The following is a 57,671-nucleotide window of genomic DNA, read 5'->3' on the forward strand; positions in this document are numbered from 1 at the left end:
CGTTTTTATGCCGTGATAGAAGAAATGGAGTTTTTAGGAACAAGCAATACTCTAGTAGCATTTAAAAATGATGTGCCAGCAAATGGAGGAAAGGTGCTGGTGGGTGTAGGGAAACAGGAAGGTGTTAGTCATAGCGATTGCCCGAGATGTGATAAAGACATTACTACGGCAGAACTAAAACAAATATTTAAAGATGCGGATAATACCACGCTTGTAACAGTTGCGAATGCTTATAATAAATACATGGCAGATCTCGGCATGAATACCTGCTGGGTTAAAGCACATTTTTTCGCCCAGATCCGGGTAGAATCCGGAACCAAACTGCATGTAAAAAGTGGAGAAAGCATGAATTACAGTGCAGACACACTGATCAATGGTAACTTGAATAAAAAAACTGGCAAAAGGGATTCACCGCCTTTCTCCTATTTTACCACGAATCATAATGATGCCTATAAATATGGGCGAACAAAAGACCATGCCGCAAACGAGCAGATGATTGCCAACTTAGCTTATGCCGACAAGAATCGTAGCATTAATAATAGAATTGGTAATACACAAGAAGGAGATGGCTGGAATTTTAGGGGAAAAGGACTGATACAGCTTACTGGAAGGGAGAACTATGCCAATGCTAATGTGTACACCTTAAAATACGAGAAAGTAGACATCCTTAAAAACTCTGATATTGTAGCAAAGGACATTAAAATTGCGGTATTAACTTCAATGGCCTATTTTAAATGGAATGGGCTGATAGCGAAGAGTAATGGCAAGTTAAAGAATAAAAATGTTTCTGACGGAGTAGGTAATGAGGTTGGGGACAGTTACATGCAAAAACAAAATGCATTTACTGATTATACCTCAAAGATATTTAGAGTTAATGAATGTGCATGGGAAGAGATTGAGATAAAAATTATTGGTAATAGGGCACCTTGGATGGAAATTGCATTAAATGAGGCCAAAGCAATGAAAGGCTGTGATGAAGGCATTGAACCTATGTATTCAAAAGCAAAAGCCTATTTAATGTTTTGTAATATTAAGGCAAAACCAACAGATGGAATTTACGGACCTTGGTGTGCCGCCTATATGAACTGGTGCATTAGTAAAACAAAAAACTCAAAGACTCAAAGGCCATATAGCTATGTCAATTCAGCTGGATCACTAGCACCAATAGGCAATTCTAAATACAAAAGTATAAAAGAACCGATTTACGGTTGCTTAGTCGTTTATAAGACAACTAATGGTTCAGGAAAGGGACATACTGGATTTTTATATGGCAAGACCAAAGAAGGAAGATTTATTTTACTCGGTGGTAATCAGGGAGACTCAATTCGCTTTAGTGGTTATGGAAAATCTTTCACCTATGATGGCGTGACCAAAACATTAGAAGGTTTTTACATTCCTACAGATTATGAAGTTAAAGATGCCGACAAATTGAAAGAAAGTGACATTTATGAAAGCTCTGCTGGGATAAACAAAAAATATGGTATTAAACCAGTACCAAAAAAAGAAAATAAGTCAAACTAAATCAATAAATATGAAAGGAAAAAATATATTATTTTTTTGCATCATGTTACTAGTACTAAGCAGCTGTAAAAACAAAACGAAACAAAATAGTTCAATACTAAAAGAAGAAACACAAAAGCAAACTATGCCTTTAAAAATACTAGAAGAAATAAAGCAACATTTAGAAGATCAAAAACGAGTGGAAAGTGATGAGCAATCTTTTGAAAACCCATATCATTTAACTGCTAGAGATTTAGAGCTAGCTTCAATAATAATCTTTGAAGGGTTAAAAAGTAATGGGTTTAAGCCTATTAGTGATGAAGCATTTAATCAGAGAATAAAAGACGTATTTGGTATTGAAAGCCTAAAAAATCCATATTATAAAATACATGCACAGGATAATTATTTCACTCTTTTTGGGAGGCAGAATGATAATTATAAGCAATTAATTAAGGATGAATTTGAAAATTACGCATATACCGAAAATTATTATTTATTAAGGAAAGAACATATATTTTTTGAATTTCAACCATTAGATTACTTAATCAAAGTTAATGAGGATAATACTTATAAAATCACTATTGAGCCTTATCTTATCCATAGAAACAAATACTTATTCAACAGCGATAAAGCAAGTTTGGCATGGCTTTTAAATAATGAACAGTTTATTTTAAGCAAGCTACTTACAGATTACGGTTACGATAAAGAACCGAAAATAAATAAAATGGTATTAGATTCCGTTTATAAAGAAAATCCTAAATTTCCAGAATTTATAGCTACTCTATTTTTTGCTAAGAATAAAGATAGCAAATTGCAGATTAGAAAGGGTTTATTGAAATACGTAGAAGAAAACACCAGTGCTACAGACAACCGTTTTATCTATGCTTTGGGAAGTTATATTTTTGACCTGTATTCAGAAGATATTGACAAAGTTTTCGACGAAGACCCCTCAAAAAAGTTTACCCCTGTAGAAAAAGCAGAAATAGTGGCCAACATTGCTAATATTGAAAACCCAGCTAGAGAAAAATATAAATCTCCTGAATCATCAGATGTATGGAACATTCCTGGTTCTCACTTATATAATATTTCGGTTTCGCATCCCGAGGTGATTAAAATAATAGAAGCGCACCATTATTTCGGTTTACCTAAAATGAAGGATATTATTGCCAAACTACAGGAAGAAGCACCACCTATTGGTGCCGATCCAGAATAGGTAAATGTTCACGAGAATAAAAGCACCAGCAGGTTTATAAGCTAAGGAACAAGTCACCAAGACAAGCCATGATTATCCACAGCCAAAATTATACATTTTAAGCGTATTTTGGCTGAAGATAATTATATATTAACAGCCAAAATCGTATATTTGAAATACGTTTTGGCTGCAGATAAATAGAAAACATGGAATTACTCATTGGAAGAATAGCTGAGAAAAGCATACTATCAGAGGCGCTTACCTCAACTTCATCGGAACTATTAGCTGTTTATGGCAGGCGCAGGATTGGAAAAACTTTTCTAATCCGCTCTGTTTTTCATAAGCAACTTATTTTCGAATTATCTGGAGTACACAATGCTAATACTGCCGAGCAATTGCTTAATTTCAGCAAGGCAATGGCAGAGGCATTAGGTTTCCCGTTTGCTCCTGCAGCTCCTAAAAACTGGACGGAAGCCTTCTGGCAACTTAAAGAATTTGCAAGCCCTATACTTAAAAAAAGAAGGGCCGTAATTTTCTTTGACGAATTTCCCTGGTTAAGCTCGCATAAATCAGGCTTTCTTTCTGCCTTTGAATATTTTTGGAACCAATGGGCCTCTCAACAGCCAAACCTGATTGTGGCTATCTGTGGATCTGCTGCCACCTGGATGATTAAAAAAGTTGTCAACAATAAAGGAGGGTTACACAATCGGATAACCCGAAAAATACGTCTTTTACCGTTTACCTTGCACGAAACCGAACAATACTTAAAAAGCAATAACATCTATATTGACCGTTACCAGGTATTGACTATTTTTATGGCAATGGGCGGTGTGCCGCATTATTTAAAAGAACTTAAAAAAGGAGAAAGCGCTACGCAAGCCATTGACAGACTTTGCTTTACTAAGGACGGCCTCCTTTCAACAGAATATGCAAACCTTTACCGGTCTCTGTTTGAAAATGCAGACAGGCATATTTCCGTAGTTAAAGCACTCGCGGACAAACCATCGGGATTGACAAGAAACGAAATCATTGCTGCATGCAATCTACAAAGTGGGGGGACTACCAGTCTCTTACTTGAGGAGCTAGTGGAGTCTGGCTTCATTACCCCTCACCTGCCTTTCCAGAAAAATGCCAATCAGAGCATTTATAAACTCAGCGACGAATACAGCCTTTTCTATCTTAAATTTATCGAGAATTCCCGGGCCACTGGTGCAGGCTCATGGATAAAAAAATCGTCTACATCATCATGGAAAAGCTGGAGCGGCTATGCCTTTGAAGGAATTTGCCTAAAACATACAAACCATATTAAGCAGGCCCTGGGCATTTCTGGTGTATTTACCGAAACTTCTGCCTGGCGACATGCGCCAAAAAGCGGAATGGGTGCGCAGATAGACCTGTTACTTGACAGGCAGGATAATGTTATCAGTATATGTGAAATGAAATTCTCCAATACTGAATTCGTTATAGATAAGACTTATGCTGCCGAATTACAGAACAAACTTGATGTATTCCGACGAGAAGGTAAAACGAAAAAAACATTGTTTCTAGCCATGGTAACAACTTATGGCATTAAAAGTAATGTTCATGCTATCGGTTTGGTACAGCACCAGGTTACCATGGACGATTTGTTCTTAGCTTTAAAATAGCATATTTATATTATTGCAGATGGTTATACAACCAAGGCCCACATCCCATTAACCTATAAACCCGGTAGCAACGGAAATCCTTTTTATTGCTTAAAAAACATATTTCGCCTATCCTTGCTGCCGGTAATATAAAATCTGCAATAAAAAGATTGGAGGGTATAACGGGGCCGCAGTACCTACAGCGCTATGAGCGTTCGTTTCAATCATTTCAAAAACTACACCTACAGGCACAAATAATACGGTTATAATTTCGGACAGGATAAATAAAACCTTATATGACAAGCTCATTGCCAGGTTTACCTTAACATGAAGTGTTAACTTTTCGAAACAATAACAAATCGAATATTAATAAATTGTTAAGTATCATACTTTAATAATACCTTTAAGACCTAACCAAACCTTCAGGATTCCTTCAGAATTGAAAACTACCTTCGTCCATTATTACACAAAGTGTGGTAAGAAAATTTCAAGCTTCGGATTCACCATTTACCATGAGCATTAAAGAAAAAACAAATAAATTACTCCAGCATAGATTTGGACCAGTCTTTTTGGTTGTAGTACTATTGTGTAGCATATCGTTAATTACGAGACTGTCCCTGTTAATTTATAGCGCAGCTAATGTGGATTGGTCAATACTAAACCTCCTTAAAATCCTGGTTATTGGTCTGTTTTACGATCTTGCTGCTGCATCTTTTGCGGTAATTCCGCTTGTAATTTACCTATGGCTGCTCCCTTCTAAATGGTACACCAGCAAATTCAACAAGGTATTGTTGTTCATCTATTTTTTCTTTGTTGTTTTCACGCTAATTTTCAATGCCGTTTCAGAATGGTTCTTCTGGGAAGAATTTTCAGTCCGTTATAACTTTATAGCAGTCGATTATCTGGTATATACCACAGAAGTTATTGGAAATATCCGCCAATCGTACCCGATCAATAGTATTATGGTAGGTCTGGTTATCATCACCATATTAATTCTTTACTTCTTAAGAAAGTTCATCACCGCATCTACTATCAATAAAACCAGCTTTGGCAAGCGCACCAAAATTGCCCTGGTACTTTTGTGCCTGCCTGTGTTGACTTATTTTGGTGTCAGCCATAAATGGAAATACCACAGCAAAAATCAATATGTAAACGAGCTTTCGGGAAATGGCATATACGATTTTGGATTTGCCTTCTGGAACAATCAATTGGATTATCAAACTTTTTACAAAACACTTCCGATCAAAAATGCAGAAACCATTCTGAGTCGTTTACTGCAACAAGATTCTGCTGCAAAGGGGAAATTTAAAAACACCTCCAGAACAATCACTAATCCGGGTACTGAAAATAAGATGAATGTGGTACTGATCAGTGTAGAAAGTTTAAGTGCCGAGTTTTTAGGTACTTTTGGCAATACACAGCACATTACGCCACAGCTCGATTCGCTCGCTAAAGAAGGTTTGTTATTCAGCAATTTATATGCTTCAGGAACGCGTACGGTGCGTGGTTTGGAAGCATTATCGCTCTGCATCCCGCCTACCCCTGGCCAATCGATTGTTAAACGCCCTGATAATCAAAACCTCTTCACCTTAGGCAGCATCTTCCGTTCGAAAGGTTATAACGCCAGATTTATTTATGGTGGTTATGGGTATTTTGATAATATGAACGAGTTCTTTTCGAATAATGGTTATGAGGTTACCGACAGAAGTGCATTACAGGACTCGGAAATCCATTATTCGAATATCTGGGGTGTTGCCGATGAAGATTTATTTATGCTTTCGTTACGCGAACTGGATAAAGATTATAAAAACAAGAAACCCTTCTTTGCACAGATTATGACGGTTTCAAACCACCGTCCCTATACTTATCCTGAAGGGCGGATTGATATTCCATCGCACAGTGGCAGAGAAGGCGCAGTTAAGTACACCGATTACGCCATTGGCAAATTTATACGCGAAGCAAAGCAAAAACCATGGTTTTCGAATACTTTATTTGTAATTGTAGCCGATCATTGTGCATCAAGTGCGGGTAAAGTGGAGTTACCGGTCGATAAATACCATATCCCGATGATTTTTTACAGTCCGGGGCACATTGCACCAGGCAAATTCGACAAGCTAACCGCACAGATTGATATCGGTCCAAGCATTTTGGGTTATTTGAATTTCAGTTACGACAGTAAGTTTTTCGGTCAGGATGTATTTAAGATGAAAGCCGGCGATGAAAGGGCTTTTATAAGCACCTACCAGAGTTTGGGTTACCTCAAAAACAATAAACTGGTTATTCTCAACCCAAATAAAAAAGCAACCACATACAAGCCCGATTTCACTACGGGAGGTGCTGTGGCTATACCTGCAGATCAGAAATTAACTCATGAGGCCATCGCTAATTACCAAATGGCGTCATACCTATACCAAAACGGCTTGTACGGCTTTGAGTCTAAAAATAAACCCTAATTAATTAAGCATGAGCATCAATATGAACTGCAGCCTGTTCATTACAACTGAGCAGGCTGCAGTGATAATCAGGCTTCAATTTTCCATTTTTTTGCCAGCTCGGTATTAAAACCATCATCTTCTTTAGGGTTTGGCTGCCCCTTTCCGGTGGTAATTAGTTTATACAAACTTTCTTTAATATAGTTAGTCCAGGCCTCCCTGCAAATTTCATAACATTCGTATTGAGGTACCAATCCCTCGTGTGTAAAAGTTAAAAGGGTTTGTTCTCCTTTTTTAGTGATATCGAAAACCAGCTTTGTACCAATCCACTCACTTTTATCGGCCGTAAACTTAAAATAGTTATCCAATATCAACCAAACTACTTTTTGATCTGGAACCAGTTCTACCAGCTTCATTTTACAATAGTGAATATCCCTGTAATGATAAACAGATTCGGCGTTAATGATATGGGTATCTCCTTCAATGGCTTCCGACCACCAACCTTTAATATTGGTAATTGCGTTAAAAACTTCATTCGGGCTTTGATCTACCAAAATGGTGGCTGTAAAATCTTGATTTTCCATGGTTCTGCTGTTGTTTAATTTAAGATTGATTAGAATAAAACAAAGTTAGCAGCAATTGGTGTTGCGAGCAGGGTGCAAAATAGACATTGTAGCGGGTTGATTTGGACAACTTTAAATTTTATCTTTACTACAGCAAATTAGCAGAACAATGCTAAACCTAGATCATGTAAAACCATTAAGATGAAACATATTACCATTCTTGTGCCCGACGGACCAAACAACTTAAGCAGTATTGTTGGTTCGTACAAAATACTGAGCAGGGCTAATGCCTATTGGCAGGAAAGCGGCAAAACTCAGTTATTCAAAATTGAGCTGGCAGGTATTTCTAAAGAAGTCGATTTTTATGATGGTTTGTTTTCGGTGAAACCACACAGGCATATTTCATCTATCACCAAAACCGACCTGGTGATTATTCCCTCTTTAAACCACAACTACCAACAGGCAATGGAAGGGAACCAGGAACTGATTGGGTGGATTGCCGCGCAGTATAAAAACGGTGCCGAAATAGCAAGTGTTTGCACTGGCGCCTACTTATTGGCATCAACTGGTTTACTAGATGGCAAAACCTGTTCTACACACTGGATTGTGGCTGATCATTTCAGCAAAATGTTCCCTAAGATAAATTTACAGACCGATAAACTGATTACTGATGAAAATGGCATTTACACCAACGGGGGTGCCTATTCTTTTTTAAATCTAATTCTATACCTGGTAGAAAAATATTTCGACCGGCAAACGGCCATTTTCTGTTCAAAGGTTTTTCAGATTGAAATGGACAGGCAAAGTCAATCTACCTTTATTATTTTTAAGGGACAAAAGCTGCATGGCGATGAAATGGTAAAAGAAGCACAATGTTATATCGAAAACCACCTGCAGCAAAAAATATCTATAGAAGATTTATCGACAAAATTTGCGGTAGGCAGGAGAAATTTTGACAGAAGATTCATCAAAGCAACGGGAAATACGCCTATAGAATATTTACAACGCGCTAAAATAGAATCAGCTAAAAAAGCACTGGAAACCAGCAGAAAAACGGTTAACGAAGTGATGTATGAGGTTGGTTATACAGATGTAAAGGCTTTTAGAGAGGTATTTCGGAAAATTACAGGCATATCTCCGCTGGAATATAGAAACCGGTACAATAAGGAAATGATTACATAAAACCATCAGGCAACACTTTCCTGCTAACTGATGATTTTATTTTATTAAGGTAGAAGGCGCATAACCAAACTCTTTTTTAAAGGCGAAAGAGAAATGCGACAAATCTTCAAAACCCGATTCGAGGTATACTTCTACAGGTTTTTTATGCTTTTCTGCAAGTTGATAATGGGCCAGCTCCAGTCTTTTTTGGGTAAGCCATTTTTGTGGGGCGCGGTTAAATGCTTTTCTAAAATCGCGGTTAAAAGTAGATAAACTGCGGCCCATAAGGTATCCAAATTTCTCAAGCGGCATATTGAACATATAGTTTTTTTTCCATAAAGTCTACCAGATCAATTTTTCCGGGCTCCCGAAAATCAGAAAGCACATTATCGATTTCAGGATCAATAAAACGGAGAATGTTAATGGCCTCATTTATTTTTAATGTAGCGATATGTTCAGGAAATTTTTCCTGAAGATCAAAATAAGGAATTAAGGATGCCATGCAACTTTTTAATAAGGGATGATGGCTAAAACTCAGTATTTGCTGCGACACCTGTACTTTATGCTTCACCTCAATATTTGCGTAAAATTCTCTTAACCGTTTCGCCGATAAATGCATCACCACCGTTTTATGCGGCTGCCCGTCTTTTGGATAATTGATGATGGTAGCCAATTGATTTCTGGGGATCAAAAAAATATCTCCTGCATTAAATACATGTTCCTTATTGGCCTCGATAATTTTAGTTTCTCCAGAGATAAACCAGATCAGCATATGGTTGTCGAAAACCACTTCAGTTTTAAACAACTTGTCTTCATAACAAGAAAGTTTAATCTCTGAAGTGATATATTTTGTTTGAAACTCCATTATGGCTAAAATACAAATAATTGATTTTAATTAATCGGCATGGAATGTTATACCAAGCATTTGCTCACTTAAATCCCATAACCTTTTTGCATTTATTTCATTAACGGCATAAGGCCTTACGCCATGCAAGGTTGATGGTTCAGACATCAGGTGTTCAATATTACCTAAATCCATTTCGGCTACGTCGGCATCTTCGCAATATACACCTCCAATTTCATTAAGTAACGGGCTTGTGGCGCACCAAACCGTTGTGGCCGCACCTTGTGATAGTTGTTTCAGTTTCTTTTCTACCTCCGGAAAAATATTGCCATCAGCATCGTGTGTACCCATTTGTTGGTAAAGTTCCATAGGTGCTTCTCTACCTAAATCGGTATGGTTAACCGAGCCGGGATGTACGGCATAAGCCCTGATGCCCGATTTGGCCCCTCGTGCATCGAGTTCGACTGAAAAAAGATTATTGGCGGTTTTCGATTGCCCATAACCCAGTAAAGTTTCATATGGCCGGTGTTCAAAGTTAGGATCCTCAAAGTCGAAAGGCGCAATCTGGTGACCATATGAAGAAACATTTACCACTCTTGCCCTATCGGCTTTTTTTAATGCCGGCCATAATTTGGCTGTAAGTTGAAAATGCCCCAAATGGTTCGTAGCCAGTTGCGATTCGTAACCTCTTGCATCTCTACGCAGCGGCACCCACATAATACCCGCGTTATTAATCAAAAAATCGAGCGACTGTACGCTCGATAAAAATTTTTCGGCAAAGGCATTAATGGAATGAAAATCCATTAAATCCATGCCCTCTACTTCTACATTCGCTAAACCATTTAGATTCCGCTTCGCTTTTTCAATGTCGCGTGCAGGTACAATTACCTTAGCTCCGGCCTGTACAAATGTTTTTGTCGTTTCTAAACCTATGCCAGCATAACCGCCAGTGATAATGGCTGTTTTCCCTTTAAGGTTAATGCCAGCGATTACATCAGTAGTTGTAGATGTTGCATTAAACCCTGAGCCTATTGGCTGCTGTAATGCCCCGTTGTAATTATAGTTACTTTCCATTTTTTCTATTGTTTTATTTCACAACAAAAATAACGGACAATAACAGGTCTGGCTTTGTTCAAAACGCCAATCTTACTTTGTTTAAAATGTCAGGATTTAAGGTTAAACACCAAACTGCCGTAAATGATGATCGGCATGTTTATAAGAAAAAACACCGATCTGTTCTTTAGTCATTTGACCGAAAAAATCGTGGACAAAATCGGGGTTATCATAATTTTCAAATTCTTTGATACGTTTGATCAGAATTGTTTGCTGCATTTTTAAATTTCCACCCTTTTCTTTAACCGCAAATTTCCCTGCAGGCATATTTTTACCTATCGGCTTATCATCTTTCGTATTGCTTTTAAGTGCCATCCGACCGAATATTTTACCTAAAAAATCGACTTTATAAACCGGTTTATCTTTACCTAAAACCCATTCGAACCAGATGGTACAATGTTTTGCCATTTGACAAACATCCATTTTACCCCAAAGCCGGTTGCTGTTTTCGGTCAGTGAATTAACCCTATCGATTAATTCACTTCTAGCTGATGCCTCAAATACTGTTTTCATTACCAAAATTGTTTAATGGTTGTAATGAAAAATAGTTTCCCGAATCATCTTTAAACAAAGCTTCAGTTCCATAAAACTCTTTGGTTGGTGCTTTTATGAATTCAACTCCTTTGGCTTTTAACTCTTCGTAGGTTGCAAAAATATCGTTGCAGGTAAGCACGCCGCAACCGAAAATTCCTTTTTTGATCAGCCCTATCAGGGTTTCTGCTATATCCTTTGGAAACATTTTACTCACGGTAACAGGAAACAATACCAGCTGCAAATCGGGCTGCTCTGGTGGCGACACCGTTAGCCAGCGGCTTTCGGGCCCCATGGGGATATCATCTACCAGTTTAAAACCCAGTTTGTTTACGTAAAAGTCATAAGCACTATCCTGATTCAGGACGTGAATGTTGGTGATGGTCATTTTGGTAATCATGGTTCTTCGTTTTATGTGATCAATGTTGAACCAAATTTCAATAATGATTTAAACATTCACTTCTCCATAATTGCTATTTTTCCAGCCAGCCATGCTGTAAGGCAAAACAACCTGGCACGAAAGAAACAGGCGATTTTTTGATGGCTAACTTTAATTGCTGCATTTGTAACTGATAACTTGAAGGCGACATGCCTACATTGCGTTTGAAAAGTCCGCTAAAAGAAGTTAAGCTATCAAATCCTACTAAAAAGCAGGTTTCGGAAACACTTTTGTCTTCACGCAATAACAGCTGTGCTTTTTCAATCCTTACCCAGGTCAGGTATTGATGTGGTGTTTTAGCATAAATGGTTTTAAAAAGCCGCGTAAAATGAAATTTAGAAAAACAGGCTTCATCAGAAATGTAACTCAGGTCTATTTTTTCAGCATAATTTTTATCGATGAAAAGTTTTGCCTGAACAATCCGTCGATATAAGTAAACTTTTGGATATTGCTCCATAATCGGTAAGCCTCTAATTTTTCAGTTTTAGAAAGTTACGAATAATTTAAGGCTGGTATGAAATATAATGATGAAAAGAACAGATTTGGCAGGTGTAGCTTTCTGTGATCCCGCTGGGATTAGCTCAGCCCTGCAAATCCAGAACTCGGCCCTGAGCCTTTTACAAATCGAACCCAGGCCGCCGCTTCTGTTCGAATCCCAGCGGGAATAAAACAAAAAAGCCCCACATTTCTGTGAGGCTTTCTGTGATCCCGCTGGGATTGGCTCAGCCCTGCAAATCCCGAACTCGGCCCTGAGCCTTTTATAAATCGAACCCGGGCCGGCGCTTCTGTTCGAATCCCAGCGGGAATAAAACAAAAAAGCCCCACATTTCTGTGAGGCTTTCTGTGATCCCGCTGGGATTCGAACCCAGGACCACTACATTAAAAGTGTAATGCTCTACCAGCTGAGCTACGGAATCATTTTGTCCCTTTCGAGGCTGCGAAGTTAGAAATTAAATTCATTCCTGCAAAGAACAAAATCAATCTATTTAATAAAAACTTAACATTTACTAAACAAATAACAGTTAAATATTTAGGATTCATCAGGTTAAGCATCATAAAAAAAATATCTTTTTTCTTTCCTCTCATCTCCTTTTTCGCGAAAATCAACAAATAAGTTAAGTCCTGTTCTTCATTAGCTTCTAATTTTTATTTCAGACTGCTATAAACGACTACTTGCGGCAAACGTTTGCGCAGCAATTTGAAGTTATAATCTACTAAAAACAATTATTTTTATAGTAGATCCAGCTTAATACATCATCCATGAAAAAATTTGCATTCATCATTACCTTATTAAATTTTAGCCTTTTTACCTTCGCTCAAAAAAAAATGATACCGGCACGTCCAAATATTATTGTTTTTTTGTTGGATGATATGGGGATCATGGATACTTCGTTACCCTTTTGCGACAGTATTATGCCCTTGAACAAACGTTACCATACACCCAATATGGAGCGAATGGCAAAAGAAGGGATGAAATTTGTTAATGCTTATGCCCAACCTGTTTGTACGCCTACCAGGGTAAGCTTAATGACGGGTATGAATGCCGCCCGTACCCATGTTACCAACTGGACTTCGCCTCAAAAAAATACCAACTCTGAAGAAAAAGATGAACAATTCTCACCACTAAATTGGAATATTAATGGTTTTAGTCCGGATTCGGATATAGAAAAATCAGTAAAGGCTACACCTTTTCCAAAATTACTAAGGGATGCTGGTTATTATACCATACATGTGGGGAAAGCACATTGGGGTTCGATGGGAACACCTGGCGCCAATCCTTATAACCTGGGTTTTATGGTTAACATTGCCGGGCATGCGGCAGGCCACCCACAAAGTTATCTTCCAGAGCAACGTTATGGCAACATGCCTGGCAAAGCGCAGGCGCAGGCAGTGCCTGATTTAGAACAGTATTATCATTCTGAAACCTTTTTAACCGAAGCGCTAACACTTGAGGCAAAAAAAGCGCTCGCCATCCCAATCGCCAGAAAAGAACCTTTTTATCTCAATATGGCCCATTATGCCGTTCATACGCCGATTATGGCCGATAAAAGATTTGTGCAAAAATATTACGATGCTGGATTAGATAGTACGGAAGCCAAATATGCCAGTTTGGTAGAAGGAATGGATAAAAGTTTGGGCGATATTATGGATTTCCTGAAGACTAAAGGTGCAGATAAAAATACCATGATTATTTTCATGAGCGATAACGGCGGTTTAGATGCTCATTTAAGAGGAGGCCCTGCAAACACACACAATTATCCGTTTAAATCGGGAAAGGGTTCAGTTTATGAAGGTGGTGTACGCGAGCCGATGATTGTAAAGTGGCCAGGTGTGGTTCCGGCCCACTCCATTAATCGAAGTCCGGTAATTATTGATGATTTTTTTCCAACCATATTAGAAATAGCAGGAATTAAAACCCCAAAAATTATCCAAAAACTGGATGGATTAAGCCTGTTCCCTATACTCAAACATCCGGAAGTAAAACTTCAGGACAGGCCCTTAATTTTTCATTCCCCGAACAAATGGACAACAGTTAAAGATGAAGCGCTGCTTGGAATAAATTATTACAGCGCCATTCGCTATGGCAACTGGAAATTGATTTACCAGATGCGCACACAAAAATTAGAACTCTACGATTTAAGCAAAGATATTGGTGAGCAACATAATCTTTCAGCAAGCCATCCTGCTGAAACGAAAAAACTGGCCATGCTTTTAGGTAAAACCTTAAAAGAACGTGGTGCACAAATGCCTGTAGAAAAAACGACCGGAAAAACAGTACCATTTCCAGATGAGATTTCAGGTAACTAGGTAGATTTATCGTGATCAAGCAAAAGAGATTGTATCATAAAGGTGAATTCACCTCAGATGCTGTCATGTTGAACTTCCCGAAGAATCGGGAAACTCAGGGTGACAAATCTATCTTTATGACACAACTCTTTTCCTTAAATATGATTATAAACCCCATCCATACCGGATACGGGTTAAACCAGATTGATTGGTGGTTGTTAAAGTAATATTTGTTCCGCTTCCACCACGGGTCTGAATACTGTAGCTATCGTTGTCTCTAAGCCCTGGCCAATAGACACTTGCCACTTTACTATTTCTAAATACATTAGTAGAACCAACAATGTAAGCAATCTCATTATCGCTACCAACTGAACCTGTATAATTTTTACCCGTAGTCATCGCAGCACCATATTCGGTCACAACAGTGCGGCTTGCATAATTACCAAAACGGCTTCGCCAATCGGTTTCCCAGCCCGCCTGTGTTCTGGTCGCCCAAAATGCATAATTATGCAGGGATAACAAGCAGCTCGAAAAACGGCTATCGGCTCCGATAGCGGTTACATTTTCAGAATAGCCGGTACCGCCCAAAAGAATCCGCCCTCTACTTACATTTGGGTAACGGGAAAGCCATTCAGCATAAATCGTGGTTAATTGCGCCAGTGTATAACCATGTGGTTCATTCATTGGTTCGAAATATACATTGGCGTTACTTCCATATTTATTAACCACAGTTTGCCACATGGCCCAAAATTGTGTGGTATTATCAATAGTGCCGTTGCGTGAAGATGCACCCTCCCAATAAGCTAAAATTACTTTCATGTTTTTACTTATTGCGCGGTCTATAGCTCCGGTATAAGCGCCCCACCATGCATCTGCCACACTAGAGGGGTTAATTGGTAAACGAACCGTATTCACTCCGGGCATATTGGTTTGGAAAGCCGTCAGTATGGAGTTTGCCTTTGCCGATACGGTGGTATAATTATCACTGGCGGTTAACCCTGATGGGATTACCCAGCCGTCCACAAAATTGTCGCGGCCATCGGCCCAGTTTACACCCGAAATCCCTGCAGCTCCAACAGATTCTACGCTTGCCTGTTGAGCATTTGAGGCTGCTGTTTTTTCAATTTCGGCTTGGGTTTCGGTAATTGATTCTTTTTTTTTACAGCCCATTAAGCATGCGCTTAACATAAAGGCTAACATTACGATTGACTTTTTAGTTTTCATAGGTTTTGTAATTTAATATTTGGTTAGTGAGGCGTTAACCAGAAAATGGTTGAGGTTGTTTCTTTAGTTTTTTAGTTCATTTAAAATAGGTTTAGGTAAACTGATTAATTTATTTTGATTTGCTTTTAGTAATTCGAAAACAACCACTTCGTTTTCTCCCTTCTTCAGCCATTCTGCAGGCAGATAAAGTGTTTGTTGCGGACCAATTGCCCAATATTTACCCAGATTATGTCCATTTACCCAAACCAATCCTTTACCCCATTGGCGCATATCTAAATAGGTATCGGCAACTTTCGTTAAATTAAATGAGGCCGACTTAAGCACAGGTGCCGACGGTCTGGCCACTCCAGCCGGTTTCTTTTGGACATCTACCTGATCAAATGGTAGCCTGTACATTTTCCATGATTTAATCACCTTGTTATTAAAAGTTACATTTTTAGTGATGCCCTTGTTATTTTTCAATAAATAAGGACCAAAATTAACCCTGCCCATATTTTCTACCAGAATATCTAATTGTACCATCCCTGCAGGAAGATCGACCACTACACTATCCTGATTAAGCCTTCTGTCTAAAACACCTACCCTTTTTTTATTGATAAATACCAAACCATAATCGCGCAATTCGTTGATTTTGATTACGCCTTTACGTCCACCCTTTATCGTACTGCTGTACAGCACGAAGCCATATGGCTGGTTCAGGGCTTCGAAGGTTAATGGATTTTCGCTTAGTTGCGGTTTTCCGATCAAACTAAATATATCTACTGTTTTGGTGAGGGTTATTGCAGGTAATGTAATTGCAGGCTTAGGTTTGGGAACATCGGGCAGCGTTTGGTTAGCCGGCAGATTCTTTTTTATGGTTTCGCGAAAAAGCATAAACTTAGGGGTTGCATTCCCCGCTTCATCTAAGGGTGCATCATAATCGTAACTACTAATCTGTGGTTCGTAAGCGGTAGAATCGTTATAGTTTGCCCCATTCATAAAACCGCGGGTGGTACCGCCATGAAACATGTACATATTGATGGAGATGCCTCCTTTAAGTACGGTATCTAATTTATCGGCATAAGTTTTAGGGTCTACCTGATGGTGTTTTGTACCCCACCAATCGAACCAGGCCGGGTACCACTCCGGTACAAAATAGGGCCCAACGCCGTTATTGTATTTCTTGATCAGTGTTCTGATTTGAGCAGGATTATCGATACCATTTACGCCAGGAAGCAATCCGGCCAAATGTCCGCCTTCTAAGGCCGGAACCGGATCGCAAGTAGAAAGCACCCCATCAAAACCTGCTTCTTTAAAAAACCGGGTATTCATCTGCAGGTATTCTTTATCGTTCCCATAAGAACCATATTCATTTTCTACCTGAACCATTAATATATTGCCACCATGGTTTATTTGCAATGGTGCAAGGCGTTTACCTACCTCGGTAAGGTATTCTTTATATTCTTTTAGGTATTGTGCCTCTTTACTCCTAACCTGTAAACCTTTAATATTTTGCAACCAAAACGGATAACCCCCAAATTCCCATTCGGCACATACATACGGACTTGGCCTGAGCACCACCCATAAACCTTCTTCTTTGGCAATACGCACAAATTCTGCGATATCGTTATTTCCTGAAAAATCATATTTATCTTTCTGTGGCTCATGTACATTCCAGAAAACATAGGTACCAATGGTATTTAACCCCATTGCTTTAGCCATTTTCATCCTATCTCTCCAGGCTTCCCTGGGTATCCGGGGATAGTGCATTTCACCGGAAATAATCTGGAAAGGTTTATTATCAAGCAGGAAAACAGAGTCGGCAAGTTTAAACGTATGCTTAGACTGTGCGTGGCTTTTAAGGCCCGCGAAACAAGTAATCAGGATTACTGTAAGCATTAAATTTTTAAGAATAGGTTTCATAGTGTGTTATCGTTAAGGTAAAAATTAAGACAAAGCATGGCCATATCGATCTAAATAGTGCCTTCCGGCCTTAAAATCAAATGGGATTTAAATGAGGATGTTAGAAATTAATCGCTAATTACAGTGGTAATCGATTTAGGCAGAATATTAATTTTTTTGGTGTTTGTATATTGTTTATGGGGAGCCAGACTATATTCAACTGAAGTAACATAAGTTTGAGCAACGCTTTGCACCTGTCCTTTAACCTCCAGATCAAGATCCACATCATTATCAGTAGTATTTACCACCACCGTTACGATCTTTTTATCCTGCCGGTAGGATGACACATAAATTGGGGCAGCTTTTTCGTCCAGCATTTTAACCTGAAGGCGTATACTCCCCTCTTTTATAAAACGGCTATAATTGCCTAAAGCCCATAACATTTTACTATCATACACCTGGCCGTCGGTTTTATTTCGATCGATATAAACCAGGCCATCCTTATAATCGCCTGTTGATACTGCCAGCCACCATTGCCATGATGTAGCATTGGACAGAACCAGATCGTGATGAATTAACCTTGCAATAAACAAAGCCGTTACCATGCCTAAGTCTCGTTTTTCGCCTTTTAGAACATCATCACCTAGCACACAATATTCAGACATCCAATACCTTAAACCTTTTATACTGGCTACTGCATTGCCTGTTTTTTTACGTACATCAATGAATTTTTGTTCCGGGCTGGTTGTAAAATAGCTATGTCCTGAGATGGAATTGTCAATATTGGAAAGATTACCAACATAATTGGGTGATGCAGCATTAAAGAACTGAAAAACCTGATTTCCTTTTGCTTCATTGCCATTGTCATATAAATAATCTAACTGACCAGCCTCACCTATCTGTATTTTTGTTTTGAGCTGGTTTTTCACAAAAGCCGCATTAATGCCTTTAAACAGTTTGGCCAGTTCGGTATTATTGTACGGGCAACCTTCCTGTTTATGCTCATTCCATTTCCATTGTGGTTCATTTGCAGGACTTACATAATCCAATGTTATACCTGTTGTTTTCTTTAATCCTTTTATTGTTGCCACAAGATCGGCCGAAAACTCAGGTAGTTTATTAAAATCGAGGTTACAGTTACCATCAGTTGAGTAGGCTTTTCCGTTTTTGGTAAATAGTACATGCGGACTGTTTACAAAACCAATAAATTGGTTTACGCCACGTTTTTTAGCCGCCTTCAGAAACCAGGTTTGCCCCGGCATGGCATTCCAGTTGTAACTGCCATCCAGCTGAAGAAAAGCGTACTGACGACGCCATTCGTCGCCAATATCGCTTGCCTTACCTTGTGATGCGCTCCCTGCACCAATGCTAAAACGCCACATGTTTAAACCAATACCCAGGGGCTGGCCTGTTTTGGTGACTTGTGTACTAAAAAGCAAATCGACCATTCTATCCCTTTTCTCATCAGGCCATAATCCGGCGAATTGACAAGACCAGGCATCAGATGCCCCGAAACCTTCTATTGTTTGAAACTGAACCGATGGATCAATTTCAACTTTTACAGTTTTTTGTGCCAAAACATTACCATAGCAAAACAAGGAAATACAGGTAAGAAAAGAACTGATTTGTTTATAATACTTTATCATGTGATGTTAATTATCTGATTAATATCCTGGGTTTTGCTGTAATTTACCTCCAGAGGCCAAAATTTCTGCCCTTGGTATTGGCAACCAATAATGTTTGGTTTCAAATTTACGTCCATCCAGGGCAATTTTAGAAGTATAGGTAAATCCTGTACCAACTTTTGTAATAATGATTCCGCCTGCAGGTTTATTTTCGGTTGCATCGGCAATTTTCCATCTCCTTACGTCATAAAAACGATGTTCTTCGAAGGCGAGCTCTACTCTCCGCTCATAACGTACGGCATCACGCATTTGCGATTGTGTAATTCCGACGGCTAATGCCGGCATATTTACACCAGGTCTTGCACGTACCATATTTATGGCTTGCCTGGCCGACATTGTAGCTCCGGCAGGAACAGCCTCTGGTCCGTAAGCTTCGTTTGCCGCTTCTGCATAATTAAGCAATATTTCTGCATATCTAAAATAGATCCATGGCTGAAAACCTGCATTTCCCCAAGGATTTTGTAGAGGATAAGCATTGTTCATGAATTTTTTAAGGTAATAACCTGTTTTAGTTGTATTCCAGTTATCTATTCCATCCTTACTGTCTTTCCCGCCCGGAATAAAAGTTTCTACATTACGTTCGCGGTAAGCTGCTCCGTTGTACAAAATGGTTGCTGCAAACCGTGGATCGCGGCCTTGATATGGATTGTTTACATCGTAACCAGAAGTGGGGTCGGTAATGGGTTTTCCGTTGGCCATCTGGTAATCATCTACCAGGTTCTGCATAGGAAGATTTCCTCCCCAGCCACCATAACCATTTGGCCCGTTTGCAATTTCCAGGTGTGTATGATTGGCATTTTTGGTAAACAATCTGGCGAAGATGATTTCATTATTCTGATCATTCAGGAACAGGTTTTCATAACCTCCGGTATAAATACTGTATTTATTTAAGCCAATAACAGCTTGTGCCGCTGCTGCTGCTGCCTCCCATGTACCTGCATTGTACAAGGGACTGGCGGCATATAAAAGCAAGCGGGATTTAAGCGCTAAAGCAGCACCTTTAGTAGCCCGGCCAGCCATCCAGCTATTGCTGTTATCGAGTGGCAGATCTGCTGCAGCCTGATCCAGTTGCGCCACAGCATAATCAATACTCTGTTTTATTGTTGCACGTTGAAACAAAGCCGGGTCTTGTAAGTTATCAGTCAGGCTGGTTACTTTATCGCCCATTAACACTACGCCACCATAATTTCGGATTAAATCCTGGTAACGGAAAGCCCTTACAAATTTGAGTTCTGCGATCAATTGTTTTTTATGCGATGGGCTCATTGCAATGTTAGCAAGCACACTAAGCGCATAATTACATTCTCTGATACTTTTGTAGCTCCTGCCCCAATATACGCCCGCACTACCTAAATTTTCCGGAGCCAGCTGCCCTCTTTGAATCAACCAGGTAAAATCGTCGTTATTGTAAACAGATTCGTCAGTGTATGAGCTCCACATGCTGTATTCGAAGCCCCTGCCAAAGCCTGGTGCAGAACCATCACCTTCTTTATCCTGCAAGCGGGTAGCAATATAGCGGTTGGTTACATAAGCCTCGAGAACCGACGTATCGCTTTCTATCGTAGCGGTAGAAATCCGATCTGTGGGTTCTACATTTAAAAAATCTTTTTTACAGCCCACCATACTTAAGGAGATGAACGATAGGCCTAATAATATTTTATGTATTGATTTAGTATTCATGATGTTTAGAATTTAATATTAGCGCCCAGATTAATAATACGTTGTTGTGGATAAAACTGGCCACTGCCGCTGTTTCCTTCGGGATCGTAATCTTTAACTTTTGAAAAGGTGAGCAGGTTAAATGCACTGGCATAAAACCTTAAACCTGAAACATTTATTTTCTGTAAAAACGCCGCTTTTAGATTATAGGCAAGTTCTACGTTTTTAAGTCTTAAAAAAGAAGCATCATTTAACCAAAAAGTATTGGTAAACTGACCGCCACTGATGGCATTTGATGCACGATCGGTAACTCTTGGATAAGTGCCGTTCGGGTTTGATGCGCTGAATCGGTTATCGGCCCAGCTACTGTAAAAGTTACCCACACTTCCTGCTTCAGGCAACACATATTGGCTTACCTGCCCCTGACCCGACAATACGAATGATACATCGAAATTCTTGTAGGATGCCCCGAAATTTACACCGTAGGTAATCTGAGGGGTATTGCTATAGTCTGATCTGGTTTGATCATCAGCGGTAATTTTGCCATCGCCGTTATAGTCTAAGTATTTAAGGTCGCCTATTTTAGCACCACTTACGTGTGGATAAGCATCCAATTCCTGTTGCGTTCTAAATATACCGATGCTATTGTACAAGAGGTAAGAATTCAGTGTTCTTCCGGTTTGGCGCTGATAATCTAAGGTACCGCTGGCCTCATCAATAAAAACTACCTTATTTTTAGCGTAGGTAATGTTACCCGATAAATTCCACTTAAAATTTTCACCATTATGGTTATAGCCTAAAGTGGCTTCGAAGCCGTTGCTGTTTACTTTCCCTATATTTTCTGATGGAACCAGCGGATCAGATCCGTAAGGATTTACAATACCTGAAGAGCCTGGCAATGAGGCATTACGGGTGGTTAAGATATCAGAACGTTTTTGCTGGAAATAAATGGCTTCGATACTAAAGTTTTTAAATACCGTAGCATTAAAACCGATATCGAGTTTTTTCGCTACCTCCCAGGTAATGTTCGGGTTTGCCAATTTAACCAGGTTTACACCAGGCTGAATAGTTAGCGCATTGCTGGCGTCTCTGGCTACAAATCCATTACCAACCAGTACATAATTATCAAAATATTGGAAACCATTTACATTATCATTACCCAAAGAGCCATACGATGCACGGATTTTTAAGTTATCAATGAATTTAACATTTTCGTTAAACCATTTTTCTTTTGAGATTACCCAACCTGCAGAAGCAGATGGAAAAACACCATACTGTTTTCCTTGCGGAAAAATAGATGAACCGTCAACACGGAGTTGCCCTTCGAAGAGATATTTTTCATCGTAACTATAAGCTAAACGGCTAATTACACTTCGTCTGTTATAATTAGAACTGTAACCAGAGTTCAGGAAATCGGTAGCTGCTGTACCACCCTGAGAAAGTTCGGGTAAAGAGGTAGATAAAAAATTAAAGCGTTGCGCATCGAAATATTCTAAATGATTTTCACTCTGTTCGTAACCTACAAAGGCATTAATATCGTGCAGGTTAAATTTACGGGCATAGTTTAATTTAATATTGGAAGTCAGCAGCGACTCATTTCTATGGCTTTCGGTTAATGTTGCTTTTTGATTGTTACCGCCAACAATTACACTGTTGAAGTTTTTAGTACCTTGATCATACTGGTATAACAGATAAGGTTTGTTAAAACTTTTACTAAATACATTTGATTTATCTGCCGAGAAAAAGCCATCTACAGAAAGTCCTTCTACCCTTGGTATAATAAACGTAGCCCTTAAAATTCCATTTAAAACCTGTGTAGGATTTTTATTGGTACCCCCTATATCAGTTACCTGCATTGCAGGGTTTGCATTTTCTATTCCGGTTGTCGGCAAACCATTAGGGTAATATGCAGCGGCAATTGGTTTTGCCCGATAGATAGATCTAAAAATATCTCCTGCCCCAACTTGCGGAAATACGCGATTCTCTTGTCTGCCCGATACGGATAAACCAACTTTAATATATTTAGAAATATTGGCATCAACGTTACTACGGAAATTATACTGATTGTATTTAGTTGCCCCATTTTTGTATAAACCATCCTGGGCGATTGTACCTAATGAAACGTAATATTTTACATCTTCGCTACCACCATTAACCGAAAGGCTATGCTGACTTTGAAGCGCAGTCTTTTTCAGTGTTTCGTTAATCCAATCGGTATTAGGATACAAGAGTGGATCAGAACCATTGCGGAATTTCTCAATCTGATCTGCGGTATAAGATTGATTAAGGCCACCTGCAGGGTTTGAATCGAAACTAATTTCGTTCATAATTTGTGCATAAGTAGCAGCATCGGCCATTTTCGGCAACCTGGTAGGCGAACCAAAACCCTGGTTAAAACTGTAACTTATAGATGGTTTACCGGTTTTTCCTTTTTTGGTGGTCACCAATATTACACCATTTGCTGCCCGGTTACCATAAATAGCTGCAGAAGCATCTTTTAATACCGATACACTTTCGATGTCGTTTGGATCTAAACGCTCCAGGCCGCCAATCTGGCCAGGAACACCATCAACAACAATGAGTACATTATTGCTCCCGGTGGTGGCCAGTCCCCTCACAGTAATGCTGGATCCATCAACACCAGGTTCACCACTGCGGTTGTTTACAATTACACCCGAAAACCGGCCTGCCAGCGAGTTCGACAGGTTTGGCTGTGGGCTTTTCATCAGTTCACTTCCTTTTACCTGCGATATTGAGCCTGTTAAGGTTGCCTTTTTCTGCGTACCGTAGCCAACCACAACGAGTTCGCTTAATGTTTTAGATTCTGAACCAAGCTGAACATTAATGGAAGTTCTGTTTCCTACAGTTTGTTCCTGACTCGTGTAGCCTACATAAGAAAAAACAAGTACATCTGTTGTAGTTGCAACAGCAATACTATAGTTACCCTTCGCGTCGGTTTGTACCGTCTTCTCTGTGCCTTTGATTTTAACGGCTACACCAGGAAATGTAGCCCCTGTTTCATTTGTTACTGTACCCGTTACCACAATTTCTTTAAGCTGGTTTTTTATTCCTGTTTTAACAGAAACTAAAGATGCCAATGCGGGGAAACTGATGGATAAGACAAATAGAAATGCCAGTGTTTTAATGGTAAAGGATTTTGGCAAAAATCCCTTCTGAACTTTTTTTCTCATTTTAGTTTGCAAGTTTAATATTTGGTTAACAGCTCAGTTTTATCATCCACCCGACAGAAATTCTCTATCGGTATGGCGATTATAGCGCTGTACTGTGGAAGGCTAAATTAGCGCCAACAAATAACTTAAAAGGGGTACAAACAATCCAAATTAGAGGGGTAAACAAACCGAAATCGGCCCAAAACAACATTTTGAGGCCGATTATTAAAACAGAAGCAATATCTATTTCTATTTACCTTTTTTAACTGTGGTATTTATATTATTGGAAAATGGCTTTCGAAATTTTTTGATGTACTGGGATGGGTTCATATTAAAGAGCCTGTAAAATTGCTCTCTAAAATATTTGGGATCGTTAATGCCCACCATATAGGAAGTTTCCTGAATGGTTTTATCGGTATTGATAAAAATTTCGGCGGCTTTCCTCAATCTGATGAAACGGATAAAGCCATTGGCCGACTGACCAGAAATGGATTTTATTTTACGGTAAAGATTAGATCTCGACATACCAATGGTTGCCGTCAATGTATCGATATTAAAATCGGGATCGATGAGGTGTTCTTCTACAATACGAATACAGTGATCTAAAAACTCTTTGTATTCGGCAGAGATTTTGGTGTTGTTCGAATTGAGGGTAATTTCGTTATAAAAATATCTTTGCAAGGCATTTTTACTTTTCAAGATGCTGGCTACCCTTGCTTTTAAGAAATCTTTATCAAAAGGTTTACTGATGTAATCGTCGGCCCCGCCTTCTATCCCTTTCAGTTTAACTTCTGGAGCAGAAATAGCTGTTAACAATATAATAGGAATATGCGAAACGGCTACATCTTCTTTTATTTTACTACAAAGTTCTATCCCGGTTATCCCATCCATCATAACGTCGCAGATGACAATATCGGGCAACAGTTCTTTTACCATATCGTATCCATCCTCTCCATTGCCAGCTTCGTAAAGGTGGTAATCCATTCTGAAAACCTGTTTTAAGTACTCCCTGATTTCGATATTATCATCAATAATCAACAGTGTTTTCAAATCCAGGGCCAGCTGACTGTCTATCAATGGTTCTTCTGCAGCTTCTACAATTTTATTTGCGGTTATTTCATCTTCTATCAATTCTTTAAATAACGACGAATCGGTATCTACCAGTGCCTCCTGCAAAATAACTGCATCTTTAAAATGGCTTATCCCCCTGCGTAAACTGATATTAAAAATGGTGCCTTTATTTTCAGCGCTGGTATAGTTTATGGTTCCGCCATGCATTTCGATAAAATTTTTCGCCAGGTACAAACCGATACCGAAACCTCCTTTTGCTGATTTATTTCCAGGATCCTGGTAAAATTTTTCATAGAGTTTTTCTCCGGCTACGGTGGTAATGCCACAACCAGTATCTTCAATACCTACCTGTATATCTTCCCCGCGGTTGCCTACAATCATTTTAACCGTTCCACCTTCAGGTGTAAATTTGATCGCATTTGAAAGCAGATTAAAAAACACGATTTCTATTTTTTCCCTATCGGCATAAAAAGGAATTACTTCATCAGTACCTATAAACTCCAGCACGATATTCTTAGATCGTGCCTGGTGTACAAAGCATAGAAAAACCTCCTTACACAAACTCACCAGGTTTACCGGGGCTACTTTTAATTTTTCGCCATAAGTATCTGCTTTCCTGAACAATAACAATTGATCTACTAAACTTAAAAGTCGTTTTGCATTCCTGTAAACAATATTTAAATCGGTGGTATCAACATTTTTATCGTTCTTGTATAAAAGTTCTTTAACCGGATTGATAATTAGCGTAAGTGGTGTACGGAACTCGTGCGATACATTGGTAAAAAAAGAAAGTTTCTTCTCGCTTAGTTCTTTCTCTTTTTCACTTTCGACATGGGCCAGCTTGACCTGAAATTCGAGGTTTGCCCGATGCTCCCGGTATTTAAGGTAGGCATAAATCATCCCAAAAAAGGTAAGTCCATAAATACAAAAAGCCCACCAGGTACGATACCATGGGGGTGTAATGGTAATTCCGATCGAATTGCCCTCCATATTCCAGATCCCATCATTATTTGATGCCCTTACCTTTAATACGTATTTACCTGGATTTAAATTGGTGTAGGTAACTTTATGTTCACTGCCACTATAATTCCATTTCTTATCGAAACCTTCGAGAAAATAAGCATACTTGTTTTTTTCGGAAAGCGTGTAATTGAGTGCTACAAAACCAAAAGAAAGCACACTCTGACTGTAGGGCAAAGTAATCTCCCTGGTCATATACACCGGTAATTTTAATGGAGAATCATCACCAGGCAGAATTAATTTATTGAAAATAGAAAAATCGGAAAAATAAACAGCAGGCGCCGTTTTATTATATTTAAGCAGTTGCGGATTAAAATAAACGATGCCTTTACTTCCGGCGAGGTAAATTTCTCCTTTTGCATTTTTACAGATAGCGGCATTGGCATAAACACCGTCTTTCTCGTCGTAATTTTTCACCATTTTGCTTACCGGATCAAAGAGTGAAATCCCCTGTTCGGTTGTGACCCATAATCTGCCATTATTATCTTCCACCAGATCGGTAAAAACATTGCTGGCAAAACCATTCTGCTTTGAATATATTTCGAAAGTGTTTGTTTTGGCTATATATTTATTCAGACCATCGCGGGTGCAAACCCAAACATTCTGATGCGAATCCAGATAGAGGCTATTTACAATGTTATTACTAATTCCGCCTCTTTTTGAATTATTGATCATGTAATTGCTAAACTTTCTGGTTTTAGGGTTAAAGCGGCTGAGCCCACTTCCGTATGTTCCTATCCAGACATTTCCCTGCGCATCTTTTAAAAGGCAGTACAAATGGTTATTACTCAATGAAGCCTGGTTTTTAGGGTCGTTAAAGTAATGTGTATAGCTGTTGGTTTTATCGTTATAGACTTTCAGACCGGCATCGGTAGCCAAATAATATTCGTCTGCATTTACCTCAATTAAATCCCTAAAAACATCTTCATTAAAAAAACTACCCAATGCCGAACGGTGATGATGGTGGATAAATTTATTCGCTTTCTCGTCGTAACGATCGAAACCATTCTCGCCCATTACCCAAAGCCTGTTTTTTAAATCGGTAGACAGGTTAATAATTTCAGAGCTGGATAAACTATTCGGATTACCGGTATGCTGCAGTTTAGTTACAGCATGATTATCGGGATTATATTTAAACAAACCTTTATTTGTACCTACCCAAAAATCCTTTCCATAACTAATGATGGATTTGATTTCTGCCTGTCCAAAAGGAAGGGAAATGAAATTAAATTTATATTGGTTAAAGTCTATTTTGCTGAGGCCGTTTTTACCACAAATCCATATCATTCCTGATTTATCACGGTATAAACCGCCATTGGCAAAAAATTCCAGTTCTTCTATTTTCTCCCATTTATTTAGTTTGGTATTCACCCAGAATACACCTGCGCTTCCGCCTACCAGTAACTTCTCAGCACCTAAATTTAAAACACTAAATATTGATGCGTTACCTGTTCCTTTACTGGCATAGGTAGTAAAGGATTCACTTTTTGGATCAAATCGAAACAGATCGCCTTTCCAATAGCTACCAATCCAAATCATACCATCCGCATCCAAACAGAGTGTCCAGATATCGTTTGGATTTTTTTCGCCTGCTACTTCCTTCTGTGTGTAATTGGTAAAGCTTTTGGTTTTTTTATCGAATTTATTTAATCCTTTGCTCCAATTGCCTAACCATAGGTTACCCGCTTTGTCTTCTGCAATGGCATTAACTGATTTTCCTTTAATGGCATCCGGATCCTTAAAATCCGGCTGGTAAACGGTAAAAGCGTTTGAGTTTTTGTTAAAAAGGTTAAAACCATCATCGGTACCTACCCAGAGCTTATTTGTTCTGTCGATGAGTAGCGACCATATTTTATTATTGCTCAGTGATGTTCTGTTGTTTTCTTTATGATAAAAACGTTCAAATTTTTCGGTTACAGGATCAAATTTATTTAAGCCATTCATCGTACCAACCCAAAAAACACCATTTTTATCTTCTACCACCGCATTGATATAGTTATTGGTTAGTGATGTGGTATCGCCGGTAATATTGACGTAGGTTTTAAAAGCGTAACCATCAAATTTACAAAGGCCGTTTTCGGTTCCTACCCATATAAATCCTCTTTTATCTTTTAAAGCAGCTGTTGTACTTTTTGATGGAAGCCCTTCATTTATACCATATGTTTTGATAACATAGTGGCCGGTTAGTACAGGTTGACTGTTTGTACGCAATTCTTGCGCTTTAACATGGGTAAAGAGCCAAAAAAAATGCAAAATAAAACAAGTCAGACGAATTAACCTCATAGTTAAACAACAAAATTTGATGGAGCGTGCCTTAGCTAAACCCTTGCCTCTTTAGAAATGGATGACTTGTAAATATACAATTTGCTAACTTATTACCTAATCTTTTCTTGTATCCAAATTTGTGACAAAAAAAAGAGGCCGATTAAAAACCGACCTCTTCGCACTAATCACTAACTAACTAACTAACTAACTAACTAACTAACTAACTAACTAACTAAAATTTAACTGAATTGAGATTCTTATCTACTAAAATGCCTTCACTAAGCTTAAGTCCGAACTGCAGTTTGCGTTTTGCCCTTAATTTCAGAATAAACAGATCGGTAGTTTCGTTTAAAGCATCTTTGTTGCCTATGTTTACAAAAGTTGGATACAAAACCTTCGCGCCATTGGTGTGCAGGCGATCGTTGGTCAGGTTATCCATCTGTTTGGTGTTTAAAGGCTGAACGCTTACAAAATCATAATCCTGTGCATTGTATGGTAGCGCAAAACTTAAAGCATTTACTGATTTCAGGTTTATTCCCTTTACTTTAATTTCGACGATTTCGTCTTTGTTATAAGCTTGTTTAGCGGTACTGATTTCGAGTTTACCTGCAACTTTATCAGTTTTAGCATTTTTCACTCCTCCTTCGAGCTGTGTAGCCACAACTGAAACATCGTACGCATCAATCAGGTTATTTTTATTGATATCACCATTGCTGATATAACCTTCAAAATCAGCATCACCTTTTCTTAAACCGGTATAGTTGATGTAAGAGGTTAAATCATTCCGATCAATTAAACGGTCGTTATTAATATCGCCGGGCAGATAACTTTCGGTACCTGGAACCTTAAATACATACAACTCTCTTCCTGAACCAAAGCCACCTACTCCATCAGCAACAGCAATTTTGATGTAACGGGCCGCAGGATGTGAGGTGAAATTGAATATTTTAATTTCGTCGGTATTGGCCCATTCAAATGCGCCGGCTTCTGTCCAGCTTTCTTTATTGTTGCTATAAAATACTTTACCTTTTAATAAAATTCCGTTTCCTTTTCCTGTACGTGGCAGGTAATGGAATTTATCCAGCTGATTGATCGATTTTAAATCAATGATCATATCAAAAGGAACTGCCTTAACGCCCCATTTGGTATGCCAGGTATTACCCTCATCATAATCAAACAATTTATTGATGCCAGAACCGCCTTGATTTTCTACCGTAGTTTCGGCTACAATACCCTGAATAGCAAATTCTAAAGGATTGGTTTTGGTAGTAGCTTTAATCTCGGTCCAATCTGAGACGCCATCTTTGTTTACGGCACGTAACTTAAACGTGTAAGCTGTTTCGGCCAATAATCCATCAAACAACAAAGCAGTATCGCGGATTGTGGTATAATGCATATCATTAAAATCGATCTCATAAAAATCTGCATTGCTCACTTTGGTCCAGCTTGGAGTAAGTGTATAAGCTTCTCTGTTTTTATCACTTACTTTTGCATTAACAGGAGCCGATAATTTCCCTGTTGACAAACGTTGTTTATCTGCAGGCTCAAATTTAAATCCATCAATACTAAGTGTTACCGGATTGATGGTAATATCGGTAGATTGAAGTTTAACCAGCAACTGCGGATTTTTAACCATGGCCACTTTGTCAAAATCGCTTCCTTTTGTAGCAAAACGGTTTAAGTTTGGCGCAGCATCGTAGAAATAAACGTTAGACTGCTTTAAAAACTCGTCTTTCGAATTTACTTCACTTAGCCTGATTTTATTATTTCCAAGTTTTGCGGTTAATCTTTTCGGTTTTTCGGTAACGTTAACCACAAATTCAGTTGTTTTTTCTTTCACAAAACCATCAAAATCGCCTTTTGCCGGATGAATGGTAACCAGTGCATTATTTTTTTGATCCAGTTCTGATTCGATTAAAGTAGAAGCACCTTTTCCTAATTTATAGGCTTCTGTTGCACCGTCATCATCGTATTCAGTAAATGAACTTTTTCCAAAAGGATATAATTCATAGATGCGGTTTACTTTACTGATTTCAGAAACATTATTATTCGGATTTGTCATCGGAATAATGGCACCATTTTTCACAAAAACAGGCAACTTCCATAACGGTGCATCAAAATTGTTGAGGATGCTGTTTCCGGTATATTTTTCTCCGGTGAAATAATCAATCCATGTTCCTTCCGGCAGGTAAATACCATTGCGGATATCGTTACCCTTCTCGTCTGATTTGGTTGCCTGATAAATTGGCGCGACTAAGAAAGATGGTCCGTATAGATATTGATATTGTGTTGAAGTACCTTTGGTATAAGCATTTGGATATTCCAGAAACATCGCCCTGATGATTGGCAATCCGGTAACCGCTTCTCTTGCCACACTATAAGTATATGGGATCAGCTCTGATTTCAGTTTTAAATAATTGCGGTTAATCGAAGCTACAGGCTCGCCCAATGCATGTGGATATTTTTCATTGGCGCCCCAACCATCCATATTTAATTCCATTGGCGTAAAGGTTTTCCATTGGAAATCGCGGGTATTGATGGTCAGGTTTTTACCCCCAAAAATACCATCCATATCGGAAGTAATATTCGGCTGACCTGATAAACCAGAACCTAAATAAGTAGGAATGTGGAAACGAATATATTCCCAAACGCCACCCGTTTGGTCACCCGACCAAATACCGGCATAACGTTGTGTACCTGCCCAACCATCTAATGAGATGATAAACGGACGACTGCTATTGCCATAATAAGGCATAATCTGTGCTACGTCGGCAACACCATTCAAACCGAACGAGTAACCTGCACCAACCCATGCCACATCGGTTTTTAATACCCGAACTCCAGCATCTCTCGCTTCTTTAATAATATCGCGCTGCAACAACGGACTTACTTCTGGTTTTGGGTGAAGATCTGATTGTGTCCACAAGCCAATTTCTACTCCATTTTTACGGGCATAATCGCCAAAACTTTTGAGGTTTTGAATATTGCCATCCAAGGTTTCGGTTTGGCCGTAACCTGCACCATAACCATCGTTAGGCAGCACCCAGCCCAAAGGCATATCGTGTTTTTTATAACGATCAATTACCGCACGTGCTGAAAATTGATAATTGTTTTTTTCGCCGTTAAGCGATTCTTTTATACCACCATTATCTTTCTGACTTTCTTTGTAACGTTTGCCATCTTCAAATAAAGTTCCCTTTTCGTCTTCTTTCCAGAAATCGCGGTTATAAGCATTTAAATGTCCCTGATAGAAACCAAATTTTGGCAATAAAATCGGATTTCCGGTCAGCTGGTAAAAATCGTTCAATAAAGGCACTGCTCCATTGTTAATCATAAAAAAGGCATCCAGGTAATCGGTTTCGTGTGCCAATTTTACCAAGCCCTTTTCTTTAGCACCAAAATTGTAACTTCCTTTGCTGAAGGTATGCCACATGACAGCATAACCATTGGTAGACCAATAATAAGGTGTTGGTGAAGCTACCCCTCCATCCGTCCAGGAGTTTTGGTTTTCGATAGCAATGTTTTTACCCTTGTGTGAGAAACGGCCGTTCTGGACGCCACCTCCATAAAAATATTCCTGTGGATTTTCTTTTAGGCTCAGGGTTACTTTTCCTTTCTCGAATTGAATCGGCGCTAATTCTTCAACAGCTACAGCCTGGGTAGCAAGGTTGATAATTTTGATTAGCGAAGTATTTTTATCAATCAGTACCGTAATCTTAGCTGTAGAGATGAATAGTTGATTATTCTCATCTTTTATGTCCAGTTTTGAAACAGCTCTGCGTGGGTTTTCCACTAAAATTTTGGCTTCAGGTTTGGCTTCCGGATCGCGTATAAAACCTCCTGTAGGGTCTTCGAAAAGGCGAAAAATATTATCGCCATAAAAATCTAAGGTTAAGGTCTGCTTATCAGAAAGCAATAATTCTATAGTTGTGGTATTGATCTTTTTTGCGCTAAGCACTTTGGTGATGTTTTGTGCTACCTGATTGGTTTTCTGAGCAGCCGGTTGAGCAGTCACAAAAAACGGAGCGGCAATTAAAAAAAACGCAAGTGCCAAAACCATGCCTTTGGGTTGGTTTTTGGAACTGGTTATTTTAAAATTTTTGAAAAAATAATGCGGGGTCATTAAAAGTTTGATTTGGTTATGTGTTTATATGTTGAACAAGCTAAATAGACTTAGTTGCTGAGGGATAAAGTTAACAAACACATTAAAGGAAATAGCGTGTTTTTGAGGACAAAAACCGCGCAATCGTTTGCCTATCTAATTTTTTACGACAGAAAATACGATAACATAAAGAATTAGTTTTTATCATTAAGAAGTTAAGTACATTAAGGTAAGAAGTACCAATCAGGTTTCAATTACCAATAAACCAAGTAACGATTTTCACGGAAGGCTTTTATCATTAAGAAGTTAAGTACATTAAGGTAAGAAGGACCAATAAGCAGGTTTCAATGACCAAGTAACGATTTTCAAGGAAGGCTTTTATCATTAAGAAGTTAAGTACATTAAGGTAAGAAGTACCAATAAGCAAGCTTCAATTACCCATGACTTATGAACTAATGACCAATGACTAATGAACTAATGAACCAATGACCAATGAACTAATGACTAATTAACCAATAACTAATGAACCAATGAACTAATGGCCAATGACTAATGAACTAACGCACCAATGACCAGTAAACTAATGGCCAATGGCCAATGACTAATGAACTAATGACCAATGAACTAATATACCACCTCTGAACTATTGTTCACCACATATTGGGGCTTGGTGCCTGTTAATGATTGTACAGTAGTAAATTTTATCTTCTCAGCATCGTTTATTATAATCTTAGACTGCTCTGGCAGTGTAATGTTTGTAAAGGTTACATTTTTTAACCGGTGAGCTGGGTCTTTAAAGCCATTGATATTAATGGCTGCATCGGCATTTGATGCCATAGACATATCGATATTCTTGAATACAAAATTTTCGAAAGTTGGTATTTGTGGTGCGGCCTCGCCGTCGTTGTTGTAATTAACGGCAGAAAATATGGTAATTTGCAGCAGTTGGCAATCGGTTACTGTTACATTTTTCACATAACCACCCCTATCTTTAGTTCCTTTTATCTGCATACCGTGCAATAGTTTCCCGGCTTTGCAATCTTGCACCAAAACGTCGCTAACCCCGCCAGACATTTCGCTGCCAATTGAAATACCATGACCACGTTTAAAGTCGCAATCTGTTATCCGTACATTTTTGGTTGGTTTGGCCACAAAAAAGCCTTCTGGATTTTTACCCGATTTAATGGCAATGCAATCGTCGCCAGTATCGAAAGTACAATTAAAAATATAAGCATCGGTAGAAGAATCGGGATCGATACCATCTCCATTGCGGATGTTTACCGTTATGATATTTAAATTTTGACAGGTTATATTGTTACTATAAATATAATGAATGGTCCAGCAAGGAGGTTCGGTAATGGTTAAATCAGACAAACTTACGTCCTGACAGTTCATTAAACAAATTAAACGTCCCCTACTTCTTATTCCACTGGCTTTGATCATCGCATCGCCAAGTTTTTTCCCCCCGCCACTAATGGTGCCTTTACCTGTAATTCTTACATTCTTTACATTATAAGTTCCGTTACGGTTAAGCGTACCTGCGTTGAGTAAACTTGCATATGTTTTCAGCTCCCAGCCTTCAAAACGGTTTAAAATCATGGGTAGATAATCTTCTACTACAGTTGATCCTTTTAACACACCACCTTCTTCTATGTGTAGGGTCATATTACTTTTTAAATATAAAGCACCCGAAACGAAAGTTCCTTTGGGGATATAAACCGTGCCGCCCGTGCTACAGGCATCTATCGCTGTTTGAATGGCTTTTGTATTATTGGTTATGCCATCTCCTTTCGCTCCGAAAGCTAAAACATTGTATATTTTCCCCTTCGCCCTTGTTTTAAAACGGATACTATTTAAGCCAGTCGCTTTATTTCCTTTTACACTTACACTCACCGTATACCAGGTATCCGGCATCAAATTTTCTAAGCTATAATTGGTTTTTCGTGTATCACCATGTATTTTACCATTTAAAGATATCTGATAAATAATAGGCGTTGAACCATATTGTTTATCCCACAATAAGGCCACGGTATTTTCTGATAAGGTACCTGGAGCAGCTAAAAGGTTAAACTGATTTGTGGTCGTTGCTGCAACGCTAAATGATAGAAAAACAAGCAGAAATAACAACAAAATTTTGCTTATTTTATGGATAAGTATCGATACCATCATGATCAGAAATTTTATTTGGTTAGCGAAATAATTATAGGTCCTAGAATTATTTCTTTACAAAGATAACCGGCTTATCAGATTAACTGTCCTGCGCTATAGGGTATAATATTTAAATAAATTAAAAGCACCAAAAAAGTTTTTTGTTATAAATTTAGTATGGCGAAAATCATAAACGAGCATATATAAAAAACTTCAACAAACCGCTGTAAACACGACTGAAGAATAGTTATGACGTATATTATCAAAAAAAATACAAAACACACAAACAGCCTGTTTTTTAACACTATTTGAATGTAAAACATTGATTAATTAGATTTTAATGCAGCATCTTTGTATTATAAACTTTTAAAAAAAATCGAATGGCAAGCATTTTGTAAGTGTTTATAAAATCCCAGAATAATGAATTCCCCAACATCCCAATCCTATAGCTGTGTAATTATAGATGACAGCCAAATGAGTGTAAAAGTACTTGAGCATTTTGTTTCCAAAATAGACAAACTCCAACTTAAAGGAAGTTTTATGGATCCAGTTGAGGCTATGGCCGCCTTTTGGACTTACGGAAAAATTGATTTCCTTTTTTTGGATATCCAAATGGAAATATCGGGAATTGACGTAGCCAGAATGCTTCGAAACAGCGTAAAATTTGTCGTTTTTGTAAGTGCCCATGGCAATAAGGCCATTGACGCCTTTGATAAAGGCAACTATTTTTTGCTTAAACCCCTCGATTTTAAAAAATTTGAAGATACCGTGAATCAGCTGATCCAGACTGAAGACAAAAACAAAGAAATGCTTTCGTGAATAGGTAAATGAGGGATACTCGCTCCTTTTCACCATTAAGCAATTAAGGTCATTAAGTTTTAAGTATAATGCCAAAGGAGGCACGTCATTCTGAATTCATTTCAGAATCTTCCTGGCCGGTATTATTTTTTGCCACAGAAACGCATATTTTCATTTGCCTTTTTACGCTGAGCTTTAGTTTTTCAACCGCTAACTTTTCACCATTAAGGAGTTAAGGAAATTAAGTTTTAAGTATAATACCAAAGGAGGCACGTCATTCTGAATTCATTTCAGAATCTTTATGGCCAGGATTATTTTTTGCCACAGAAACACAGATTTTAATTTGCTTTTTTTCTTTGAGCTTTAGTTTTTCAACCGCTAACTTTTCACCATTAAGCAATTAAGGTCATTAAGTTTTAAGTATAATACCAAAGGAGGCACGTCATTCTGAATTCACTTCAGAATCTTCCTGGCCGGGATTATTTTTTGCCACAGAAACACGGATTTTCATTTGCCTTTTTACGCTGAGCTTTAGTTTTTCAACCGCTAACTTTTCACCATTAAGGAGTTAAGGACATTAAGTTTTAAGTATAATGCCAAAGTAGGCACGTCATTCTGAATTCATTTCAGAATCTTCCTGGCCGGGATTATTATCTTTCTTAAAAATCTGAATAGTCTGTGGGGTAAACAAACTTAGTGTCGTTTTTAGAAACATTGTGCTGATATTCTGGCATTGCCGAAAGTTTCTTCCAATAATCATCTGCAGAGAATGCCTTCCAGTGTGCATCTCTATCTGCCTTATTTTCGAAAGTGGTTAAATACATGAGGTTAGGCATATGGCTACCGGCGATTACTTCTCCATAAAATACGGCATTAAAATTTAGTCTTTTAAATAACCCGATTTCGTCGCCTTTATTAAACATCTGAACTTTATTCTTAAAATACTGCTCGGTAGGCGACTCATAACTTCTCAATTCATAAACCCGTTCTTTCATCGGTGATTTTAAATTAGGCAGCATAAAATGAGGGGCATCTTCAAAAGCCTTTAACACAATAGATTCTAACCGTTCGTAAGGCGCTTCGGTATAATTCGCTTCCAGGTAGCTTTTACCATCAGCGGTATATTGTTCGTCTTTTGCTAATTTTTTATCCAGCTCCAAAATGCCACTGAATGATTTTAAAGGGATAAACACATAAATAAGCTTTTCTGTAACCGCAGCCTGATCATTCAAAATGGGTTTAAATACGCCCACTTTTGCAATTCCACAGCGGTGCAGTGCCGGTAAATAAGCTTTCTGCAAATAATCATCTACCGTTTTTTCCTGAGCATCGGTTTTCAAATGATAAATTTTGATCTGATAGTAATCTATCTTCGATGCATGAACAGTAAATGCGCTAAATAATAGCACGAGTAAAAACAGACAGGATATTTTAATTTTTGGTAACATGAAAAGGATGATTTAATGCAATGTACCAAAGTAACAATTTATTTTAACAGAATGACAGCGTTATTGAATGAACAATAAACTAATACCAAGAACCAATAAACTAATGACCAATGACTATTGAACTAATGACCAATGACCAATAACTATTGAACTAATAACCAATGACTATTGAACTAATGACCAATAAACCAACTTATTTTGAAAGATTCGGATTTGGTGGTTCGGCATTAAGTAAATGTTTTACAAAGAAATCGCGTTTACGCCTGCGTCCGTAAATACCACCATCACTATGCCCCATACCCGGAATGCTTAAAATATCGAAATCTTTATTGGCTTTGATCAATGCATCAGCTAGTCGATAGGTAGATTCCGGTGGTACATTTTCATCGGCTTCGCCAACAATTAAAAACAGGTTGCCCTCTAATTTAGCGGCATTTGTGATGTTAGATTGTTCGCCATAGTGCGGTCCTACCGGATAGCCCATCCATTGTTCGTTCCACCATTGTTTGTCGATGCGGTTATCATGACAACCACAAGCAGAAACCGCGGCCTTGTAAAACTCAGGATGAAATAACAATGCACCTGTTGAGCTTTGTCCGCCAGCCGAAGTACCGTAAATGCCCACTCTGGTAATATCGGCATTGGGATATTTAACTGCCATCGCTTTCATCCACAATATCCTGTCGGGGAAACCAGCGTCGGCTATATTTTTCCAGCATACATCATGAAAAGCTTTAGACCTGTTGGCCGTTCCCATTCCATCAATTTGAACCACAATAAAGCCTAATTCGGCAATGCTTTGCATTTCACTGGCTGGCAGGAAACTTTTAGGCACAAAACTATCATGCGGACCTGCATAAATATTCTCGATCACAGGATAAGTTTTGTTCGGATCCATTTTTGAAGGAAAGCAAACAATGCCCCAAATATCGGTTAAACCATCTCTTCCTTTGGCCACAAACACTTCAGGCAGTTTAACTCCGGTAGCCAAATAAGCATCCTTTTGACCATGTTCTATTTCGCTTATTTTTTTAGTATTTGCGGTTAACCTTAACTCGCTAACCGGTGGTACATTTACCTGTGAATAGGTATCGATGTAATATTTACGATCAGGTGAAAAGCTGAGGTTATGGTTACCTTTCTCAGGTGTGAGGTTGATTAGTCCTTTTCCATCAAATCCGATTCTGTAGTAATGGATAAAATAAGGATCTTCGCCGGCATGCATTCCATTTGCCCTGAACCAAACCTGGCGTTTTACGATGTCTACACTATCAATATCCTTAACTACATAATTTCCTTTGGTAATTAAGCTTTGCTTTCCAGTTAAGGCATTTACCAGATAAAGATGTTGCCACCCATCCTGTTCACTTGTCCATAATATTTCATTTGTTTTGGGCAAGTACCTCGTATAGATGCGATTTTCATAAATGAAGGTTTTGGTTTTCTCGTCGATAATATTTTTAGTTTTTCCGGTTAAAACATCCACTTCAATTACCCTGAAACGTTGATGGCCGCGGTCTACTTTCTCATAAGTATAATAGCGGCTGTTATTACCGCGCCAATGCAATTCTGGTGCACCAAAGAAATCTATCGGATCAGCATCTACTTTAATCGCCGTTTTAGCCGCTACATTAAAAACATAGGGTTGATAAGCTGTAAAGTCATCACCGGGCTGCGCATATTCTCTTGATTTTAGTTCGCCACGTGTAGTACCGGGAACCGAACTTAATACATAATGTACTTTTTTAATTTCTTTCGGATCGATTTTGTAGGCGACGATATTTTTTCCATCCGGCGACCATGCAAATTCACCATAAGGTTTTTCGGCATTACCATCGGTACTGAGCTGGGTTTCTGCTTTTGTTGCTAAATCAATCACAAACAGGTTGCCTCCACGGATCAGGATTTCGTTTTTGCCATCTGGCGATTTTCTCGATTCGCGGTTTCGTTGCCAGCGTGATCTCCGCTGCTGTAATGGTCTTTTGGCATTGTAGCGATAAATACTGCTATCGTTTGTATTGGTTAAACTATAATCGCTCAGGTTTAACTGATACCATTTCTGTTGTATTTTTAATTTTGCCGTATTGCCCTGATCGGCAAAATAAAGCTCCGATAACTGAAGTTTTAGCGGGTTCTGTTTTTTACCGGTGATCTTTTCGATGCGCTGCGCAAGTTTATCATGATCAAATGCAAGTTTACGTTTGCCAGTTGCAGCATCTACATCATAATATTCCCAGGTTCTGTTCGGAAGATTCTTTTTATACCAAAATGCGCTTCCATCTTTTTTCCAAAAGGGAATAAGATCATTGTTGGTAGGGATATTGCGTAGTGCCGTATCTAGTTTAACAGATAACCGGTAAGCATTTGCCACTTCGGCAGCACTGGGTGCGTAAGGTTGTAAACCCGCTTGCTGCGCCAGTACCTGAAAAGAAACAAAACTTAATAAGATGAAGGCTATTGATTTTTTAGCCATGATGTAAATCGTCATTACAGATTTTTTGTGGTAAATATAGTGCTCGCGTTTTGCAGATTCCCTTCAGATTTTAATGGATAACATCAATATTTTAACCGCTACTATCGGGCGTATCTTTTGTTTTCAAATCCTGGCGGGCAATACTTCCTTTTATCAGATAGTAAACCGGTATACCAATTAAAGTAATGATTAATCCGGGCCAGGTAAATTTGGGTTTAAAAATAATCAGCAATATACAAAAGGCCAGTCCCATTACCATATAAATGATGGGCAGAACGGGGTAACCAAAAGCTTTGTACGGACGTTCGGCATCAGGCCGTTTTTTACGAAGGATAAATATCCCGAAAATGGTGAGCATATAAAACATCACCACCACAAATGAGATCATATCCAACAGATCGCCATATTTTCCACTAATGCACCATAAACAAGCAAAAATACATTGAATCCACAGCCCAAATCCAGGAACTGCATTTTTATTCAGCGTACCAACTTTTTTAAAGAAAAGTCCGTCTTTGGCCATGGAGTAATACACCCTGGCACCAGCCATAATTAAACCGTTGTTACAACCGAAAGTCGAAACCATAATCATTAATGCGATAATGATGGTACCCGCGGTACCGAAAATATGGTTGGCAGCAGAAACCGCTACCCGGTCTTTATCAGCATAGGCAATATCATGTAATGAAAGTACACCTGTATACATCACATTGGTAAGGATGTAGAGCACCGTTACGATAATCGTTCCTAAGGCTAAACTCAAACCAATATTGCGTGCAGGGTTTTTAATTTCGCCGGCAATAAAGGTAACGTTGTGCCAGGAATCGCTGCTAAATATCGAGCCCACCATCGCGGCAGCAATGGCACCGAATGCGGCCAGCGTAGTATAAGAACCAATATTTCCTTCGGCAGAGAGTGGACCTAAAGTCCACATATTTTCCCAATTGCTTTTCCAGATACTTTTATCTAAAAAGAAAAGTCCAAAAGCAATCAGGCCAAACAGACTTAACAATTTAGCCACTGTAAAGGTAGTTTGAATCACTTTCCCCCCGTTTACCCCCCTGTTGTTAATATAGGTAAGTAATATAATTACCCCAATGGCCAATAGTTGTGCCGGAGAGATGGTAAAGAAACCCAAATCAATGGCTACTAAATCTTCACTGAGCGCGGGTACGAGATAAGCCGTAAACTTGGCAAATGCCACACCTACAGCAGCAATGGTTGCGGTTTGGATGACCGTAAAAAAACTCCAGCCATATAAAAAACTGATCAACGGGTTATAGGCTTCTTTTAAATAAATATATTGTCCGCCCGCTTTTGGGAACATGGCACTTAATTCGCCATAACTCAATGCAGCAGTAAGCGTCATAAAACCTGTAATTAACCAAACCACTAACAGCCAGCCAGAACTGCCTACATTTCGGGTAATATCTGCACTTACAATAAAAATACCTGAGCCGATCATACTTCCGGCTACAAGCATGGTTGCATCCATCAATTTAAGTGAAGGTTTAAACTGTGTGGTTTCTTTTTCAATCATGCGTTCTGTTGTTTGGTGGTTCAAAGGGTTTGGTGAGTTGATTTATTTAAGCTGATCGTAAAAATGCCACGAGGTTGTAAAATCGCGTGTTAACGGCTGGTTGGTTAAAGTAGCCCTGATCATTTCTACAGGAATTAAGTTTTCTTTGATCACCGCATCGTGGAAAGTTTTAAAGCTCATTTTCCCACGATCAACCAGTTCTTTTTTAAGGGCAAAAAGCTGGAGGCCACCGGTAAGGTAAGCTACCTGGTACAAGGGACTATAATCGCCTTTGAAAGATCTGCGCACCTCACCTTCTGCATTGGCGCGTTCGTGCCCTACACGATCAACCAGGAAATCGACACACTGCTGAGGCGTCCATTTGCCAAGATGAAAGTTTAGCGAAAAAAGAATCCTGGCACAACGGTGCATGCGCCAGAAAAGCATTCCCATTTTTTCTTCAGGCGTTTTGGCGAAACCTTTATCATACAATAAAAGTTCCCAGTATAATGGCCAGCCTTCTACACTAAAAGGCGTTTTAAACGGATCGCGATAGCTTTTATAACGATTATTGATAAAATATTGATAGTGATGACCCGGCAAAAGTTCGTGCTGTACCGTTCCCCTTGAGAAATAGGGATTATTACCACGCATACTCATTAACTTATCATCTTCCTCCATCGAATTTGTTGGGTAGGAAATACTGATTTCGCGCCCACCGGTAAAAAATGGATTCACCAACTGGCGTTCGGCCGACATCATCACCATACCCCAGGTTTCTTCCGCCAATGCCGGAATGCTGATCAGGTCGTTGGCTTTGATAAAATTTAAAGCATCATCCTGCAGTTTTACAATTAATTCCGGTTGTTTACCTAAGGGCACGTAACTATTCTTGATTTTTTCCTGCGCTTTTTTCCAGTCATTTCCGAAACCCATTGCAGCTGATGCTTTCAAAAGCTCTTCATCGCAAAACTTAAATTCTTTTTCGGCAAGTTTGATGAGTTCCTCTGGTGTATAAGGAATAAGCTCTGCATTTAATTGCCTGATCAGCTCTTCCCTTCCAATAGGATTTCCCTTAATTTCTGGTTTATTTGATTTTGAAGCCGGAGCAGGCGCTTCTTTATCGTTAAAAAGTTTAGCGTACTGGGTTAAGGCGAGGTCTAACTTTTCGTAAGGTTTAGGTGCCCACCAGGTAAAACCAGGTTCATAATCCATATAAAACTGGTAAAAACCCTTTAAACGGTGTTTTAAACTCAAGGTTATGGCTGTTGCCATTTTAAGCTGATCGGGCTTGAGTATTCCCTGCTTAAAATTCAGATTTAGCACATCAATCTGCTTCGCAATGTCGTCCATCTGGGCAGCCAATAGCGATCCTTCTTTATAGTTACCTCTTCTTCTTAATTTTTCGAGCGCATAAATAGGATCGGCAAAGGTAAAATACTTCGACAGGGCATTGTAGTCTGTTTCTTCTTTACCGAGCAGCCAAACCGAAGATTCGATCTGTTTTTTAAGGAGGATATAATCTACTTTGCCGTAAATGCTAAATCCTTCAAATTTGGCTGATTTTAACTTGCTTAAATAATCGTTATTGATATCCTGCAGGCGTTTTCTTTGCTCCGGACTTTTAAAAGTAGCCATCGGATAGGCATAAGTACCTCCTGATGAATAAGGATAGTAGAAATCATTAATCGCATCTACATCCCTTTGGTAGCCTATAATCAGCGTGCCCATTTCGCTGGTCTGTTCGTACAAACTTTCATTAGCGGTTTGAGCGAATACAAAAGTGCCTGGTAACAGGTTTACCATTAACAAAAGGGCAAAAAACTTCAATTTGTTTTGCATTTGGGTTTGGTTAAATCAGGCAAATAGCATTTGCCTCCATTTGAAAAAATGGCTAGTTTTTTTTTAATAAATTAAGAATGTTTTTGCTTAGGCGCCTACGTAGCTTACCCTGCTTACACTGTTATAAGTATCGATATATGCTCTGGGCGATTGACCAATAATACTTTTAAATACCCGGTTAAAATTGGTAATGCTATTGAAACCAGCTTTATAGGCTACGCCTGAAATGCAATCGGCTTTTTCTCCCGAAATAAGGCTTTTGCAGGCATCGTTAATTCTCACTTCATTTAAAAACGATACGAAAGTATGTCCTGTATGTTTCTTAAAATACCTGCAGAAGGCCTGAGGAGTCATAAACGCCGCATTGGCCACATCTTCTAAGGAGATTTGATTATTGTAGTTTTCGGTGATGAAGTTAATGATCTTACTTAACCGCATACCTTCATTTTCGGTTACGTTAGAAGAATACATATCTGAGCACAACGATTCTACATTTTCGTTTAAATCCTGAAGGCTGTTAACCAATTTCAGAAAGTTAAACAACACATCAACGCCTGATGCCTGGTGAACATTGAACATTTTGGTCGCCATGTTTTTAGTAAAAGCAGCAGGAATTTTGAAACCATGTTTGTGCTTAGCTAAAAAACCGCTGGCCATCTTCATTTCGGGAAGATTGAACAAAGCAGCCAAAATACCATTAGGATTAAAGTAAATAGAACATGCTTTGATCGTTTTATGGCTGTCAGCAGCGAAATATTCAGGATTGCTTTTAAAAAGATGTGGAAGTTTTGCGCCAATTACAAAAATATCGCCTGGTCGGAAGGCATGCATATCATTCCCTGCAATTAACGTCCCCTCTCCTTTTTCTATGTAAGTAATCTGCCATTCATCATGTCGGTGCAGATATTGGTAAAAATATGGAAGTTCAATATGTTCCGATATCACACTCTTATCATCGGGAACAAGCATGGTAAATGGTAATACTTTCATAGTTTTGGTTGAGTTAGCTGAGTTTGATTATGAATTGAATGTATAAATATTAACTCAAATAAACCAATAAAACTTAAATAAGGTTAAAATCCTGCTACAATTTGATAATATATGACGGATTTAACGACGAATCTGGCAGTGATCGAAGTACTACCTAATTAGTTAACCAACTGTAAAGCAACATCTAAAACGATTAATTTAAATCGGTGCCAGGCAATATGTTGGCAAAACGTTGGTCTGGATTTGCAATCAGAAGCTTTGTACTGTGGATTTCTGGAGACGGGATTACAAATCCCGACTAACTGAAGGAAGTCAAGTTTTTAAAACTTGACTTCCTTTGAGCTTAAAGATTGCTGCCTTTACAAATCCGAATCCAATCGGCTTCGCAATAGCTACATCCTTAGAAAAAACTTGACTTCCTTTAATATATTACCTGACTACTGCAAATGGTTCCATTTTTAGATCGGTAGCCATGCCTGAAGCAATCTGGCTCACCAACAAACCCGTTGCCGGGCCTAAACTTAAACCCATCATCCCGTGGCCGGTTGCAATGATTAGATTTTCTCTTTTTTCGCTTCTGCCAATATAAGGCAAACCATCAGGTGATGATGGACGGAAGCCATACCAAATATCTTTTTCTGCCGGAAGCGCGGGTTTTAAATCCGGGAAATAAGCTGGAACGGATTCTACAATACCTTTAACCCTTTGCATGTTAATACGGGTATTAATTTTATCTAACTCCATTGTACCACCGTATCTGATCTGTCCGTTCATTGGCGTGATGGCTACTCTGGCTTCGCATAACAATGCCGGAATAGTTAGCCGCTGCTGAGGTTCTGGCTCCATAAAAGAATAACCTTTACCTGGCATTATCGATATTTTGACATCGGCCATTTTAGCCACCGCTGGCGACCACGAACCGGTTGCCAAAACATACTGATCAGCTTCCCAGGCGGTATTACCTGTAAAAACCTTCATGATGCGATTGCCAACCGTTTCAATTTTATCAACCTCCCTGCCACGTTCTATCTTAACCCCATTATTTAATAAATACTGAAGCAGGGCATTCATCAACTTTGTTGGATAAAGATGGGCATCGCAGCGATAATGTACCGCGCCCAAAACATCCAACTTTAAATCAGGCTGTAAAGCACGGCATTCGTCAGCAGTTAGTACAGCCATATCTAAACCCAGTTCAACTGCCCTTGCAGCTAAATGTGCTTCTTCTTCTCCTGCTTTTTCTGTTTTATAAAATGCCAGAATACCATTATTGGTTAATTCGAAATCGAAATCAGGTTCTTTTGCAAGGCCTTCATATAGTTTTTTGCTCAGTAGCGATAAATCGCGTAGTGGCACTGCCGATTGGCTAACATGTTTTGCCGTGGCATGTTTCATAAATTTCAAACCCCAGTTAATGAGGTTTCCATTTAAGGATGGGCGAACATAAAACGGACTTTTACTGTCAAACATCCAGCGGATGCCTTGTTTAATCATGCCTGGCGCTGCCAGGGGTACAAAATGACTCGGTACAATCATCCCAGCATTACCAAAAGAGCAATTGTCGGTAATATCTCCCTTATCCAGAACTGTTACTTCGTAGCCTTTTTTCTGCAGATAATACGCTGAAGTTAAACCTACTATTCCACCACCTATAATTAATACTTTCGACATTCTTTTAATTTATACTGCTGATATTCATTTTAAAAACTCACTAAATCACCTGGAATCCATGTGCATATGGATCATCTTCGGCATCTATTTTAATGGTATTGTAACCATAAATTTTTGCCCAACCTTCTACACTTGGTATAATGGCTTTTATTCCGTTCAGGTCTACAACTTCTTCCACTCTTCCGATAAACTTGCTGCCAATAAAACTTTCGTGGATAAAATCCTCTCCCTGTTTTAATTTTCCTTTTGCGTACCATTGCGCCAGACGGGCTGAAGTACCTGTTCCACATGGCGACCGATCGATGGCTTTATCGCCATAAAAAACAGCATTCCTGGCGGTTGATGTAGGGTCGATTGTTTTTCCTGTCCACAATACATGGCTACAGCCGTTTATCGTCGGATCTAAAGGATGTACAAAAGTATATTGTTCGTTGATGCGTTTTCTAATCGTCTGACTCCAGGTAATCAGTTGCGAAGCGGTATAATTTTCCAGTCCCGGAAAATTTTCCTGCGGGTCTACAATGGCATAAAAATTACCGCCATAGGCTACGTCAAAAGTAAGCGTACCCAAATCAGGGCATTCTACCGATAAATTTTCGGCGGCCAGATAGGATGCTACGTTTTTCAGCTTGACCGATTTAACCTTTTTACCTTCCTGCTTATATTCAATTAAGACCAATCCGGCCGGAGCTTCCATTTTGATTACTCCGGGTATTTTGGGTTGAATCAATCCTTCTTCTATAGCGATGGTAATGGTGCCAATGGTACCGTGACCGCACATCGGCAGGCAGCCACTGGTTTCGATAAACAGTACAGCGACATCATTTGCGGGATCGTGAGGTGGATAAAGAATACTGCCCGACATCATGTCATGGCCGCGTGGCTCGAACATTAAACCTGTTCTAATCCAGTCGAATTCTTTCAAAAAATGCTGGCGTTTTTCGCTCATGTTTGAGCCAATAAGCTGAGGGCCGCCACCTGCAACCAGCCTAACCGGATTTCCGCAGGTATGTGCATCTACACAAAAAAAAGTTTTACTCATGAGATTTCGTTAATTTTTGATTTATCGTTCTGAAAATACCCAATGGATTTCCATCTTTCAATTCATCTGGCAATAATTCCTGTTCCCAATCCTGATAAGCCAATGGTCTTGCAAAACGATTGATTGCAGTAGAACCAACTGAAGTGAAACGGCTATCGTTAGTTGCAGGAAATGGCCCGCCATGTTGCATAGCCGCACAAACTTCTACACCTGTAGGCACCCCATTTAGGATAATTCTTCCTGTTTTATCAGTCAGCTTATTTACTAAAGTTTGGTAGCCCTGAAGCTCCTGTTTTTCGGCCATTAGGGTTACCGTAAGCTGTCCTTCCAACACATCAATGGCTTTTTCAAGTTCAGCAATATCCTGAGCAACAACCAGCAGTGAATATGGGCCAAAAATTTCCTCACGAAGTTTTGGATTTTTGATAAAATCGGCAGCACTTACCTGGGCAATTTTCGCCTCTGACTGGTTTTGAAGTTCAGTATTTTTCACTGTCGATGCCGATAAAAGCGCAACGCCAGCTTCATTTACCACCTCAACAGAAAGTTTACCATAATTATTGGCAATACCTTCGGTAAGCATGGTTGCCGATGGAATAGTGGAAATAGCTTCTTTTAAAGCGGATTTAAAACTTTCCAATGCCGGCGATTGAACCGCTAACAGTAAACCCGGGTTGGTACAAAACTGACCAGCGCCCAAAGTAATTGATGCAGCATATTTTTTAGCCAGCTCTTCTCCCTGATTTTCGATGGCTTTTGGAAGAAAAATTACCGGATTAATGCTCCCCATTTCGGCAAAAACCGGAATAGGTTGCTCACGCTGTTGCGCCAGATTAATTAAGGCCATTCCTCCTTTAAACGAACCAGTAAAAGTTACCGCTTTAGTTAAGGGATGCTGAACCAAACCCGCACCGATTGTATAACCATCATCATACAACAAAGAGAAAACCCCTTTAGGCATTCCCGTTTTTTCGGCAGCTTTAATAATGGCACCGCCGACCAAAGCACTGGTTCCGTAGTGTGCAGGGTGTGCTTTAACAACCACCGGGCAACCCGAAGCTAGTGCCGATGCGGTATCGCCACCTGCCACTGAAAAAGCAAGCGGAAAATTGCTCGCACCAAAAACCACTACCGGCCCAATTGGAATTAACATTCGTCTAATATCAGGTCGCGGCAAAGGCTGTCTTTCAGGCAGTGCAGTGTCAATAATTGCATCAACCCAGGAGCCTTCGGCAACCAGATTGGCAAATAACCTTAACTGACCGGTAGTCCTGCCCAATTCTCCTTGTAAACGGCCTAATGGCAAACCACTTTCTGCTGAAGCCCTGTTTACCAGTTCTTCACCAAGGTTGGCAATTTCATCGGCAATGGCATTTAAAAAAGCAGCTTTAAGGTCTTTGTTTAGGTTTCTATAGCTTTGGAAAGCCAATGTTGCTGATGTTAAGGCATCATCAACAAGGCGCTCGCTTGCTTTAAAAAAATCACCGTCAAGCGTTAATCCCGTTGCGGGATTAACAGCTTTAAGGCTTCTTTCATTAACTTCTATATAGGTACTGGCTACAATATTTTGTCCGTTCATATTTGGTTTTTAAACTATATCCCCCAACTACCTGCTGGCAATTCTGGTCTGGTGGCTAAACCATCGTTAATTATTTTCAACACCCTTTCGCGTTCTGCACCTTTTAAAGCCAAACGTGGTGCTCTGGTTCTTTCTGTTCCGATACCTGTACCTACTTCAGCCAATTTAATATACTGAACCAGTTTAGGATGTGTATCTAATTCTAAAATCGGCAAAAACCAACGGTGGATTTTTAAAGCTTCAGCAGTTCTGTTTTCTTTTACCAGGCGGAAAATGGCTACAGTTTCTTTCGGGAATGCACAAACTAAACCGGCAACCCAACCCACACAGCCCATTACAATACTTTCCATCGCAATTGGATCAACACCTGTGAAAATGGCAAAGCGATCGCCAAAACGGTTAATCAAACGGGTTACATTTGAAATATCTCTTGTACTTTCTTTAATTGCCTGTATGTTAGGATATTTAGCTAATTCTTCGAACATATCTAAAGTTACCTCGATTTTATAATCAACAGGGTTGTTATAAATCATGATTGGTAATTTGGTGCTTTTGGCCACTTCTGTTAAATAGTCAAGCGTTTCATCAGAATCAGCTAAATAACGCATTGGAGGTAATAACATTAAACCTTGTGCACCAGCTTCTTCGGCTTTTTGAGCAGCAGCAATAGCTTTTTTGGTTGTAGGCTCTGCAATGTTTAACAAAACAGGAACACGGCCATTTACGATTTCTAAAGTATGCTTTAAAATTTCGATTTTCTCGTCATCACTTAAAACACTTGCCTCACCTAAGGTACCGCCCAGGATAATACCTTCTGCTCCTGCCTCTAATTGCGCTTCGATATTTAAATCGAAAGCCGGAAAATCTAACTCATCGTTTGCTGTAAATTTTGTAGTCACAGCAGGGAAAACCCCAGTCCATTTGATACTCATTGTAATGTTATGTTTTTAATAATTATGATTCAAAAAAATTAATCTGGCCATTGAGCCCAAAACAGGCTATTGTCCATCATCATTTCATTAAATTATCGGCGATAAATCAATTAAACGATATTCAAAGTTAGGTGATTGCTAAACCATAATATTGTTGGATTTTAACCGATATTGGCCATAAATACGCCAATGAACGAGACAGGAAGAAAAGGAAAAATAGATTTGCCCGAAATTTGCTACGGCACAAAAAAAATAATGCCGCAGCATAAATATAGATTGTTATTCTGAGCCTGTTGAAGGACCTGTATGAATATCCCTCAAGACTTTCGACTGCCTGTCCAGATTCATCTTATTGTGGGCCCATTTCTATTAGCTGCATATTCCTAAGGCGATCGTTATGCTGATAACAAGCTTTGATATCTTAAAAACTATAATTCGGAGATAAATGTTTTTTTTTCCGCTCTATGCCGCGGGGCATGGTACTTTGGAGCGCCAAAGTACCCAAAGCGCTTTGTCAATCCAGCAAGGTGGCTTCTCACCGCCAACACTCATCAAAAAAACAGTGGCACTTCGTTTTGTGTTCAATTTATATTAAACTTTGAATTCAGTGTTAATGAACACAAAACCACTACGTTTCAGGTTTGGTAATGCTATTTGGGCCATTGTGCTCCTATTTTTTTGATTCTTCCGCCACTTGGGATTGACGGCGTGCTTCGGCAAAGACTGTGGTTTATTAAAGCCAGCTAGCATGATGCCCAAACCATTCTTGAAAAAGATGTGTCCCTACGATAGAATTCATCGCAAAGCTAAACGTGACAAATTCAAATGGAATTATAAGCATGATACCACCTGATTACCAAAATCAATCAGGTAACAAAACTCTCCTGCCCGGCGCTATTTTCCAAAGAATTATTTTGTGTTTTTCACCAGCAGGTAATACATCAATTCGATATCGGCTTTTGCAAATAAAACATCCTGACCTTTAGCCAATACCACCTGTTGCCAGTTTTGTGAAGGCATAATTTTAAGTGTTTTTACCCCCTCTTTTTTCAGGCTTAAGGGCAGGTTGAAACCTTTAACACAATTGCTGTAACGGTAAAAAGCTTTACCATCTTTCAGGTAGTATTCGAATGCAGGAACCTGCACTGTACGCAGGTACTGATCAAAAACCTTTGAAAAATTGTAACCTGCTTTTTTAGAAATGTAATTTTCGATCTGGGCAGTTGTTACCGTTTGATGGTAAAAGGTTTGGTTCAGTCCACGCAAAATAGACCTAAAAAGCTCGTCGTTATTTAAACTGTGCCTGATGGCATGTAACATATTTCCTCCTTTTGGATACATATCGCCACTGCCCTGCGCATTTACACCATAAGGAGGGATAACCGGACTGTCGTTTCTGATATCTCTCCTGATGCCGAAATTGTATTCGTTTCCGGCTTTATTTCCAAAAATATAATCAACAAAAAGGGTTTCGCTATAATTGGTAAAACTTTCGTGCACCCACATATCGGCCAGATCTTTGGTGGTAATGTTATTGCCAAACCATTCGTGACCACTTTCGTGAATAATGATAAAATCCCATTTCAAGCCCCAACCGTTGCCAGACATATCTCTGCCCCTGTAACCAAATTTATAAGAATTGCCATATGAAACTGCCGATTGATGCTCCATTCCCGTATGCGAGGCATCGATGAGCTGATAACCATCTTCATAAAAAGGATAAGGGCCAAACCAATGCTCCATACTCTTCATCATTTTATGAACCTGATCGGGCATATAGTTTTTTGCTTTTGGATAATTGTAATCAAGTACCCAATAATTCACATCGAGTGCACCCTTTTCGCCTGCATATTTCTCCTTAAAATTAACGTACTTGCCTATGTAAGGGATAATACAATAATTACTGATCGGATTTTTAACATTGTATTGGTAAGTTACCGTACCATCGTGGTTGTCTTTCTTGTATACCAGTCGTCCGTTCCCTACCGCTACTAATGTATCAGGAACCGTCATGGTTAATGATGCGCCCAGATTAGGTTCGTCGCTTTGATGGTCTTTATTTGGATACCACACTGAAGCGCCTAAACCCTGGCAGGCCACGGTCATCCACGGACGCGAAAGCGAATCGGTGGTAAAGATAAAACCACCATCCCAAGGGGCTCTTTTTGCCTGGTGTACCTTTCCATGGTAAAAAATATGGACATTATTTAGTGCGGATAACTTTTGCGCCGGAACATGTACATACCAAACACTGCCCACATGTTCGAATTTCAACCTCGCCTTTTCGTTGTATAGAACACTATCAATAAGCAATGGCTCCTGCAAATCGATCTGCATGCGCGTACGACCATTGTGGCTGCGCATTACTTTGTATACGATTTTATTCGAGCCTGTTATACTTTTATCGTTATAATCGGGTTTAACAGAAAGTTCGTAACGCTGTACATCCCACCAGGTACGCTCGGCATTTAAGCTTCCCCTTAACGTATCGGCCAAAGTATAAACCTTTTTTGGCGACTGTGCAAAAAGCATGCTGTTAAACGCTAAGAAGAGTAGGCTTAGGAAGGGTAGTTTTTTCATCTTTTCTTTAATGGCCTTTTGCCGATTTATAATGTTTGTATTAGCTAAATATTCATTTGAAAAGCAACTGCAGTTTTTCATTGGTTATGGCAGTCCTGCTATCCCTTCTGCTCCGATGAAAAATCGGGATCCATTCTATCAGCTTTATTTAACCTTGGTTTCTGCTAAATATTAAATTCCATTTTCTTATTCTGTGCTCCAAGCCTGAATTTCTAGCCCTGACAGCAGCGGGCATTCCGATAGTTCATCGGAATAAAGCGGATGGCAGGACTATCCCTTAAAAAAAGCGAAAAGCCCTGCGCTCCAAAACAAAAAACGTTCTTATTCTAAAATTTAAATACTATTTTCTAGTAGGCCCCGCTTCTAATCGATTCAACTTCATCTGTGGTTAAAGCCAAGTGTTTACCCAACATCCGGCTTCCGTTTTCGGTAACCAGAAAATCGTCTTCAACCCTAATGCCGCTAAAGTTTCGGAACTGTTCCAGTTTATCGTAATTAATAAATTCGGTAAACTGGCTGGCTGCTTTCCAACGGTCTATTAGTTCGGGAATAATATAAACACCAGGCTCTACCGTTAACACATAGCCTACTTCGAGTGCTTTACCCAGCCTTAACGATTTCAATCCGAACTGTGTGGTATTTTTAGTCAGTTCATCTGTATAACCTACATATTGCTCGCCTAAATCTTCCATATCATGTACATCCAAACCCATCATGTGACCTGTGCCACACTGAAAAAACATCGCATGCGCACCAGCCTGCACGGCATCGTCAATATTACCTTTCATCAGGCCTATATCTTTCAAGCCCTGCGCCAGTATTTTACACGAAGCCAGATGCACATCTAAATACCTTACACCGGGCGCCAACATGTTTTTGCCATGGGTATAAGCATTCAGTACAATATCATACACATCTTTTTGTTCAGCACTAAATTTTTTGCCTACCGGAAAGGTGCGCGTAAGATCGCCTGCATAACCTAGAGCTGTTTCTACGCCCGAGTCGTTTAAAACCAGCTGACCTTCCTTTAGCTGATTACCGTGATAATGGTTGTGGAGAATTTCACCCTGAACGGTCAGGATAACCGGATAGGCCAGATGACCACCTGAAGCCAATGCCGCACCTTGAATTTTTGCGGCAAGTTCGCGTTCGTACATGCCCGGTTTTGCCTGCTGCATCACCATTAAATGAATATCGGCCGATATTGCTGCAGCACGGTCTAACTCTTCAATTTCTTCCACCGATTTGATCGATCGTTGCGCCACTACCGCTTTAATAAAACTAAGTGATGCTTTTTCTTTAAGCTGATCAATAGGGAGATTAAGCCAATTGGCCAGTTTAATTTTATTTTCTGGGCGGTAAGGCGGTAAGAAATGAACCTGACGCTTTTTCTCCTGATATTGCTGAAGATAAGTATCCAGCTGTGCTAAAGGCAGCACTTTTGTTAAGCCGGCATCCAAACTTTTTTCTTCAAGTGTTTTCTGTCTGCCCATCCACACGATATCATCAATTCCCATTTCATCACCGAAAAGGATGACCTGGTCTTCATCAAGGTCGATAATGGCGCCCAATGATGGATCACTGATCCCAAAATAATATAAAAAGGTACTATCCTGCCTAAAATGGTAGGTATTGTCCTTATAATTCATCGGACTTTCTTCATTACCCAAAAAGAGTAATATTCCCGAATTTATCTTTGATTTTAACGCTGCTCTTCGTTGGAGGTAAACTTTCTTTTCAAACATATTTTTAAGTGTTAGGCAAATATCCCAAAAGCTAATTTTATTCAATAACAATTAAATGTTATGGCTAAAATATGGGCGGTATCTGCAAATTATAAGCTAGTAATCTGGTATAAAAATCACAATAAATTTCATCATAGCGAAAAAGAAAGGTAAAATCTGCACATTACCGGCAAATTATAGGGCTTTTATCCTCCTGGCAATTTCATAATTTTAAACAGTAAAAAATATCCCTAAACACCCTAATAACTATGAATCACCACCTTGGTAAAAGCTTGCTCAGCTGTGCACTCTTTTTTGCATTAAGTGCTAATGCCCAAAACTATGTACCTCATTTTAACGATAACCGCATAAAGGTTAAAAACACCACACCAATTAAAGCTTATGCTTTCGATCTCTCTCAGGTAAACCTTTTAGAAAGCACCTTCAAAAAGGCGATGAAAGCCGATGAAGCTTACCTATCGGTTATTGATGTTGACCGTTTACTATCAGGCTTTAGAAAAAATGCAGGTTTAACACCAAAAGCCAAAATTTATGGAGGATGGGAAGGTGATGGTTTGGCCGGTCATTCGCTTGGGCATTACCTTTCGGCTATAGCGATGCAGTATGCTTCGAGCAGAAATCCTGCTTTTCTGCAAAAAGCAAATTATATCGTAGATGAACTGGTGGAGTGCCAGAAAGCCAGAAAAAACGGCTATTTAGGTGCTTTCACCAATGAAGATAAAATTTGGGGCGAGCTGGCAAAAGGCAATGTTAAAACCGGAGGTTTCGACCTGAATGGCGGTTGGGCACCCTGGTACACCGTGCATAAAATTATGGCCGGTTTGCTTGATGCCTATCTATATACGAACAATAAAAAAGCATTGAGTGCATGTGTGGCATTGGCCGATTGGACAGGCACTACCATTGGAGGCTTAAACGATGAGCTTTTACAAAAAATGCTGTTCTGTGAGTATGGCGGAATGGCCGAAGCCTTAGTTAACCTCTATGCGATTACCGGAGAAAAGAAATACCTCGATTTATCATACAAATTCTACGATAAGCGCATACTCGACCCGCTGGCGCAGCAAACAGACATTCTACCCGGAAAACATTCGAATACGCAGATTCCAAAAATTATTGCCAGCGCAAGGCGACATGAAATTACCGGCGACCAACGGGATAAGACCATTGCCGATTTCTTTTGGAAAACGATTGTTTATCACCACTCTTATGTAACCGGCGGAAACAGTAATTACGAATACCTGAGCGAGCCGGATAAACTGAATGATAAACTCACAGAAAACACCACCGAAACCTGCAATACCTACAACATGCTCAAACTCACCGGGCATCTGTTTGCAGAAAATCCATCAGCAGAACTGTTTGATTATTACGAAAAAGCACTTTATAACCACATCCTGGCTTCTCAGAACCATGATGATGGTATGACCTGCTATTTTGTACCACTGCGTATGGGTGGAAAAAAAGAATACAGCGATAAATTTAACACCTTTACCTGTTGTGTGGGTACCGGCATGGAAAACCATGTTAAATACAATGAAAGCATTTATTCAAGGGGAAGCGACGGCAGTTTATATGTGAATCTTTTTATTCCGTCGGTTTTAGACTGGAAAGAAAAAGGAATAAAAATTACACAACAAACGGCTTTACCACAAGGCGACCAAACAAATTTAACCCTAAGCTTAGTCAAAGCTTCAAAATTTTCTATCCGGGTGAGAAAACCAAAATGGTCTAGCCAAACCACAATTGCTGTGAATGGGCAACTGCAGAAGATTACTCCTGATGAAACGGGTTATTATGTAATTACCCGCATTTGGAAAAACAACGATAAAATCACCTACACCACACCGGAAAAGTTGTACACGGAAGCGATGCCAGATAATGCCGATCGAAGAGCTGTTTTTTATGGACCGGTGCTTTTGGCTGGTGTGCTGGGAACAACAGAACCAGATCCGGTAAAAGGGGTTCCGGTATTTGTGAGTGCCAATAATGATCCTAAAGATTGGTTGAGCGTAGTAAATAAACAAGAACTTCAATTTAAAACGAAAAATATTGCACAACCACAAGATGTTACCTTAGTTCCGTTTTATCAAACCAAAAACCAATACTATAGCGTTTACTGGGATGTATTTACCCCAGAAAAATGGACGGTACAACAAAAAATATACGATGAGCAAAAACGTAAACAGAAAGAATTAGAAGATAAAACTACTGACGTATTCAGGTTTGGCGAAATGCAACCAGAACGCGACCACAACTTTAGTGCAGCTAAAGAATATATGGGGGAAGATCATGGAAGTAAATGGCGCGTTGCGGGTGAAAACGGTTTCTTACAATTTGAAGTGAAGGTAGATCCAACTATGCAAAATACCATAATCGCTTCTTATTGGGGCATGGATAACCGTGGCCGGAATTTCGATGTGCTGGTTGATGGTGTAAACATTGCCACTGAAGATCTTAACAAATATAAAGAAAGCCGCTTTTATGATATTTCTTATAAAATCCCAGTTGAAATAACCAAAGGCAAAAATAAAGTAACCGTAAAACTATTCCCTAAAGCAAAAAATAGTGCAGGTCCTATTTATAGCGTAAGAATAATTAAAGAAAGTTTGTAAATAACACGAATGATTTTTAGCCACGGAAGAAGGCAAGATATAGTCCTCGTTTGTAATGAGGGTTATTGGAATCCACATTTGTGGGGATAAGAGTTGTTGATAGAGGCGATAAAATCGCCCTTCTAGTACATCCACTAATTTTTAGCCACGGAAACGCTGAAGGCACGGAGATATATAATCCTCGTTTGTAGCGAAGATTATTGAAATCCACATTTGTAATGTGGTGATAAAGGTTATTGATAGGGGCGATAAAATCGCCCTTCTCGTACATCCACTAATTTTTAGCCACGGAAACGCTGAAGGCACGGAAAGATATAGTCTTCGTTTGTAGTGAAGATTATTGAAATCCACATTTGCAATGTGATAATAAGAGTTGTTCATAGGGCGATAAAATCGCCCTTCTCGTACATCCACTAATTTTTAGCCACGGAAGCAAAAAGACACGGAGATATAGTCCTCGTTTGTAGCGAAGATTATTGAAATCCACATTTGTAATGTGGTGATAAGAGTTGTTCATAGGGCGATAAAATCGCCATTCTCGTTACAAACGAGAATGATGGATTGAAATTTAAATGGACAATATTACTTTAATAAAATATAATAATTTGATAAACAAAAAATTAAAATTAATTACTTAAAGTAAAAGTATAGCTATAAATAGCCTCATTTTGATGATATAAATCCTAATCAACAAACTCAAAAAACAATATTTTACAACTTAATAAGCTTAATTACAATTAATTATATTAAAATATTTTAATACAACATATAAATAAAGCTCATATCCTACTGAATATCAAAATAAAGATATCATAAAAGGCCCCGTAAATTTTATTTCACGAGGCTGAGAGAGTAGATTAATTGATATTACTTTTGAAGAATGATGTCAGTGGTGTGCGCTTTGTCAAGTGGAAATTCGTATCCTCCCCTCTTCTTCATGTTATTGCTTTTTACAGTATAAGAACCCATACCATTAACTTTTGCCGGTTGCTGCAACCTCATCATGGCATTAGGTGTATATGCATTTGCCTTACTCAGTTTTAGGCGAATTTCGCCGTTTATCGTATTGTAATCTACCTCATCAATGCTTCCGGCATCAAGACTAATCCAAAGTCCCGCAGGTGCGATGTAAACCGCAGATTTTGCTGCTGTAGTTAATTTAACCTTGATGTTATTACCTGTTTTGTTCAGGTTGCCACCAAAAGCCAGCCAACCAAATTCAGGATGGTTTAATACATATGATGAAGTATTAACAGCGTAGCCAAAAAAACCAGATCCGTAATCACCGGTAATGCCGTCATTTTTTAAGGTTGATGGGTAAGCATGAAATGCTGTAGGCGCAAACCCATCCTGGGTGATATTGGAGATCGCTCCCAGGAGTCCACCGTAGCCTGCACACAAAAGATAGAAATCGCTGGGATTTTTACGATAATCCATCAATACAGGAATGGCATTGAGTGCCGAACCATAATGATGGATCATCCGCTCGATACGCGAAAGCTTACCTCCGTAAAGAAAATCCCAATACCGGCGGGCATTACCATTGTAGGCCCAATGCGGCACTACAGGCATATAGGCTAAGATGGCATCAAGTGTTACATTTGCTTTGTCCTGGTAGCCAAAATAGCTCGACCATACATAAACTTCTTCTTGACCTGTAGAGTCCCAAGGCATTTCACTACCAAAGGGATATTGTAAAGAACGCCAGTGATTGGCCCGCTTTTTCATTTCATTTTCTAATCTGGCTACTTCATTTATTAATCCTTCATTTTTAAGGTCGTTTAGGATGAGGTAGAAAACTGTACCTTCCATTTGGCCAAACTGTGCATAATAAGGGGCAATGTTAACCATGGCCATACCCGTTTCAGCCGCATCAATCAGGTGTTGTTTCCAGCTCTGCTCTGCTACCAGGCCGCTATAATTTCGGGCCAACCGGTACATTACCCAGTGGGCAGCCGCAACATGCGGATAGTTATAAGACCTGCCCAGGTTATCAGCTTCTTTTTTTGGCCATGCAGACCATGT

The 57,671-nt window shown here is 39.2% G+C and carries 35 protein-coding genes and 1 tRNA gene (2 of these 36 running past the window's edge); 8 read left to right on the top strand and 28 right to left on the bottom strand.

Annotation, left to right across the window (positions count from 1 at the left end):
- The 4 genes from AC04QZ_RS24475 to AC04QZ_RS24490 all read left to right on the top strand — a co-directional run.
- Positions 1 to 1,521 carry the final stretch of a PAAR-like protein gene (locus AC04QZ_RS24475; RefSeq protein WP_478359832.1) on the top strand. It extends 2,091 nt beyond the left edge of the window, so 1,521 of the gene's 3,612 nt are visible here — the last part of the coding sequence; its start codon lies off the left edge, out of view; its stop codon occupies positions 1,519 to 1,521.
- Between the two features lie 10 nt (positions 1,522 to 1,531).
- On the top strand, positions 1,532 to 2,713 hold the full coding sequence (locus tag AC04QZ_RS24480) for a hypothetical protein (RefSeq protein WP_478359833.1): 1,182 nt from the start codon (positions 1,532 to 1,534) through the stop codon (positions 2,711 to 2,713).
- A gap of 185 nt (positions 2,714 to 2,898) precedes the next feature.
- Positions 2,899 to 4,338, top strand: a complete 1,440-nt coding sequence (locus tag AC04QZ_RS24485; protein WP_478359834.1) for an AAA family ATPase — start codon at positions 2,899 to 2,901, stop codon at positions 4,336 to 4,338.
- Between the two features lie 620 nt (positions 4,339 to 4,958).
- Positions 4,959 to 6,770, top strand: a complete 1,812-nt coding sequence (locus AC04QZ_RS24490; protein WP_478359835.1) for an LTA synthase family protein — start codon at positions 4,959 to 4,961, stop codon at positions 6,768 to 6,770.
- Positions 6,771 to 6,838: 68 nt separating this feature from the next.
- On the opposite strand, the gene AC04QZ_RS24495 is transcribed toward AC04QZ_RS24490, so the two are convergent.
- The gene (locus AC04QZ_RS24495) at positions 6,839 to 7,333 is read right to left on the bottom strand and encodes an SRPBCC family protein (protein ID WP_086545674.1); all 495 of its coding nucleotides are present in this window, start codon (positions 7,331 to 7,333) and stop codon (positions 6,839 to 6,841) included.
- Positions 7,334 to 7,513: 180 nt separating this feature from the next.
- Here AC04QZ_RS24495 and AC04QZ_RS24500 point away from each other — a divergent pair, with 180 nt between their 5' ends.
- The gene (locus AC04QZ_RS24500; RefSeq protein WP_478359837.1) at positions 7,514 to 8,494 is read left to right on the top strand and encodes a GlxA family transcriptional regulator; all 981 of its coding nucleotides are present in this window, start codon (positions 7,514 to 7,516) and stop codon (positions 8,492 to 8,494) included.
- 36 nt (positions 8,495 to 8,530) lie between these two features.
- Here the strand turns inward: AC04QZ_RS24500 and AC04QZ_RS24505 are convergent, their stop codons facing one another.
- From AC04QZ_RS24505 to AC04QZ_RS24535, 7 genes are all read right to left on the bottom strand, one after another.
- Positions 8,531 to 8,785 (bottom strand): helix-turn-helix domain-containing protein, encoded by a 255-nt coding sequence (locus tag AC04QZ_RS24505; protein ID WP_478359838.1) that lies wholly within the window; start codon positions 8,783 to 8,785, stop codon positions 8,531 to 8,533.
- Positions 8,775 to 9,338: a cupin domain-containing protein gene (locus AC04QZ_RS24510; protein ID WP_478359839.1), complete on the bottom strand. Its 564-nt coding sequence runs from the start codon at positions 9,336 to 9,338 to the stop codon at positions 8,775 to 8,777. Before AC04QZ_RS24510 ends, AC04QZ_RS24505 begins: the two co-directional genes overlap by 11 nt.
- Positions 9,339 to 9,368: 30 nt before the next feature.
- Positions 9,369 to 10,391 carry an SDR family NAD(P)-dependent oxidoreductase gene (locus AC04QZ_RS24515; protein WP_478359840.1) on the bottom strand — a complete coding sequence of 341 codons (1,023 nt, stop codon included), beginning with the start codon at positions 10,389 to 10,391 and terminating at the stop codon, positions 9,369 to 9,371.
- A 102-nt stretch (positions 10,392 to 10,493) separates the two neighbouring features.
- A complete protein-coding gene (locus AC04QZ_RS24520; protein WP_478359841.1) occupies positions 10,494 to 10,943 on the bottom strand; it encodes a DUF1569 domain-containing protein in 450 nt (149 codons plus the stop codon).
- Entirely contained in the window at positions 10,927 to 11,361 is a 435-nt protein-coding gene (locus AC04QZ_RS24525; RefSeq protein ID WP_478359842.1) for a VOC family protein, read from the bottom strand. Before AC04QZ_RS24525 ends, AC04QZ_RS24520 begins: the two co-directional genes overlap by 17 nt.
- 73 nt (positions 11,362 to 11,434) lie before the next feature.
- Positions 11,435 to 11,857: a helix-turn-helix domain-containing protein gene (locus AC04QZ_RS24530; protein WP_478359843.1), complete on the bottom strand. Its 423-nt coding sequence runs from the start codon at positions 11,855 to 11,857 to the stop codon at positions 11,435 to 11,437.
- 387 nt (positions 11,858 to 12,244) lie between these two features.
- Positions 12,245 to 12,317 (bottom strand) — tRNA-Lys (locus AC04QZ_RS24535).
- 343 nt (positions 12,318 to 12,660) lie between these two features.
- Here AC04QZ_RS24535 and AC04QZ_RS24540 point away from each other — a divergent pair.
- Positions 12,661 to 14,208 (top strand): sulfatase, encoded by a 1,548-nt coding sequence (locus tag AC04QZ_RS24540; RefSeq protein WP_478359844.1) that lies wholly within the window; start codon positions 12,661 to 12,663, stop codon positions 14,206 to 14,208.
- Between the two features lie 144 nt (positions 14,209 to 14,352).
- Here AC04QZ_RS24540 and AC04QZ_RS24545 read toward each other — a convergent pair whose 3' ends face one another.
- The 8 genes from AC04QZ_RS24545 to AC04QZ_RS24580 form a co-directional block, all read right to left on the bottom strand.
- Entirely contained in the window at positions 14,353 to 15,411 is a 1,059-nt protein-coding gene (locus tag AC04QZ_RS24545) for a cellulase family glycosylhydrolase (protein ID WP_478359845.1), read from the bottom strand.
- A 63-nt stretch (positions 15,412 to 15,474) separates the two neighbouring features.
- Positions 15,475 to 17,313 (bottom strand): glycoside hydrolase family 35 protein, encoded by a 1,839-nt coding sequence (locus tag AC04QZ_RS24550; protein ID WP_478359846.1) that lies wholly within the window; start codon positions 17,311 to 17,313, stop codon positions 15,475 to 15,477.
- A gap of 107 nt (positions 17,314 to 17,420) precedes the next feature.
- The gene (locus AC04QZ_RS24555) at positions 17,421 to 18,938 is read right to left on the bottom strand and encodes a glycoside hydrolase (protein ID WP_478359847.1); all 1,518 of its coding nucleotides are present in this window, start codon (positions 18,936 to 18,938) and stop codon (positions 17,421 to 17,423) included.
- An 18-nt stretch (positions 18,939 to 18,956) separates the two neighbouring features.
- Positions 18,957 to 20,657 (bottom strand): RagB/SusD family nutrient uptake outer membrane protein, encoded by a 1,701-nt coding sequence (locus AC04QZ_RS24560; protein WP_478359848.1) that lies wholly within the window; start codon positions 20,655 to 20,657, stop codon positions 18,957 to 18,959.
- Positions 20,658 to 20,662: 5 nt separating this feature from the next.
- Positions 20,663 to 23,827 carry a SusC/RagA family TonB-linked outer membrane protein gene (locus tag AC04QZ_RS24565; RefSeq protein ID WP_478359850.1) on the bottom strand — a complete coding sequence of 1,055 codons (3,165 nt, stop codon included), beginning with the start codon at positions 23,825 to 23,827 and terminating at the stop codon, positions 20,663 to 20,665.
- Positions 23,828 to 24,055: 228 nt separating this feature from the next.
- Entirely contained in the window at positions 24,056 to 28,108 is a 4,053-nt protein-coding gene (locus tag AC04QZ_RS24570; protein ID WP_478359851.1) for a hybrid sensor histidine kinase/response regulator transcription factor, read from the bottom strand.
- A 286-nt stretch (positions 28,109 to 28,394) separates the two neighbouring features.
- The gene (locus AC04QZ_RS24575) at positions 28,395 to 32,222 is read right to left on the bottom strand and encodes a TIM-barrel domain-containing protein (RefSeq protein WP_478359852.1); all 3,828 of its coding nucleotides are present in this window, start codon (positions 32,220 to 32,222) and stop codon (positions 28,395 to 28,397) included.
- A gap of 666 nt (positions 32,223 to 32,888) precedes the next feature.
- Positions 32,889 to 34,433 (bottom strand): glycoside hydrolase family 28 protein, encoded by a 1,545-nt coding sequence (locus tag AC04QZ_RS24580; protein ID WP_478359853.1) that lies wholly within the window; start codon positions 34,431 to 34,433, stop codon positions 32,889 to 32,891.
- A 399-nt stretch (positions 34,434 to 34,832) separates the two neighbouring features.
- On the opposite strand from AC04QZ_RS24580, the gene AC04QZ_RS24585 reads away from it, so the two are divergent.
- Positions 34,833 to 35,231, top strand: a complete 399-nt coding sequence (locus tag AC04QZ_RS24585) for a LytR/AlgR family response regulator transcription factor (RefSeq protein WP_086545659.1) — start codon at positions 34,833 to 34,835, stop codon at positions 35,229 to 35,231.
- A 638-nt stretch (positions 35,232 to 35,869) separates the two neighbouring features.
- Here the strand turns inward: AC04QZ_RS24585 and AC04QZ_RS24590 are convergent.
- From AC04QZ_RS24590 to AC04QZ_RS24640, 11 genes are all read right to left on the bottom strand, one after another.
- A complete protein-coding gene (locus AC04QZ_RS24590; protein ID WP_478359854.1) occupies positions 35,870 to 36,658 on the bottom strand; it encodes an NIPSNAP family protein in 789 nt (262 codons plus the stop codon).
- Positions 36,659 to 36,851: 193 nt separating this feature from the next.
- The gene (locus AC04QZ_RS24595; RefSeq protein WP_478359855.1) at positions 36,852 to 39,146 is read right to left on the bottom strand and encodes a S9 family peptidase; all 2,295 of its coding nucleotides are present in this window, start codon (positions 39,144 to 39,146) and stop codon (positions 36,852 to 36,854) included.
- A 76-nt stretch (positions 39,147 to 39,222) separates the two neighbouring features.
- Positions 39,223 to 40,671 (bottom strand): APC family permease, encoded by a 1,449-nt coding sequence (locus tag AC04QZ_RS24600; protein WP_478359857.1) that lies wholly within the window; start codon positions 40,669 to 40,671, stop codon positions 39,223 to 39,225.
- Between the two features lie 42 nt (positions 40,672 to 40,713).
- The gene (locus AC04QZ_RS24605; protein WP_478359858.1) at positions 40,714 to 42,492 is read right to left on the bottom strand and encodes a DUF885 family protein; all 1,779 of its coding nucleotides are present in this window, start codon (positions 42,490 to 42,492) and stop codon (positions 40,714 to 40,716) included.
- A gap of 87 nt (positions 42,493 to 42,579) precedes the next feature.
- Positions 42,580 to 43,482, bottom strand: coding sequence for an AraC family transcriptional regulator (locus AC04QZ_RS24610; RefSeq protein ID WP_086545655.1), 903 nt, complete (start codon positions 43,480 to 43,482; stop codon positions 42,580 to 42,582).
- A gap of 429 nt (positions 43,483 to 43,911) precedes the next feature.
- Positions 43,912 to 45,153: an NAD(P)/FAD-dependent oxidoreductase gene (locus tag AC04QZ_RS24615; RefSeq protein ID WP_478359859.1), complete on the bottom strand. Its 1,242-nt coding sequence runs from the start codon at positions 45,151 to 45,153 to the stop codon at positions 43,912 to 43,914.
- Positions 45,154 to 45,193: 40 nt separating this feature from the next.
- A complete protein-coding gene (locus AC04QZ_RS24620; RefSeq protein ID WP_478359860.1) occupies positions 45,194 to 46,195 on the bottom strand; it encodes a 4-hydroxyproline epimerase in 1,002 nt (333 codons plus the stop codon).
- Positions 46,188 to 47,774: an aldehyde dehydrogenase (NADP(+)) gene (locus AC04QZ_RS24625; RefSeq protein ID WP_478359861.1), complete on the bottom strand. Its 1,587-nt coding sequence runs from the start codon at positions 47,772 to 47,774 to the stop codon at positions 46,188 to 46,190. Before AC04QZ_RS24625 ends, AC04QZ_RS24620 begins: the two co-directional genes overlap by 8 nt.
- A gap of 14 nt (positions 47,775 to 47,788) precedes the next feature.
- The gene (locus tag AC04QZ_RS24630; protein ID WP_086545647.1) at positions 47,789 to 48,706 is read right to left on the bottom strand and encodes a dihydrodipicolinate synthase family protein; all 918 of its coding nucleotides are present in this window, start codon (positions 48,704 to 48,706) and stop codon (positions 47,789 to 47,791) included.
- Positions 48,707 to 49,615: 909 nt separating this feature from the next.
- Positions 49,616 to 51,286: a M1 family metallopeptidase gene (locus AC04QZ_RS24635; RefSeq protein WP_478359862.1), complete on the bottom strand. Its 1,671-nt coding sequence runs from the start codon at positions 51,284 to 51,286 to the stop codon at positions 49,616 to 49,618.
- Positions 51,287 to 51,633: 347 nt separating this feature from the next.
- Positions 51,634 to 53,031 (bottom strand): aminopeptidase P family protein, encoded by a 1,398-nt coding sequence (locus AC04QZ_RS24640; protein WP_478359863.1) that lies wholly within the window; start codon positions 53,029 to 53,031, stop codon positions 51,634 to 51,636.
- Positions 53,032 to 53,279: 248 nt separating this feature from the next.
- On the opposite strand from AC04QZ_RS24640, the gene AC04QZ_RS24645 reads away from it, so the two are divergent.
- A complete protein-coding gene (locus AC04QZ_RS24645) occupies positions 53,280 to 55,646 on the top strand; it encodes a beta-L-arabinofuranosidase domain-containing protein (protein ID WP_478359864.1) in 2,367 nt (788 codons plus the stop codon).
- 867 nt (positions 55,647 to 56,513) lie between these two features.
- On the opposite strand, the gene AC04QZ_RS24650 is transcribed toward AC04QZ_RS24645, so the two are convergent.
- Positions 56,514 to 57,671, bottom strand: partial view of a DUF5695 domain-containing protein gene (locus AC04QZ_RS24650; RefSeq protein ID WP_478359865.1) — the 3' end only. The gene runs 1,512 nt beyond the window's last position; the window shows 1,158 of its 2,670 coding nt (coding positions 1,513-2,670); the start codon falls outside the window, past its right edge; the stop codon is at positions 56,514 to 56,516.

It is taken from the genome of Pedobacter folensis, from assembly GCF_056490665.1.

Bases quoted from the DNA above. Each gene is read 5' to 3' on its own strand.
- AC04QZ_RS24635 (WP_478359862.1), bottom strand. From the start codon at position 51,286: ATGAAAAAACTACCCTTCCTAAGCCTACTCTTCTTAGCGTTTAACAGC.
- AC04QZ_RS24630 (WP_086545647.1), bottom strand. From the start codon at position 48,706: ATGAGTATCAAATGGACTGGGGTTTTCCCTGCTGTGACTACAAAATTT.
- AC04QZ_RS24525 (WP_478359842.1), bottom strand. From the start codon at position 11,361: ATGATTACCAAAATGACCATCACCAACATTCACGTCCTGAATCAGGAT.
- AC04QZ_RS24610 (WP_086545655.1), bottom strand. From the start codon at position 43,482: ATGAAAGTATTACCATTTACCATGCTTGTTCCCGATGATAAGAGTGTG.
- AC04QZ_RS24545 (WP_478359845.1), bottom strand. From the start codon at position 15,411: ATGAAAACTAAAAAGTCAATCGTAATGTTAGCCTTTATGTTAAGCGCA.
- AC04QZ_RS24505 (WP_478359838.1), bottom strand. From the start codon at position 8,785: ATGCCGCTTGAGAAATTTGGATACCTTATGGGCCGCAGTTTATCTACT.
- AC04QZ_RS24575 (WP_478359852.1), bottom strand. From the start codon at position 32,222: ATGGTTTTGGCACTTGCGTTTTTTTTAATTGCCGCTCCGTTTTTTGTG.
- AC04QZ_RS24520 (WP_478359841.1), bottom strand. From the start codon at position 10,943: ATGAAAACAGTATTTGAGGCATCAGCTAGAAGTGAATTAATCGATAGG.
- AC04QZ_RS24645 (WP_478359864.1), top strand. From the start codon at position 53,280: ATGAATCACCACCTTGGTAAAAGCTTGCTCAGCTGTGCACTCTTTTTT.
- AC04QZ_RS24500 (WP_478359837.1), top strand. From the start codon at position 7,514: ATGAAACATATTACCATTCTTGTGCCCGACGGACCAAACAACTTAAGC.
- AC04QZ_RS24485 (WP_478359834.1), top strand. From the start codon at position 2,899: ATGGAATTACTCATTGGAAGAATAGCTGAGAAAAGCATACTATCAGAG.
- AC04QZ_RS24540 (WP_478359844.1), top strand. From the start codon at position 12,661: ATGAAAAAATTTGCATTCATCATTACCTTATTAAATTTTAGCCTTTTT.
- AC04QZ_RS24590 (WP_478359854.1), bottom strand. From the start codon at position 36,658: ATGTTACCAAAAATTAAAATATCCTGTCTGTTTTTACTCGTGCTATTA.
- AC04QZ_RS24580 (WP_478359853.1), bottom strand. From the start codon at position 34,433: ATGATGGTATCGATACTTATCCATAAAATAAGCAAAATTTTGTTGTTA.
- AC04QZ_RS24510 (WP_478359839.1), bottom strand. From the start codon at position 9,338: ATGGAGTTTCAAACAAAATATATCACTTCAGAGATTAAACTTTCTTGT.
- AC04QZ_RS24560 (WP_478359848.1), bottom strand. From the start codon at position 20,657: ATGAATACTAAATCAATACATAAAATATTATTAGGCCTATCGTTCATC.
- AC04QZ_RS24620 (WP_478359860.1), bottom strand. From the start codon at position 46,195: ATGAGTAAAACTTTTTTTTGTGTAGATGCACATACCTGCGGAAATCCG.
- AC04QZ_RS24480 (WP_478359833.1), top strand. From the start codon at position 1,532: ATGAAAGGAAAAAATATATTATTTTTTTGCATCATGTTACTAGTACTA.
- AC04QZ_RS24555 (WP_478359847.1), bottom strand. From the start codon at position 18,938: ATGATAAAGTATTATAAACAAATCAGTTCTTTTCTTACCTGTATTTCC.
- AC04QZ_RS24615 (WP_478359859.1), bottom strand. From the start codon at position 45,153: ATGTCGAAAGTATTAATTATAGGTGGTGGAATAGTAGGTTTAACTTCA.
- AC04QZ_RS24600 (WP_478359857.1), bottom strand. From the start codon at position 40,671: ATGATTGAAAAAGAAACCACACAGTTTAAACCTTCACTTAAATTGATG.
- AC04QZ_RS24515 (WP_478359840.1), bottom strand. From the start codon at position 10,391: ATGGAAAGTAACTATAATTACAACGGGGCATTACAGCAGCCAATAGGC.
- AC04QZ_RS24595 (WP_478359855.1), bottom strand. From the start codon at position 39,146: ATGACGATTTACATCATGGCTAAAAAATCAATAGCCTTCATCTTATTA.
- AC04QZ_RS24605 (WP_478359858.1), bottom strand. From the start codon at position 42,492: ATGCAAAACAAATTGAAGTTTTTTGCCCTTTTGTTAATGGTAAACCTG.
- AC04QZ_RS24550 (WP_478359846.1), bottom strand. From the start codon at position 17,313: ATGAAACCTATTCTTAAAAATTTAATGCTTACAGTAATCCTGATTACT.
- AC04QZ_RS24640 (WP_478359863.1), bottom strand. From the start codon at position 53,031: ATGTTTGAAAAGAAAGTTTACCTCCAACGAAGAGCAGCGTTAAAATCA.
- AC04QZ_RS24625 (WP_478359861.1), bottom strand. From the start codon at position 47,774: ATGAACGGACAAAATATTGTAGCCAGTACCTATATAGAAGTTAATGAA.
- AC04QZ_RS24495 (WP_086545674.1), bottom strand. From the start codon at position 7,333: ATGGAAAATCAAGATTTTACAGCCACCATTTTGGTAGATCAAAGCCCG.
- AC04QZ_RS24565 (WP_478359850.1), bottom strand. From the start codon at position 23,827: ATGAGAAAAAAAGTTCAGAAGGGATTTTTGCCAAAATCCTTTACCATT.
- AC04QZ_RS24585 (WP_086545659.1), top strand. From the start codon at position 34,833: ATGAATTCCCCAACATCCCAATCCTATAGCTGTGTAATTATAGATGAC.
- AC04QZ_RS24530 (WP_478359843.1), bottom strand. From the start codon at position 11,857: ATGGAGCAATATCCAAAAGTTTACTTATATCGACGGATTGTTCAGGCA.